54 protein-coding genes, 1 tRNA gene and 2 pseudogenes (1 of these 57 running past the window's edge) are annotated in these 57,671 nt (G+C 49.7%); 28 read left to right on the plus strand and 29 right to left on the minus strand.

The window, feature by feature from the left end; all coding sequences use genetic code 11:
- Positions 1–124: 124 nt before the first annotated feature.
- Positions 125–373 (plus strand): annotated as a pseudogene (hspQ, locus tag DES54_RS09130) (heat shock protein HspQ); the annotation flags it as partial.
- Positions 374–454: 81 nt separating this feature from the next.
- Here the strand turns inward: hspQ and DES54_RS09135 are convergent.
- Positions 455–874: a CoA-binding protein gene (locus tag DES54_RS09135; protein WP_113866774.1), complete on the minus strand. Its 420-nt coding sequence runs from the start codon at positions 872–874 to the stop codon at positions 455–457.
- Positions 875–1,093: 219 nt separating this feature from the next.
- Between DES54_RS09135 and DES54_RS09140 the strand changes: the two genes are divergently transcribed.
- Complete coding sequence (locus tag DES54_RS09140) at positions 1,094–1,552, plus strand: methylglyoxal synthase (RefSeq protein WP_113866645.1); 459 nt, start codon at positions 1,094–1,096, stop codon at positions 1,550–1,552.
- Between the two features lie 48 nt (positions 1,553–1,600).
- On the opposite strand, the gene helD is transcribed toward DES54_RS09140, so the two are convergent.
- Positions 1,601–3,658 carry a DNA helicase IV gene (gene helD, locus DES54_RS09145; RefSeq protein ID WP_113866647.1) on the minus strand — a complete coding sequence of 686 codons (2,058 nt, stop codon included), beginning with the start codon at positions 3,656–3,658 and terminating at the stop codon, positions 1,601–1,603.
- A gap of 167 nt (positions 3,659–3,825) precedes the next feature.
- Here helD and DES54_RS09150 point away from each other — a divergent pair, with 167 nt between their 5' ends.
- Positions 3,826–4,272 carry a YccF domain-containing protein gene (locus DES54_RS09150; RefSeq protein ID WP_113866649.1) on the plus strand — a complete coding sequence of 149 codons (447 nt, stop codon included), beginning with the start codon at positions 3,826–3,828 and terminating at the stop codon, positions 4,270–4,272.
- 20 nt (positions 4,273–4,292) lie between these two features.
- On the plus strand, positions 4,293–6,437 hold the full coding sequence (gene yccS, locus DES54_RS09155) for a YccS family putative transporter (protein ID WP_113866651.1): 2,145 nt from the start codon (positions 4,293–4,295) through the stop codon (positions 6,435–6,437).
- An 18-nt stretch (positions 6,438–6,455) separates the two neighbouring features.
- Here yccS and DES54_RS09160 read toward each other — a convergent pair whose 3' ends face one another.
- Positions 6,456–7,082 (minus strand): TfoX/Sxy family DNA transformation protein, encoded by a 627-nt coding sequence (locus DES54_RS09160; RefSeq protein WP_113866653.1) that lies wholly within the window; start codon positions 7,080–7,082, stop codon positions 6,456–6,458.
- Positions 7,083–7,304: 222 nt separating this feature from the next.
- Between DES54_RS09160 and sulA the strand changes: the two genes are divergently transcribed.
- The gene (sulA, locus tag DES54_RS09165; protein ID WP_113866777.1) at positions 7,305–7,811 is read left to right on the plus strand and encodes an SOS-induced cell division inhibitor SulA; all 507 of its coding nucleotides are present in this window, start codon (positions 7,305–7,307) and stop codon (positions 7,809–7,811) included.
- A 367-nt stretch (positions 7,812–8,178) separates the two neighbouring features.
- On the plus strand, positions 8,179–9,255 hold the full coding sequence (gene ompA / locus DES54_RS09170; RefSeq protein WP_113866655.1) for a porin OmpA: 1,077 nt from the start codon (positions 8,179–8,181) through the stop codon (positions 9,253–9,255).
- Between the two features lie 75 nt (positions 9,256–9,330).
- On the opposite strand, the gene matP is transcribed toward ompA, so the two are convergent.
- Positions 9,331–9,786 carry a macrodomain Ter protein MatP gene (gene matP, locus DES54_RS09175; RefSeq protein WP_113866778.1) on the minus strand — a complete coding sequence of 152 codons (456 nt, stop codon included), beginning with the start codon at positions 9,784–9,786 and terminating at the stop codon, positions 9,331–9,333.
- A gap of 198 nt (positions 9,787–9,984) precedes the next feature.
- Here matP and DES54_RS09180 point away from each other — a divergent pair, with 198 nt between their 5' ends.
- Positions 9,985–11,712, plus strand: coding sequence for an AAA family ATPase (locus DES54_RS09180; protein WP_113866657.1), 1,728 nt, complete (start codon positions 9,985–9,987; stop codon positions 11,710–11,712).
- Between the two features lie 91 nt (positions 11,713–11,803).
- Positions 11,804–12,322 carry a bifunctional 3-hydroxydecanoyl-ACP dehydratase/trans-2-decenoyl-ACP isomerase gene (gene fabA / locus DES54_RS09185; RefSeq protein WP_113866659.1) on the plus strand — a complete coding sequence of 173 codons (519 nt, stop codon included), beginning with the start codon at positions 11,804–11,806 and terminating at the stop codon, positions 12,320–12,322.
- A 69-nt stretch (positions 12,323–12,391) separates the two neighbouring features.
- Here fabA and DES54_RS09190 read toward each other — a convergent pair whose 3' ends face one another.
- From DES54_RS09190 to betI, 4 genes are all read right to left on the minus strand, one after another.
- Positions 12,392–13,057, minus strand: a complete 666-nt coding sequence (locus DES54_RS09190) for a tellurite resistance TerB family protein (protein ID WP_113866661.1) — start codon at positions 13,055–13,057, stop codon at positions 12,392–12,394.
- Between the two features lie 133 nt (positions 13,058–13,190).
- Positions 13,191–14,858 (minus strand): choline dehydrogenase, encoded by a 1,668-nt coding sequence (gene betA, locus DES54_RS09195; RefSeq protein WP_113866663.1) that lies wholly within the window; start codon positions 14,856–14,858, stop codon positions 13,191–13,193.
- A gap of 19 nt (positions 14,859–14,877) precedes the next feature.
- Positions 14,878–16,344, minus strand: a complete 1,467-nt coding sequence (gene betB, locus DES54_RS09200; RefSeq protein WP_113866665.1) for a betaine-aldehyde dehydrogenase — start codon at positions 16,342–16,344, stop codon at positions 14,878–14,880.
- Between the two features lie 37 nt (positions 16,345–16,381).
- Positions 16,382–16,969 (minus strand): transcriptional regulator BetI, encoded by a 588-nt coding sequence (betI, locus tag DES54_RS09205; RefSeq protein ID WP_113866667.1) that lies wholly within the window; start codon positions 16,967–16,969, stop codon positions 16,382–16,384.
- A 337-nt stretch (positions 16,970–17,306) separates the two neighbouring features.
- On the opposite strand from betI, the pseudogene DES54_RS09210 reads away from it, so the two are divergent.
- The 3 genes and pseudogenes from DES54_RS09210 (at position 17,307) to DES54_RS09220 (ending at position 20,545) form a co-directional block, all read left to right on the plus strand.
- Positions 17,307–19,356, plus strand: a pseudogene (locus DES54_RS09210) (choline transporter).
- Between the two features lie 237 nt (positions 19,357–19,593).
- Entirely contained in the window at positions 19,594–20,232 is a 639-nt protein-coding gene (locus tag DES54_RS09215; protein WP_113866670.1) for an RpiB/LacA/LacB family sugar-phosphate isomerase, read from the plus strand.
- A 223-nt stretch (positions 20,233–20,455) separates the two neighbouring features.
- Positions 20,456–20,545 (plus strand) — tRNA-Ser (locus tag DES54_RS09220).
- Positions 20,546–20,623: 78 nt separating this feature from the next.
- Here DES54_RS09220 and phoH read toward each other — a convergent pair.
- The 6 genes from phoH to DES54_RS18910 all read right to left on the minus strand — a co-directional run bounded on the left by phoH (position 20,624) and on the right by DES54_RS18910 (position 26,229).
- Positions 20,624–21,412 carry a phosphate starvation-inducible protein PhoH gene (gene phoH, locus DES54_RS09225; RefSeq protein ID WP_113866672.1) on the minus strand — a complete coding sequence of 263 codons (789 nt, stop codon included), beginning with the start codon at positions 21,410–21,412 and terminating at the stop codon, positions 20,624–20,626.
- A 553-nt stretch (positions 21,413–21,965) separates the two neighbouring features.
- Positions 21,966–22,475: a flagella biosynthesis regulatory protein FliZ gene (gene fliZ, locus DES54_RS09235; RefSeq protein WP_113866675.1), complete on the minus strand. Its 510-nt coding sequence runs from the start codon at positions 22,473–22,475 to the stop codon at positions 21,966–21,968.
- Positions 22,476–22,527: 52 nt separating this feature from the next.
- Complete coding sequence (locus tag DES54_RS09240; RefSeq protein ID WP_113866677.1) at positions 22,528–23,250, minus strand: RNA polymerase sigma factor FliA; 723 nt, start codon at positions 23,248–23,250, stop codon at positions 22,528–22,530.
- A 241-nt stretch (positions 23,251–23,491) separates the two neighbouring features.
- The gene (locus DES54_RS09245) at positions 23,492–24,406 is read right to left on the minus strand and encodes an Rpn family recombination-promoting nuclease/putative transposase (RefSeq protein ID WP_113866679.1); all 915 of its coding nucleotides are present in this window, start codon (positions 24,404–24,406) and stop codon (positions 23,492–23,494) included.
- A 293-nt stretch (positions 24,407–24,699) separates the two neighbouring features.
- Entirely contained in the window at positions 24,700–25,524 is an 825-nt protein-coding gene (locus DES54_RS18905; RefSeq protein WP_240634990.1) for a flagellin, read from the minus strand.
- 81 nt (positions 25,525–25,605) lie between these two features.
- The gene (locus DES54_RS18910; RefSeq protein ID WP_338075498.1) at positions 25,606–26,229 is read right to left on the minus strand and encodes a flagellin N-terminal helical domain-containing protein; all 624 of its coding nucleotides are present in this window, start codon (positions 26,227–26,229) and stop codon (positions 25,606–25,608) included.
- A gap of 251 nt (positions 26,230–26,480) precedes the next feature.
- On the opposite strand from DES54_RS18910, the gene DES54_RS09255 reads away from it, so the two are divergent.
- Positions 26,481–27,536: a tetratricopeptide repeat-containing glycosyltransferase family 2 protein gene (locus DES54_RS09255; protein WP_113866780.1), complete on the plus strand. Its 1,056-nt coding sequence runs from the start codon at positions 26,481–26,483 to the stop codon at positions 27,534–27,536.
- Between the two features lie 154 nt (positions 27,537–27,690).
- On the opposite strand, the gene DES54_RS09260 is transcribed toward DES54_RS09255, so the two are convergent.
- The 3 genes from DES54_RS09260 to DES54_RS09270 all read right to left on the minus strand — a co-directional run bounded on the left by DES54_RS09260 (position 27,691) and on the right by DES54_RS09270 (position 33,257).
- A complete protein-coding gene (locus DES54_RS09260) occupies positions 27,691–28,512 on the minus strand; it encodes a glycosyltransferase family 2 protein (protein WP_113866681.1) in 822 nt (273 codons plus the stop codon).
- 24 nt (positions 28,513–28,536) lie between these two features.
- A complete protein-coding gene (locus DES54_RS09265; protein ID WP_113866683.1) occupies positions 28,537–32,223 on the minus strand; it encodes a glycosyltransferase in 3,687 nt (1,228 codons plus the stop codon).
- A 158-nt stretch (positions 32,224–32,381) separates the two neighbouring features.
- Entirely contained in the window at positions 32,382–33,257 is an 876-nt protein-coding gene (locus DES54_RS09270) for a flagellin N-terminal helical domain-containing protein (protein WP_113866685.1), read from the minus strand.
- A 302-nt stretch (positions 33,258–33,559) separates the two neighbouring features.
- On the opposite strand from DES54_RS09270, the gene fliD reads away from it, so the two are divergent.
- Genes fliD through fliT form a run of 3 tightly spaced genes read left to right on the plus strand, consistent with a single transcriptional unit; the run spans position 33,560 to position 35,761 of the window.
- Positions 33,560–34,960, plus strand: a complete 1,401-nt coding sequence (gene fliD / locus DES54_RS09275; protein WP_113866687.1) for a flagellar filament capping protein FliD — start codon at positions 33,560–33,562, stop codon at positions 34,958–34,960.
- A gap of 16 nt (positions 34,961–34,976) precedes the next feature.
- On the plus strand, positions 34,977–35,390 hold the full coding sequence (gene fliS, locus DES54_RS09280) for a flagellar export chaperone FliS (protein ID WP_113866689.1): 414 nt from the start codon (positions 34,977–34,979) through the stop codon (positions 35,388–35,390).
- 2 nt (positions 35,391–35,392) lie between these two features.
- Entirely contained in the window at positions 35,393–35,761 is a 369-nt protein-coding gene (fliT, locus tag DES54_RS09285; RefSeq protein ID WP_113866691.1) for a flagella biosynthesis regulatory protein FliT, read from the plus strand.
- A gap of 203 nt (positions 35,762–35,964) precedes the next feature.
- Here fliT and fliE read toward each other — a convergent pair whose 3' ends face one another.
- Positions 35,965–36,282 carry a flagellar hook-basal body complex protein FliE gene (gene fliE, locus DES54_RS09290; protein ID WP_113866693.1) on the minus strand — a complete coding sequence of 106 codons (318 nt, stop codon included), beginning with the start codon at positions 36,280–36,282 and terminating at the stop codon, positions 35,965–35,967.
- Between the two features lie 301 nt (positions 36,283–36,583).
- On the opposite strand from fliE, the gene fliF reads away from it, so the two are divergent.
- The 13 genes from fliF (at position 36,584) to fliR (ending at position 47,495) form a co-directional block, all read left to right on the plus strand.
- A complete protein-coding gene (fliF, locus tag DES54_RS09295; protein ID WP_113866696.1) occupies positions 36,584–38,302 on the plus strand; it encodes a flagellar basal-body MS-ring/collar protein FliF in 1,719 nt (572 codons plus the stop codon).
- Complete coding sequence (gene fliG / locus DES54_RS09300) at positions 38,299–39,291, plus strand: flagellar motor switch protein FliG (RefSeq protein ID WP_113866698.1); 993 nt, start codon at positions 38,299–38,301, stop codon at positions 39,289–39,291. Before fliF ends, fliG begins: the two co-directional genes overlap by 4 nt.
- Positions 39,284–39,991: a flagellar assembly protein FliH gene (fliH, locus tag DES54_RS09305; RefSeq protein WP_113866700.1), complete on the plus strand. Its 708-nt coding sequence runs from the start codon at positions 39,284–39,286 to the stop codon at positions 39,989–39,991. Before fliG ends, fliH begins: the two co-directional genes overlap by 8 nt.
- Positions 39,991–41,373, plus strand: a complete 1,383-nt coding sequence (fliI, locus tag DES54_RS09310) for a flagellar protein export ATPase FliI (protein WP_113866782.1) — start codon at positions 39,991–39,993, stop codon at positions 41,371–41,373. The genes fliH and fliI overlap by 1 nt, the downstream gene beginning before the upstream one ends.
- Positions 41,370–41,816 carry a flagellar export protein FliJ gene (gene fliJ / locus DES54_RS09315; RefSeq protein WP_113866702.1) on the plus strand — a complete coding sequence of 149 codons (447 nt, stop codon included), beginning with the start codon at positions 41,370–41,372 and terminating at the stop codon, positions 41,814–41,816. Before fliI ends, fliJ begins: the two co-directional genes overlap by 4 nt.
- Positions 41,813–43,099 (plus strand): flagellar hook-length control protein FliK, encoded by a 1,287-nt coding sequence (locus DES54_RS09320; protein ID WP_113866704.1) that lies wholly within the window; start codon positions 41,813–41,815, stop codon positions 43,097–43,099. The genes fliJ and DES54_RS09320 overlap by 4 nt, the downstream gene beginning before the upstream one ends.
- Positions 43,100–43,254: 155 nt before the next feature.
- On the plus strand, positions 43,255–43,734 hold the full coding sequence (gene fliL, locus DES54_RS09325; protein WP_113866706.1) for a flagellar basal body-associated protein FliL: 480 nt from the start codon (positions 43,255–43,257) through the stop codon (positions 43,732–43,734).
- 6 nt (positions 43,735–43,740) lie between these two features.
- Positions 43,741–44,754 (plus strand): flagellar motor switch protein FliM, encoded by a 1,014-nt coding sequence (gene fliM / locus DES54_RS09330; protein WP_113866708.1) that lies wholly within the window; start codon positions 43,741–43,743, stop codon positions 44,752–44,754.
- Positions 44,747–45,160, plus strand: coding sequence for a flagellar motor switch protein FliN (fliN, locus tag DES54_RS09335; RefSeq protein ID WP_113866710.1), 414 nt, complete (start codon positions 44,747–44,749; stop codon positions 45,158–45,160). The genes fliM and fliN overlap by 8 nt, the downstream gene beginning before the upstream one ends.
- Positions 45,160–45,585 (plus strand): flagellar biosynthetic protein FliO, encoded by a 426-nt coding sequence (fliO, locus tag DES54_RS09340; RefSeq protein WP_205680212.1) that lies wholly within the window; start codon positions 45,160–45,162, stop codon positions 45,583–45,585. The genes fliN and fliO overlap by 1 nt, the downstream gene beginning before the upstream one ends.
- Positions 45,582–46,358 carry a flagellar type III secretion system pore protein FliP gene (fliP, locus tag DES54_RS09345; RefSeq protein WP_169050440.1) on the plus strand — a complete coding sequence of 259 codons (777 nt, stop codon included), beginning with the start codon at positions 45,582–45,584 and terminating at the stop codon, positions 46,356–46,358. Before fliO ends, fliP begins: the two co-directional genes overlap by 4 nt.
- A gap of 79 nt (positions 46,359–46,437) precedes the next feature.
- Positions 46,438–46,707 carry a flagellar biosynthesis protein FliQ gene (fliQ, locus tag DES54_RS09350; RefSeq protein WP_113866712.1) on the plus strand — a complete coding sequence of 90 codons (270 nt, stop codon included), beginning with the start codon at positions 46,438–46,440 and terminating at the stop codon, positions 46,705–46,707.
- A gap of 2 nt (positions 46,708–46,709) precedes the next feature.
- Positions 46,710–47,495: a flagellar biosynthetic protein FliR gene (gene fliR / locus DES54_RS09355; protein ID WP_113866714.1), complete on the plus strand. Its 786-nt coding sequence runs from the start codon at positions 46,710–46,712 to the stop codon at positions 47,493–47,495.
- A gap of 196 nt (positions 47,496–47,691) precedes the next feature.
- On the opposite strand, the gene flgL is transcribed toward fliR, so the two are convergent.
- The 11 genes from flgL to flgB form a co-directional block, all read right to left on the minus strand.
- Entirely contained in the window at positions 47,692–48,645 is a 954-nt protein-coding gene (gene flgL, locus DES54_RS09360; protein ID WP_113866716.1) for a flagellar hook-associated protein FlgL, read from the minus strand.
- Positions 48,646–48,675: 30 nt separating this feature from the next.
- Positions 48,676–50,370 carry a flagellar hook-associated protein FlgK gene (gene flgK, locus DES54_RS09365; RefSeq protein ID WP_113866718.1) on the minus strand — a complete coding sequence of 565 codons (1,695 nt, stop codon included), beginning with the start codon at positions 50,368–50,370 and terminating at the stop codon, positions 48,676–48,678.
- Positions 50,371–50,501: 131 nt separating this feature from the next.
- Positions 50,502–51,476 (minus strand): flagellar assembly peptidoglycan hydrolase FlgJ, encoded by a 975-nt coding sequence (gene flgJ, locus DES54_RS09370; protein ID WP_113866720.1) that lies wholly within the window; start codon positions 51,474–51,476, stop codon positions 50,502–50,504.
- Positions 51,476–52,585: a flagellar basal body P-ring protein FlgI gene (locus DES54_RS09375; protein ID WP_113866722.1), complete on the minus strand. Its 1,110-nt coding sequence runs from the start codon at positions 52,583–52,585 to the stop codon at positions 51,476–51,478. Before DES54_RS09375 ends, flgJ begins: the two co-directional genes overlap by 1 nt.
- A 16-nt stretch (positions 52,586–52,601) precedes the next feature.
- Positions 52,602–53,318: a flagellar basal body L-ring protein FlgH gene (gene flgH / locus DES54_RS09380; protein ID WP_169050502.1), complete on the minus strand. Its 717-nt coding sequence runs from the start codon at positions 53,316–53,318 to the stop codon at positions 52,602–52,604.
- 120 nt (positions 53,319–53,438) lie between these two features.
- Positions 53,439–54,221, minus strand: a complete 783-nt coding sequence (gene flgG / locus DES54_RS09385) for a flagellar basal-body rod protein FlgG (protein WP_113866726.1) — start codon at positions 54,219–54,221, stop codon at positions 53,439–53,441.
- A 28-nt stretch (positions 54,222–54,249) separates the two neighbouring features.
- Positions 54,250–55,005 (minus strand): flagellar basal body rod protein FlgF, encoded by a 756-nt coding sequence (locus DES54_RS09390; RefSeq protein WP_113866728.1) that lies wholly within the window; start codon positions 55,003–55,005, stop codon positions 54,250–54,252.
- A 21-nt stretch (positions 55,006–55,026) separates the two neighbouring features.
- Positions 55,027–56,217, minus strand: coding sequence for a flagellar hook protein FlgE (gene flgE / locus DES54_RS09395; RefSeq protein ID WP_113866730.1), 1,191 nt, complete (start codon positions 56,215–56,217; stop codon positions 55,027–55,029).
- Positions 56,218–56,294: 77 nt separating this feature from the next.
- Complete coding sequence (flgD, locus tag DES54_RS09400) at positions 56,295–56,966, minus strand: flagellar hook assembly protein FlgD (protein WP_113866732.1); 672 nt, start codon at positions 56,964–56,966, stop codon at positions 56,295–56,297.
- Positions 56,967–56,978: 12 nt separating this feature from the next.
- Positions 56,979–57,383, minus strand: coding sequence for a flagellar basal body rod protein FlgC (flgC, locus tag DES54_RS09405; RefSeq protein WP_113866734.1), 405 nt, complete (start codon positions 57,381–57,383; stop codon positions 56,979–56,981).
- A gap of 27 nt (positions 57,384–57,410) precedes the next feature.
- Positions 57,411–57,671: the 3' portion of a flagellar basal body rod protein FlgB gene (gene flgB / locus DES54_RS09410; protein WP_113866736.1), read on the minus strand. The gene runs 156 nt beyond the window's last position; the window shows 261 of its 417 coding nt (coding positions 157–417); its start codon lies beyond the right edge, outside the window — the gene reads right to left on this strand; its stop codon occupies positions 57,411–57,413.

Below are 57,671 nucleotides of genomic sequence, written 5' to 3' on the forward strand. Positions count from 1 at the left end.
TATCGTGGGATATTACAGCACGATCAGACCACACGACTATAACGGTGGATTACCCCCAAACGAATCGGAAAATCGATTCTGGAAAAACTCTAAACCCGTGGCCAGTTTTAGTTGACCACTACAAGGTGTCGTTGTTGATATCGATCCTGAATATTCATTGGAGTCCCCCACGTGGGAGGAGATCAATGCTCATGACACACTGCGTACCGCCCCCTGGTATCACGTAGTGATGGAAGATGATAACGGGAAGCCGATTCATACTTATCTGGCAGAGGCTCAGTTGATGCAGGAAGAAGCTAACCCGAATGTCCATCCTTCGTTAAATGAGCTAGCAGAAGTGATTCAGCGCAAAGTCCCACAACTTCGTCACTAAGTTGAGTTCGGCTGAGAGACGCCATCCATTAACGACCATTCGCAGCGTTTACCGGTACAAATAACCAAACCGGTAAACGACTCATGGCTTTTTCTCTAATCTTAAACGCGGAATTTCAATTTTTGGGCATCGATCCATCACCACCGCCAATCCTGCCTCTCTTGCCAGAATAGCCGCCGGTTCATTAATGACGCCGATCTGTAACCATAGAACTTGTGCACCGATGGCTATTGCCTGCTGAGCAATTTCATAAGCCGCCTCCGGTTGACGGAATAAATCAACCATATCAATGCGTTGCGGGATATCTTTCAGGCTGGCATAAACCTGTTGTCCCAGTAGCTCTTGTCCAGCCAACTTTGGACTGACCGGTATAACGTCATAACCCTGCTCAAGCAAGTACGCCATCACACCATAACTTGGGCGAGTTGTCTTCTCGCTGGCACCGACAAGTGCAATGGTTTTTACCGTTTTTAGTACAGTTTCGATTTCGTGATCTTTGATCATGACCTGCCTCTCTTTATATCGCGTTTTAGCACATCGTATTTTAGCGTAAGCGACAATGATCACATGGCACCATTGCGGCGATTTTCCATGCACTCATGTTAGATTTTTGACGACGGTTCGCATTTTTCCCTTTTTATCGCTTTGCACTGAAACCCTGTTTCCGTAATCTGTTGGCACAATCCATTAGCTTTAGCATACCGACTGAAGGATTTAACCATGGAGTTCACCACCCGCACCATTGCCTCACACAAACATATCGCTTTGGTTGCCCACGATCATTGTAAACAAGCTCTTCTTGAGTGGGTTACGACCAACATGACGCAACTAGCCGACCATAAGCTTTATGCTACAGGAACCACCGGTAATTTGATTCAGTTACATACCGGGCTGCCCGTGAAAAGTATGCTGAGTGGCCCAATGGGAGGAGACCAGCAGGTTGGTGCCCTGATCTCCGAGGGCAAAATTGATATGATGATTTTCTTTTGGGACCCACTCAATGCCGTCCCTCACGATCCAGACGTCAAGGCGCTGCTGAGATTGGCCACCGTCTGGAATATCCCGGTCGCCACCAATCGCTCAACTGCCGATTTTATGATCAACTCAGAACTGTTTAGAAATCCGGTACAAATTTCTATCCCTGATTATCAGCGTTATTTGCAGGATCGCTTGAAATAACACCCCGATGTGAAGGCCGACAAGACCAAGTCGGCTTTTTTCATCGGTTTATCCCGGTTTTCGCTGTATCGGCACACCCAACTGGTGAAGCTGTGAAATAAATACTGATGGATTTTTTGGATCCTGTAATAACCAAACCCGATTCCTGGCTCTGGTCAACGCGACATAGAGTAAACGCCGCTCTTCAGCATCCGGGAAATCCTCTGCTTCAGGCAACAATACCGCTTCAAGCACCGATTCCCGCGCCGGTGCGGGAAAACCGTCTTTACCATCATGCATACCCATAATAATCACATACTCAGCCTGTTGACCTTTACTGGCATGCACAGTCATAAAGTCGATAGACAAATTCGGCCATTTTGTCGCGGCTTTCTGCAATATATCGGGCCGCAAATGGTGATATCGCGCCAATATCAAAATACGCTCATCTGGTTTCACAAAGCCGCTTAATTTATCCAGCAAGGCCTCCAGTTGCTCAAGCGGCAAGATGGTTACCGCTTTTTTATCTCCTTTGGTAAGGCTGTTCAGCGGCTTTTTGAGTTGATGAGGATTCTGCTGAATAAACTGATTCGCCACTTCACCGATGCGTTCATTAAAGCGATAGGTAGTGTCCAGTGCGCACTGCTCGCTAATGCCGAAATTTTGCTCGAACGCCGTTGTCAGCGTCAGCTCGGCCCCGCTGAAACGGTAGATGGCCTGCCAGTCATCACCGACGGCAAACAGACTGGTTCTGCTGTTCTGGCGCCGTAATGCCGCCAGCAGGCGGGCTCGCTGAGGGGAAATGTCCTGAAACTCATCAACCAGAATATGTTTCCACGGGCTGACAAAGCGGCCTCTATCCAATAGATTAACAGCCTGGTGAATCAAACCGGAAAAATCGACGGCATTTTCATCTTTTAACGCTTTTTTCCAGGCTTTTAACAACGGCGCCATCAGCCGGACCCGCTGTTGAAACAATGGCCGAATGTCGTCTGAAGCCTGTTCAATCATTTCAGCCTGACTGCCGCCATGCATGCGCATCAATCCCAGCCAGCGCTCCAGGCGCCCCGCAAGCCGTTCAGTCAATGCGCGATCATGCCAGAAATCACCGTCGGGCAGTTCCCACGCCAGTTCTTCCGTGAGCCATTGCCTCCAGCCCTTCGCCTGTGTTTTTTTCTCCGTACACTGTTGTTGCCAGTTTTTTATCAGCAACTCACGCCGCTTTTTACTGTCGCTTTCCAGTTGACTGATCATCGGTGCTTTACGGCTGTTCTGCTGGATAATATGCAACGCCAGCGCATGGAAGGTTTTGGCTTGAATCTCTTCCGTATGCAAACGTGACTGAATACGTTCATTCATTTCTTCCGCGGCTTTGCGGCCAAATGCCAACAGCAAAATTTGATCGGGCGTTGCTTCCCCACGATGCAGCAACCAGGCGGCACGAGCGACCAGCACGGAGGTTTTGCCACTACCGGCGCCAGCAAGCACCAACACGGCCTCTTCACCATTGATGACCGCCATACTCTGGGCGCGATTCAACGGCGTGGTTTCCACAGACTGGAAGAATGCCTGTTGCTCCACCAGCACTCGCGCCATCCACGCCTGATTACATTTCGTCCGCTCCTGGCTCCCGTGATCCAACCATTGCAGGCAAAGCTGGTAGTTATCGCGACAATCATCAAATTCGTCCAACCGGACGACGGGAAGCGGCAACGCGGCAAACGTGCTGTGAATATCTTCCTGTAAACGGGCAAGCGCCTTGCGGCTGAACCAGGCATCCTGCCGGGCCAGCACATGAATATCATGCGCCTGCTTTTGCAGCACGCCTGCGCTTACCTGGCTCATTTCCCTGCTCCAGTCTTGCCAGGATTTCAATAAATAACGATAGAACGCCTGTGTTTCCTGCCACTCCGTTCCGTGCAATCGCACTACTTTATGCTCGGGCAGTTCAAACTCCAGTTCTCCCCATACCAACCCGCGTTTACAGTGAATGTTAATAAGTTGATTGAAAGGGATAATGTATTCATGCCTGTCACCACTCACCTCGACGCCGGCATTAAGCAGCCGCACCCGGTTATAAGGGTGCTGCGCCAAATGTTTACCTAAAGAGGTAGATTTAAGTTCCATTATGTTTGCGCCATGAAATTGTGAGATGTTGCTCGCTATCACCGTAGTCTACCTGTTATCGGTATTTACGCTCTACCCTTAAAAACAGGTTAGGATATCCTGACACTTGATGTGATAATTCTTTTATCATCATAGGCTTTGGTTACCCTGGAAATACAGGAGAGATTATGCGCACGGTATTGAACATTTTAAATTTCGTACTGGGAGGTTTTTTCACCACACTGTGTTGGCTGCTAGCGACTGTGGTGAGTGTTCTGTTGATCTTTACGCTGCCGCTGAGCCGCTCGTGCTGGGAAATCACTAAACTATCATTGCTGCCGTACGGCAATGAAGCCATTCACATCAACGAATTGCGCCCGGAAGAGAAAAACCCGGTTCTGAATGCGGGCGGTTCGTTGCTGAACATTTTCTGGTTTATTTTCTTTGGCTGGTGGCTGAGTCTGTCACATATCGTTACGGGCATTACGCAATGTATCACTATCATTGGCATTCCTGTGGGCATCGCCAATTTTAAAATCGCCGCCATCGCGCTATGGCCCGTTGGACGTCGCGTGGTGTCCGTTGAAGTAGCGCAGGCGGCGCGTGAAGAAAACGCGCGGCGCCAGTTTCGTTAATCGCACCAGAGGATAGACCGTTGCTCTCTTTTTCGTCTAGTATCCGCCGCTATACCTATAACAGCAATTGGCTATATAACATCCGCCTTTTTATCGCCTTTACCGGTGCGGCCGCCGTTCCCTGGTGGTTTGATCAACCAACCGCCACCATCCCATTAACGCTGGGCGTGGTGGCAGCGGCCCTGGCGGACCTGGACGATCGTCTGACAGGACGTCTGCGTAATCTGTTTATTACGCTGACCTGTTTTTTTATTGCCTCGGTTTCCATAGAGCTTCTCTTCCCTTACCCCTGGCTATTTGGGCTGGGGCTGGCATTATCAACCTGTGGTTTTATTTTGCTTGGGGCATTAGGGCAACGTTATGCCACCATCGCCTTTGGCGCGCTACTTATCGCGGTCTATACCATGCTGGGGATATCACTCTACAGCACCTGGTATCAGCAACCCATTATGCTGCTGATCGGCGCTTCCTGGTATAATCTGCTTACTCTGCTTGGGCATCTGATTTTTCCTATCCGCCCCTTGCAAGACAATCTGGCGCAGTGCTATCAACAACTGGCCCGATATCTGGACGCGAAAGCCAATTTGTTCGATCCAGATATCGAGGACGAAACCGATCAGCCGCTCATCGACGTCACCATGGTCAACAGTCAGTTGGTCGCCACGCTTAATCAAACCAAATCATCATTACTCACCCGGCTGCGCGGAGACCGCGGTCAGCGAGGGACGCGACGGACGTTACATTATTATTTCGTGGCTCAGGACATCCATGAGCGCGCCAGTTCATCCCATGTGTACTATCCGCAACTGCGAGAAAAATTTCGCTACAGCGATCTCCTGTTCCGCTTCCAACGCCTGCTTTCCATGCTGGCCCGCGCCTGCCAGCAATTGGCGCAATCCATTTTGTTACGCCAGAAGTATCAACATGATAGCCGGATCGAACGGGCTTTCGTGCATCTTGAGTCTGCGGTTAAGCGCGCCTCGGAAAGCCAAAGTACCGATACATCGCAAATAAAGGCTTTGCAGTACCTACTGAACAATCTACGGGCGATTGATGCACAGCTTTCAACGATTGAATCAGAACAGGCGATCGAACAGGAAAATAATCCTGACAATACCTTGGCGGATGACAAAATCACCGGCTGGAGCGATATTCGTTTGAGGATCAGCCGCCATCTGACACCACAGTCAGCACTGTTTCGTCATGCCATCCGCATGTCGGTGTTACTCTGTAGCGGTTATGCGTTTATCCAGGTCACCGGTATGGAGCATGGTTACTGGATCCTGCTGACCAGCCTGTTTGTCTGCCAACCTAACTACAATGCGACACGGCGCAGGCTGGCGTTGAGAATCATCGGTACTTTGACAGGTATTCTGCTCGGCTTGCCCATTTTGTACTTTGTGCCTTCGCTGGAGGGACAACTGATCTTGATCGTTATCAGTGGCGTGCTGTTTTTTGCCTTCCGAAACGTACAATATGCACATGCCACCATGTTTATTACCCTGTTGGTGTTGTTGTGTTTTAACCTGTTGGGTGAAGGATTTGAAGTCGCCGCGCCGCGTGTCATCGATACGTTGCTGGGCTGCGCCATTGCCTGGGCAGCGGTCAGTTTTATCTGGCCGGATTGGTGTTTTCGCGGGCTTCCTGCGGTTATCTATAAAACGCTGGTTGCTAATGGCCGCTATCTTAATGCCATTATGCTGCAATACCGTGAGGGGAAAGATAATAGCCTGGACTACCGTATTACGCGCCGAGATGCCCACAACTGTGATGCAGAATTAGCCTCGGTGGTTTCCAATATGTCATCAGAACCCCACGCCATCAGAAACAAATTGGATAGCGCTTTTCGCTTTATGTGTCTGAATCATACGTTACTGAGTTATATCTCTACGCTGGGCGCGCACCGGGAAAAAATCACCTCTCCTGAAATTCTACAATTACTGGATGATGTGGTTCGCTATGTGGATGACGCATTGCATCATGATGAGATAGAGATTCCGCGCATAAACCAGGGATTGAATGCCATGATGAGCCGCATCCAATCCCTGTCCGCAGAACCTGGTAGTAAAGAATTATTGATTCTTCAACAGGTTGGGCTACTTATTGAACTATTACCCGAACTTACTCAACTAAAAAACAGCATGGTTGATTTGCAAAATAGTTAGCATAAAAATGCCACTTGCTCAGTGCTTATGCCCTTTCAAAAAAGACTCGGCATTGCGCTCATACCATTCGAGTAATTCATTACGTATCCTGTTCGGGAGAGCGGCCTGATGCGTACCACATATCGTCCCGGCCAGCGCCAGGAGTATATTTACGCTGAGATTGGCGCTGACAGCACGCAGTTTCAGATAACTTGTTTTGGCGCCGCACTGCTGTAGTTCATCAACATTCCTGATGCCGGCCTTCCATAGTAAGCGCTCAAGATCGTGGTTCAAATTAGGTAAATCCTTTAAACGTCCACTGCTGTTTTTAGCGGCTTTATCATACTGGGCGCCTGCCAGCGACATTCTGGCAAACTGCAAAAGTTGCAAATGATTTTTCCAGAGCGATTCATCAACCAGATAGTAATTCAGCGGAATGGGTATGCCGCGCTTGGTATACACAAGATGCGGCATATTGCGTTCATGGAAAAGTGCTATATCTTTTTCACTGGCTCGCAGGTAAAGCTCACCTGCCAACACAACCCCAAAGATTATTTTGTTTGCTGCAATGCTGTAGCCACCAAACTGAGAACGGGAAGTTATATCTCCTAAAGACGCAAAATAACGCTTAGATTGCAAAATCCTTTTTTCGCATAAATGTTTCATTACTGTAACCCTTAGTATTGAAATAACCTATCCCTGCTAAATTGTAATATCAATAACAGGAACAAGTAATTAAACACAGGGTACACGTGGCTTCAAACACAAAATGAACTTGCCGGGTATTGCATTTGGAATATGCGAAGCGCTTTGAAAAAATCAGGTTGATTTTCATTCACGTCGCAGTTACTGTATATGCATACAGTAACACTATGGGTAGAACTCATTATGCGTACTCAACCACTCAGCGTTTACAAAGCACAACAATCAAGGCCTGCGAATAACCCTCGCTCTGCGGACTCATCTGCATTCTGTGGGGGAATAATCAGCGAAATCGTTTACAACGCCGAACAGCCAATCGTTACGCATTTGTTACTACCTTTGTTACGGCAGTTAGGCGCACAGTCACGTTGGCTACTTTGGCTATCCCCACAACAAAAACTGAGTCATCCCTGGTTACAACAATCGGGGTTGCCGCTGGATAAAATCGTTCAATTGCACCATATCAGTCCTATACTGACGGTAAATGCAATGGAAAAAGCGTTGCTGACAGGCAATTATAGCGCCGTACTATGCTGGTTAGCAGATGATTTGACAGAAGAAGAAAGGGTCAGGTTGCGTCAGGCGGCACAAGTTGGCGATACATATGGCTTCATTATGCGACCGGAAAACACTAATTGCGGGCCCTATAGACTCTTTCCAAGCCTAAAAATTCACTCAACATTGTATCATTAAGTAAATTAAGAATTTTCTCAGTCATTTTCAGGGATAGATGCCATTTATCCCGGCACAGCCTTATTCCAGCGGCTTTGGCACGGATTAAACAAAACAAAAAATTCATATTATCTGTCAAAATCATCTACTATTTGTTAGCAAGTGTGAATGAATTGCTCGTTTTTACATGATGCGAATCACATCATACTTGTAACTTTTCCATCACGTTGTAGACTTTAACTCGCTGGAGATGCTCTTTTATAACGTCAGTTGACTGACATTGAGTCATAAAATAAGAGCAAAAAATTCCCATTAAAAAATTTTAACCAAAGGTCAATTAGCTTAACCGAGTTAATAACCGATTTGGATGATAAATGAGGCGTACAAAATGAAAAAAACAGCTATCGCAATTGCAGTGGCACTGGCTGGCTTCGCTACCGCAGCGCAGGCCGCTCCGAAAGATAATACCTGGTATGTAGGTGGTAAGCTGGGTGTATCTCAATTCCACGACACCGGTTTCTACGGAAACGGTTATGAAGGCATTAACAATAACCCTCTCAAAAGCAAATTAGGCGCAGGTGCTTTCGTTGGTTATCAGGCCAATCCTTACCTGGGTTTTGAAATGGGCTATGATTGGCTAGGCCGTCTGAAATATGCCGGTTCCTCAACTTCAAACACTGACAGCGCAAGCTTCAAAGCACAGGGTATTCAACTGGCTGCTAAACTGAGCTACCCGGTTATGTCTGATCTGGACGTTTATACTCGTTTAGGTGGTATGGTGTGGCGTACTGACAGCCATGCTGCACAAGGCGGCTTTGACCGTAACAACGACGACACCGGCGTTTCTCCGTTGGCCGCAATTGGTGTTGAATACGCGTTCGACAGAGACTGGGCTGCCCGTGTGGATTACCAGTGGGTCAGCAACATCGGTGACGCAGGTACAGTCGGCGCTCGTCCTGACAACCTGCTGATGAGCGTTGGCATTTCTTACCGTTTCGGTCAGGGTGACGCTTATGTCGCTCCGGCGCCAGCCCCGGCTCCAGCTCCAGTTGTTGAAACCAAACGTTTCACGCTGAAATCTGACGTTCTGTTCAACTTCAACAAAGCAACGCTGAAACCAGAAGGCCAGCAATCTCTGGATCAACTGTATTCTCAGCTGAGCTCTATGGATCCTAAAGATGGTTCCGTTGTGGTCCTGGGCTTTACTGACCGTTTAGGTTCAGAACAATACAACCAGGGTCTGTCTGAAAAACGCGCTCAGAGCGTGGTTGATTACCTGATCGCTAAAGGTATCCCAGCGAATAAAATCTCTGCTCGTGGTCAAGGTGAATCCAACCCGGTTACCGGTTCTACCTGTGACAACGTGAAACCGCGTGCTGCACTGATCGAGTGTCTGGCCCCGGACCGTCGCGTAGAGATTGAAGTTAAAGGCATCAAAGACGTTGTAACTCAGCCTCAGGCTTAAGTTATTGACGAAAAAAACCTCGCTTCGGCGAGGTTTTTTTGTTTAACATCCAATGAACATCAATACGACTAAAGATTATCTTTCTTTATTAAGCATGGCTTCAAGCCCTTGCTTCAATGATGACATCAGACTGGCATATTTTTCTTTATGCTCTGCGTCTTCTATCAGTTGAACTATCGTTTCCGATAACGTATTACCACGTCGCTGTGCTAATCCCGCCAGGCGCTGCCAGACCAGATACTCCAGATCAATTGATTTCTTGCGGGTATACTGATGTTCGGCATTGAAATGGCGTTTACGCCTCGCACGAATCGTTTGCTTCATGCGGTTTTCCAATACCGGATTCATACACTGCTCAATCCACTCCTGCACCTTCACAGGTTGATTTTCCATTTTCAGCAGTAGATTTACCGCCTCATCTGCGGCGCTCTGTTCAAGAAAACGGGTGATTTCCTCACCTTCGCGGTGTTTTTTCACCAGATATTTCCATTTCCACCCACACTCAAGATTTTCTAATTGTTGATATTTCATATTAAATTCTTCAGTGACCGTGTAACATTCTACGTAGAATAACAGTTTTTTGACAAAGTAGGCCTTCTTCACCCTCTTTTTAAGGCTATTTCTTATACAACTCAAGCCTTCATTTTTTATAGGGCTACTCTCCTTCTGTGCAGCCCGCATTATTCTTGTATAATCACGCTTTTCCTTCAGACGACTAAATTTGATACTTTGACCAGTAACCGACTTGCATGGCAGCATTTACTGCCCGACCATACGCCTTATCAAACATTGTTCACTCAGGCCGCACAGCTTGCGCCTGCTGAATTCTCCGCCATTCAACCTCGTCTGGCCGACAGTTTGACGCTTTTTTGCCATTCTCGTGCGCCCTCCCGCTTCATGCTGTTAAAAGCACAGGAAAATAGCGAGTATATGGCGCTGATAGCCAACGCCGTGAATGACATCAGGCCGGAGGCCAGCGAATTGTACGGCAATCGATACGTGGTAGAAGGTCGCCACGTCCATGTTGAACCAGCAACGCAAGCCGATGACAATTTCGCCGCACAGCACGCCTGCAGTTATCAGGAATGGATTGAGCCAGAGCAGTTGTTTGGTTGTGTTCGGTATTTTCAGAATGAGATCACACTTCATCCTGGATTGATTCATCAGGTCAATGGCGGCACGCTGATACTGTCTGCCAGATCATTGCTGGCTCAGCCGTTAATGTGGTTGCGTCTGAAACAAACCATTACCGAAGGAATATACCGTTGGCAATCGCCGGATGAGCGAAAACCGTTGCCTGTCGATATTCCGCCGATGCCATTGAATGTTCGTTTGATTATCCTGGGCGATCGGGAAAGCCTGGGTGACATCCACGACATGGAACCAGAACTAGGCGGCTTAGCGGTTTATGGCGAGTTTGAAGCGCAGTTGCAGCTTATTGATACCGATGATATGGAACGTTGGTGTGCCTACATCAACTCACTGTGTCTGGAAAATCAACTGCCCTTGTTGTCGGTCGATGCATGGCCTGAATTCGTCAATTTATCCGTACGTTATAGTGGTGACCAGGGTGGCCTGCCATTGTGTCCGCTATGGCTGACGCATCAGCTAAAATATGTCGCACTCTACGCTCAAAATCAGGAAATCAGCGTTCAGACGCTGATTGACGCGGTAACCGCCCGTCGCTGGCGCGAGGGTTATCTCTACGAGCGTATGCAGGATGATATAGAGCTGGGCCAGATTTTGATCGAAACCGAAGGATATGTTGTCGGACAGGTTAACGGCCTTTCCGTACTGGAATATCCCGGTTATCCCATTATGTTTGGTGAACCAACTCGCATTAGTTGTGTGGTTCATCCTGGCGACGGTGAATTTACCGACGTTGAGCGAAAAGCAGAGCTTGGCGGCAATCTGCATGCCAAAGGCATGATGATTATGCAGGCATTTTTGATTGCCGAACTTCAACTTGATCAGCAATTCCCTTTATCCGCATCCATGGTGTTTGAACAATCCTATGGTGAAGTTGATGGAGACAGCGCTTCGCTGGCCGAACTCAGCGCTTTTATCAGTGCGCTTTCCTTGCAACCGATTAATCAACAGATTGCCGTAACTGGTTCAGTCGATCAGTTTGGTCATGTACAAGCGATTGGCGGGATAAATGAAAAAATCGAAGGTTTCTTTGAAGTTTGTCAACGCCGTGGTCTGACGGGTCAACAGGGTGTAATCTTGCCTGCGGCGAACCGGCGTCATTTGTGTTTGCAGCAGGATGTGGTTGCCGCCGTTCGCGATGGGCATTTCCACCTTTACCCGGTAGAAATGGCATCAGAAGCGATATCGTTACTGACCAATGTCGCTTACGATGACGAACACCAGCCAAGTTTACTGGCAGCCATTCGGGAGCGAATCGGTCAGTTAAATCCGCAGGAACGGCGACGCTTCCCCTGGTTTTTCCGCTAACTGAACTGGTTTAACCAGACGTAACGGACTTGCTCAGCGTACAGGTGTACGCTAACCTGCGTGCTTCAATAAAACAAGGCTTATAGAGAACATGGTAGATAAACGCGAATCCTATACGAAAGAAGATCTTCTTGCCTCCAGCCGCGGTGAACTGTTTGGCCCACAAGGACCGCAGTTGCCAGCCCCCAACATGTTGATGATGGATCGGGTGGTAAAAATGACCGAAGATGGCGGTCACCATGGCAAAGGCTATGTGGAAGCCGAACTGGATATCAATCCTGATCTGTGGTTTTTTGGCTGTCATTTCATTGGCGATCCCGTTATGCCGGGCTGTCTGGGTCTGGATGCCATGTGGCAGTTGGTCGGCTTCTATTTGGGCTGGCTGGGCGGCGAAGGTAAAGGACGCGCGCTGGGTGTAGGTGAAGTGAAGTTCACCGGGCAAGTATTGCCGACAGCGAAAAAAGTGACTTATCGTATCCACTTCAAACGTGTTATTAATCGTCGTCTAGTCATGGGGATTGCTGATGGCGAAGTCCTGGTAGATGATCAGTTAATCTATACCGCGAATGAACTCAAAGTTGGGTTATTCAAAGATACCAGCGCCTTCTGATCGCCATAACGGGCGAAACATTACTGCTTCGCCCGTTGTCTTATTCTCGCCATCTTGTGGCAAATCCGCTCATCTCTGGTTGTTTATTTGATTGTTCATTTCATTGGCGATGGACTGACGCACATCATTAGGGATCTTCAGCGATGTTGCCAGCGCATCCAGATAGCTTTTCTCCATGAAATGATCAACATCGATCACCGCACTGCTGAGGAAATACACTTCCAGCGCTTCTTCCTCATTTTTCACGTCCCTGGCTAACAACTCAGGGTCCAACGGCTGCGCGATAGCCTCCTGTACCCATTGCTGCGCCTCTCTGCCCAGTTGCAGTTGCTGGATATTTTCATCAATCCGCTGTTTCTCGACATCGTCGATGTGGCCATCGCTCTTGGCAGCGAAAACTAATGCCTGAACCAGACGACGCGCACGCACATTTTCGGGCGATGCCTGTACGCCAAATTGCGGATCATCCTGATGCGTATCGCGAACACGCTTCTTATATTGATTCCACAGCACGACGCCTGCCGCGGCGCTGCCGCCGATAATCAACGCATTTTTTCCCAGCGACCCCATCATTTTCCGGGCCGATTTATTCGATAACAGAACGCCTGCCAGCCCACCAAATGCGGCGGGTTTCAACATATCGCCCAAATTACCATTGCTGCCACCTTGAAGGCCGCCTTTCTTATTGCTACCGGAGTTCAATAAATTTTGAATCTGTTGCATCCAGTTGTTCATTTTTCTACCTCAGGGAATGGGGGCTGGTTTTATACCTACCCCATAGTAATAGTCCTGAAGACATTTTTTGTCAGGTTGTGTATATCAATGAAAAGTATAAGCGCACATTAGCAATCCAGTTGGCGCCGCATGACTAAAGGCGTCTTACCGGCGCCTCACCCGCGACATAATAAGCAACCTGACTACGGGGTAAAGGCTGACGGCCACGGATATGATCGGCAATCTTTTCCGCTATTATGATGGTCGTTGCATTCAAATTGCCGGTGATAATTTGCGGCATGATGGATGCGTCAACCACCCGCAATGCTTCGACGCCATGGACGCGGCCTTGTCCATCCACCACCGCCATCTCATCTTCTCCCATCTTGCACGAGCAGGATGGATGGAATGCTGTTTCGGCATGAGCACGAATGAACGCATCAAGCTCTTCATCCGTTTGCACGTTGTCGCCGGGACTGATTTCACGACCACGGTATTTATCTAATGCAGGTTGCGACATGATTTCGCGCGTAATGCGGATCCCATCGCGGAACTCACGCCAGTCCTGCTCAGTCGACATATAATTGAACAAAATACTCGGGTGGTCATGTGCATCTCTGGATTTCACCCGAATGCGCCCGCGGCTCGGAGAACGCATCGATCCAACATGCGCCTGAAAGCCATGTTCTTTCACCGCATTGCTGCCGTTGTAATTAATGCCGACCGGTAGAAAATGATATTGAATATTCGGCCAGGCGAACGCTTCGCTGCTACGAATAAAGCCCCCCGCCTCAAACTGGTTACTGGCGCCAATTCCCGTTCCTTTGAACAACCATTCAGCGCCAATCATCGGTTGGTTGAACCACTGGAGCGCCGGAAAAAGCGATACCGGTTCTTTACAGGCGTATTGCAGATACATCTCCAGATGATCTTGCAGATTCTCACCCACGCCAGGTAAATCATGCACGACCGGAATAGCCAGTCTGTTCAGCCATTCCGCCGGCCCCACGCCCGAACGTTGCAGGATTTGTGGTGACGCGATCGCTCCCGCACACAGTAATACCTCGCGACGCGCATGCGCTGTCTGAACATCGCTACCATTACCTTTAAAGTAATTGACGCCCACGGCCCGTTTACCTTCAAAGATAATGATATCGGTTAGCGCATGTGTCACGATCGCCAGATTCTGACGATCACGAGCATGATCAAGATAGCCTCTGGCGGTACTCGCTCGACGCCCATTGGGTATGACGGTGCGATCCATCGGGCCAAATCCTTCCTGCTGGTAGCCATTGAGATCATCGGTTTTCGGGTAACCCGCCTGAACCCCCGCCTCCACCATCGCGTGAAACAATTCATTATTGCCGGTTCTTGGCGTGGTGACGCTGACAGGCCCTTCTCCGCCATGATACTCATTCGCGCCAATGTCCCGCGTTTCTGCTTTACGGAAATAAGGCAGGCAATCCAGATAGCTCCAGTCGGTCAAACCAGGCATCGTCGCCCAATTATCGAAATCCATCGCATTTCCCCGGATATAACACATGCCGTTAATCAGCGACGATCCGCCCAATCCTTTTCCGCGGCCGCACTCCATACGACGATTATTCATATACGGTTCGGGATCGGTTTCATAGGCACAGTTATACCGACGGCCCTGTAGCGGGTAAGCCAGCGCAGCCGGCATCTGTGTGCGAAAATCCAGCCGATAATCAGGCCCGCCGGCCTCAAGCAGTAATACGGTGATATCGCGATCTTCCGATAAACGGGTTGCCAGGACATTACCCGCCGATCCCGCCCCGATAATAATGTAATCATATTCCATTGGCTCTCCCCTTCTACGCTTAAAATACCGAGCTAAATTCAGCCAGTTCAACCTGTATTGATTTGATTTGCGTATAGTGTTCCAACGTTGTGACGCCGTTTTCACGTCCGACACCGGAATGTTTGTAACCGCCCAAAGGCATTTCAGCCGGTGACTCGCCCCAGGTATTAATCCAGCAGATGCCGGCTTGTAGTTGATGGATGCTCCGATGAGCACGATTCAGATCGCGGGTCACTATCCCCGCCGCCAGACCATATTCAGACGCATTGGCCCGCCGAATGACCTCATCTTCATTGCCGTAGCTCAAAATGCTCATGACAGGGCCGAAGATTTCCTCGCGGACGATCTGCATATCATCCTGACAATCGGTAAACACAGTGGGTGCGACATACGCGCCTTTCGCATAGGCGGTTTCGCCAAGAGCGTATCCACCTGTCAGCACCCGCGCGCCCTCGCGCTTACCTGCCTCGATATAACGCAGAACGGACTCCCGATGGGCAAAGCTGACCAACGGACCAAAATTCACCGTGTTATCGGTTGGATCGCCAACCCGAATACGCTGCACGCGCGCCAGGATTTTTTGTTCGAAAGACGCTTTTAACGCATGAGGGATAAATACTCGCGTACCGTTGGTGCACACCTGTCCTGAACTGAAAAAGTTCGCCATCATTGCTATATCCGCCGCTTTATCCAGATCGGCATCATCAAAAATAATCAGCGGTGATTTTCCGCCAAGCTCCATCGTCACCGCTTTTAGCGTCGAGCCTGCCGCATCCGCCATCACGCGTTTTCCGCTGGCAACGCCGCCGGTGAACGAAACTTTGGCAATACCGGGATGAGTAGTCAGCGCTTGCCCGACGGATTTTCCGGTTCCTGTCAGTACGTTGAAGACACCATCCGGCAACCCGGTTTGGGTATATATTTCCGCCAGCCTCAACGCCGTCAGCGAGGTGACTTCACTTGGTTTGAATATCATAGCGTTGCCCGCCGCCGGCGCCGATTTCCACAGCGCTATCTGGATGGGATAATTCCATGCGCCAATGCCGGCCACTACGCCCAGAGGTTCTCGACGGGTGTAGACAAATGCGCTTTCACGCAGCGGGATTTGCTGGCCTTCGAGCATGGGGATTAATCCGGCGTAATACTCCAGCACGTCCGCGCCGGTCACGATATCGACAGCACGAGTTTCCGATAGCGGCTTGCCCGTATCATGCATTTCAATCAATGCCAGTTCATTGTTACGTTCGCGCAAAATATCTACCGCACGCCTTAAAATGCGTGAACGCGCCATTGCCGTCATCGCGCCCCAGACTTTTTGCCCTGCGGTAGCCGCTTTGACCGCCCGATCCACATCTTCGCTTGTCGCGGCCTGAATCTGAGCGATAACTTCGCCGTTGGCGGGATTGATTGCATCAAACCGATCACTGCCGGTGCTATCGACATAGACCCCATTGATATAGAGCCGCTGTAAACCATAATGTGACATAACTACTCCCGTCTGATTGCTGTCCTGGCCGCAGGGTTCAAGCGCCAGCCAGTTGTTGTTCGATATATTGATAAGTAATGTGCAATGCCTCATCCCGGTTGAATTTCTCGCCACTGAGCGCGCTACGTAACCATAGTCCATCAATCAACCCAGCCAGGCCTTTAGCTGCTATACGCGCCCTCTCCCGCGCCATACAACGGCCAAATTCGACGCACAAGTTGGAATACAGTCGCCGACTGTTCACCTGTTGTAAACGATAAAGCATCGGGGAATGCATGCTGCAGGCCCAAAACGACAGCCAGGTTTTCATGGCCGCGCTATTGGTTTGGCTGTCATCAAAATTACCTGCGGCAATGGCCCGTAAACGTTCGCGTGGTGTGTGCTGCTCAAGTGCCTGCATTCTCCGTTTGACCGCCAATCCCAGGTGATTAATCAGATAGCGCATAGTGGCTTCCAGCAGGCCGTTCTTGTCACGGAAGTAATGGCTGATGATGCCGTTCGATACGCCAGCGCGACGGGCTATCTGCGCGATGGACGCATCATGCATCCCGACTTCATTGATCGCGGCCAGCGTCGCCTCAATAAGTTGTCGTCGTCGGATAGGCTGCATTCCAATTTTAGGCATGACACGACTCCTGGATTTTTGTGTCGCAAATCATCATCAGAGACTATTTTTTATGATCCATCGCCATTCATTAAACTTATTTTTGATTGAACGTTCAATCAAAAATGAATATATTTTATTGTCAAAACGTTAAATGTTTGTATTAATTACAGTCAAAAGCATTTGATTTGCAGGTAATAAATCTCATTTTAAGTCAAAAATTGCTTTTTATTCTGCCGTCATTTTCACTGTAAGCGTTCTCAGCGGATGTCCTGCGCAAGCTATCTTGATATGCGCTAAGCACACTTTGCTGAAGAAATTGACTGGAAGTTCGTAAAGCGTAACGCAGGGGATAACCATGCCAGCATCCGATATCACGACCAAATCCGCTCAGGATCGCCTGAATCCTGTCGTGTTCTATACATCAGCGGGATTAATCCTTACCTTCTCGCTGATGACCATTTTTTTTAACGACATCGCCAATATATGGATTACCCGCGCCCTCAACTGGGTATCCGCCACATTCGGGTGGTACTATCTGCTGGCCACTACGCTCTATATCGTCTTTGTGATTTTTATTGCGTCATCCCGTTTTGGTTCGATCAAACTTGGGCCGGAACAGTCCAAACCTGAATTTAGTCTGTTAAGCTGGGCCGCCATGTTGTTCGCGGCGGGGATCGGCATTGACCTGATGTTTTTTTCCGTCGCCGAACCCATCACCCAGTACATGATGCCGCCAGAAGGACAGGGACAAACGCTGGAAGCCGCTCGTCAGGCGATGGTATGGACGCTATTTCACTACGGACTGACCGGTTGGTCGATGTATGCGCTGATGGGCATCGCGCTGGGTTACTTCAGCTATCGCTATAATCTACCGCTGACGATCCGCTCGGCGCTCTACCCCATTTTCGGCAAACGCATTAACGGCCCGATCGGACACAGCGTGGATATCGCGGCCGTGCTCGGCACCATTTTCGGTATTGCCACCACCCTGGGCATTGGCGTGGTACAGCTTAATTATGGTTTGAAGGTACTATTCCAGATCCCGGAAAACCTCACGGTTCAGGCGTCGTTGATCCTACTTTCGGTTATCATGGCGACGGTCTCCGTTACCTCCGGGGTTAACCGCGGCATTCGCTTTCTGTCGGAATTGAATGTGCTTCTCGCGCTGGGGTTAATACTTTTTCTGCTGTTCTGGGGAGATACCGCGTTCTTGCTCAATGCGCTGGTACTGAACGTGGGTGACTATATCAACCGCTTCACCGGAATGACGTTGAACAGTTTTGCGTTTGATCGTCCAACGAAATGGATGAATAGCTGGACGCTGTTTTTCTGGGCCTGGTGAGTCGCCTGGGCGCCGTTCGTCGGTCTGTTTCTGGCGCGTATTTCACGTGGCCGCACCATTCGACAGTTCGTTGTCGGCACCCTGATTATCCCGTTCGTGCTCACCTTATTGTGGTTATCCATTTTTGGCAACAGCGCGCTGTATCAGGTCATTCATGGCAATCTCGATTTTGCCAACGAGGTGATGCAATACCCTGAACGTGGATTTTACAGCCTGCTGGCACAGTATCCCGGTTTTAGCCTGAGCGCTTCCGTCGCAACCATAACCGGGTTATTGTTTTATGTTACGTCGGCAGATTCCGGTTCACTGGTGTTGGGCAACTTTACTTCTCGTCTGGCCGATATCAATAACGACGCACCGAACTGGCTGCGTATTTTCTGGTCTGTCGCTATCGGTCTGCTGACTCTTGCCATGCTGATGACCAATGGCGTATCCGCGTTACAGAATACCACCGTGATTATGGGGCTACCTTTCAGCTTCGTTATTTTCTTCATCATGGCGGGTTTATACAAATCGCTGCGGGTGGAAGATTATCGCAAAGCCAGTGCCCTGCAATCCTCCGCACCGATGCCTATATCGGGCGATGACCGCCTGATCTGGAAACAGCGAATTTCACGCGTGATGAATTTTCCCGGTAAGACCTATACCCAGAAAATGCTGGATAACATCTGTGCTCCCGCTATCTCCCGCTATGCAGGATGTTGCTCGTGAATTGACGTTGCGCGGCGCCCAGGTGCAGGTTAACGAGCTTCCTCCGGTTGAAGACGAACGGCTTAACCATCTTGAACTTCTGGTCGATTTGGGCGATGAGCAGAACTTCCTGTATCAAATCTGGCCTCAACGCTATAGCATCCCGGCGTTCACCTATCGGGCACGCTCTGGAAAATCACATTACTATCGTCTGGAAACGTTCTTGCTGGAAGGAAGTCAAGGGAATGATTTGATGGACTACAGCAAAGAGCAGATTATCAATGACATTCTGGATCAGTACGAACGTCACCTGAACTTCCTGCATATCAACCGGGAATCGCCCGGCAACACCCTAACGTTCCCCGACGCCTGACCGTTGCTGGTATGGCGCTGTGATCCAGCGCCATAAGTAAAATATTATCAATTAATCACTTCGACGGTTTCCTTCTCTTTTTATTCTCGCTGACAGCAATTTCATCGCATTCTACGCGTCACGACTCATTCTTTGACGAGACGGTTTGCGCTTTATTTTTGAAACGGTATACTACTTAAATTAAATTGAAACATAGTTTTAAAAAATTCAGTAGCCTGTCACAAAAAAGGAACGAACATGAAAATTGCATTGATTAATGAGAATAGTCAAGCCGCTAAAAACGCGATTATTGCCGCAGCACTGAGCAAAGCCGTTGAACCTCTGGACCATACTGTATACAACTACGGTCAATACACGGTAGAAGACGCAGCCCAGCTTACCTATATTCAGAACGGTATTCTGGCCGCCATCCTGCTCAACGCCGGCGCCGCTGATTTCGTGGTAACCGGTTGTGGTACTGGTCAGGGCGCAATGTTGGCCTGTAACGCTTTCCCTGGCGTGCTTTGCGGACTGGCTGTTGATCCGTCTGATGCTTACCTGTTCTCCCAGATCAACAACGGCAACGCGCTATCGCTGCCGTATGCCAAAGGCTTCGGCTGGGGCGCGGAATTGAATCTGGAAAACCTGTTCACCCAGTTGTTCAAAGAAGAAGGCGGTAAAGGCTACCCAAGCGATCGCGTTGCGCCGCAACAGCGCAACAAGAAGATTCTTGATGCTGTGAAAGCCGTCACCTTTAACGATTTGATTACTATCCTGAAAAACTTAGATCAGAATCTGGTAAAAGGCGCCATCGCAGGCCCTAAATTTCAGGCGTATTTCTTCGCAAACAGTAAGGATGAAGTCCTTACCCGCTTCATCAAAAGTCTGTTGGCTTAATTAAGCTCACTCAGCATGTAAAAAGTCACAAACAAGAGAGCTTGTGACTTTTTATTGCCTTCTTTCCGGTATTTTCATAGTGACTTTTCCTACCTCCTGGCTATCACCCTCTCTTCAACGTTCAATGCTTAACCAGATGTTCCAAAACAGATAAATACTACTTGACCGAAGTAGAGCGACTCACTATAGTAGCGCCCCGTTGCCGTCTATACGGCAACAATCCGGTGAGGTGTCCGAGAGGCTGAAGGAGCACGCCTGGAAAGTGTGTATACGTGAAAACGTATCGAGGGTTCGAATCCCTCCCTCACCGCCATATAGATTAAAAACGCCCCTGACGCAAGTCAGGGGCGTTTTTTTGTCATCCCCACCTGTGCGGGGATACCGCTAGTGGTTAATCATAGGCATTAAGCGTCCGCTGACACAGTTCAGAGCGAACACAGTCCTGCTTACCAAAAGAGACGATACCGATTAAATCATCTTCGGCAAACCGCTCAAGGGCGTCACGTAACCCGGATTTAACCCCTGAGGGCAAATCACATTGTGTAACATCGCCATTCACAATTACCGTCACATTCTCTCCCAAACGCGTCAGGAACATTTTCATTTGGTTCACCGTCACGTTTTGCGCTTCATCCAGAATAACCACTGCATTCTCAAAAGTCCGTCCGCGCATATAGGCAAACGGCGCAATCTCAACTTTGGCTATTTCCGGTCGTAAACAATACTGTATGAATGACGCTCCCAATCTCCGCAACAATATGTCATATACCGGGCGGAAATAAGGGGCGAATTTTTCGGCAATATCGCCCGGTAAAAAACCGAGATCCTCATCAGCCTGTAATACCGGTCTTGTTACAATAATGCGTTCAACCTCTTTATGAATAAGTGCTTCGGCAGCCTTGGCCGCACTCAGAAACGTTTTGCCACACCCTGCTTCTCCTGTGGCGAAAATCAACTGTTTATTCTCTATTGCAGACAAGTAATGCTCCTGGGCTGTTGTACGGGCTTCAATCATAGACGTGTCGCGGTTCTCCCGCGCCATACCTATTGATTCAATCCCACCCATATGAACCAGAGAAGTGACCGACTCTTCCTCACGTTGACGGTGACTACGTGATTCACGACGTATAACGCGTTTCGCTTCACGACGAGCTTTGATCACTGCTTTTTGTCTTCCCATAGCGGCACCTTACAGTTTGTTTCACTTACCGCGCTGCTGAACAGCGCGTGACGCTTCACTCACAAACGAGGTTGGCTTCCTTATTAAGCCGATAAAGAACCATTGTGGATTAATAAAGTAGATTGCGTTCCCCTTCGCGCCAAACGAAAACACGCTGAAGGGTATAACCGATGAGAAACGTTCGGACAGAAAAGAAAAGTTGGAAAAGGAAGAGAACGACAACAAACACAGAGCAGGAAATAAGTGGGAAAGTAACCCCTCGCATCGGCGAGTCAGAAGGCCAGAATATTGGTTTCGACTATTTAGTCCCGATAAGGACATTACCATTCGCGTTCCTCACTGTGACAACAACTATTCCGATGAATAATGATTGACCATATTAAGAACCACTGTTAATCATCAACCAGAAATTAGGACCAAATGATTTCAGTAGTATGACAGTGCAATAGTTTGCCTCTACTTTGCAAGCTTTTTTTACACTGTCATAACATTTACGTATAGTCGTCACTCGACAATTTTACAACATGCATTATCGAAAAACGGATAAATCTGGTCAGTAATGTTTCTGCCAGGCCAAATACTGATCATATTTTCTCAATGCGCTGCGATAAATGTTTTGTTCAAGATCGGGAAAAAAATCACAAATACACTGTTGTACAGTGTCTTTGGAGAATGTTTCGATTGGATAATTTTTCGCCGCCAGCAACTCATCCAAACGGCGCAGGCGAATGACATATTCACGCATAGTGCTATGTCTAACTTCCGTTTGCTCAATAAGATATTGGGTGAAGGCTTGAATCTTGAAATAGTTAGCCTGCGTATTACATAATACATCGCTGCAAAAACGACAGAGAGAAATTAGCTCCTGTTGCAGATCTGCCCATACTTCGTCATCAATAAATCGATCAATACCGCCAATAGATTTTTTATTAATCAACTGATTACGATAAACCAATGAAACGCGATCGAGTGCTTTATTACAGTGAGAACAGTGTGTTTGTTTATGTTTGAAATCTTTCAGATAACGGCTGAGAAGCTGTTTCTTCCGAATTGATTGAGGCATGAATCCATTCCATGAAAATATATTGTGATAACAATATTCCTACGCAGCGAAATTAAACATCATTCATTAATTTTACGCGCAGGCGCTTTATCGCCTGGCTATGCAACTGACTCACGCGTGACTCCCCTACTTCCAGAACCGCGCCGATCTCTTTCAAGTTCAGTTCTTCCTGGTAGTAAAGCGTCAGCACCAACTTTTCGCGTTCAGGCAGGTTTTCTATCGCTTCCATAACGCGATGACGCAAATTACCTTCCATCAGTTGGTGCAGCGGATTGGCATCTTCATTCCCTTCCAGCAGGGCTTCCGCGCTATCGCCGTGTTCTTCACGCCATTCATCGTAAGAAAAGAGTTGGCTATTGTTCGTATCCAACAAAATCTGACGATATTCTTCTAACGTGATATCCAAAGACTGCGCCACTTCCTGCTCGGTAGGCGTTCTGCCAAGCTGCTGTTCAGCCCGTTGCATCGCCTGTGCCACTTCCCGCGCATTACGCCGCACGCTCCGTGGAGCCCAGTCGCGACTACGCAATTCATCCAACATTGAGCCACGAATTCGTTGCACCGCATACGTCGTAAACGCCGTACCCTGTAAGGAATCGTAACGCTCAACGGCGCTGAGCAAGCCGATACTGCCAGCCTGAAGTAAATCATCCAACTCAACGCTCGCGGGGAGACGAACCTGTAAACGCAATGCCTCATGGCGCACTAATGGAACATAGCGCTTCCAAAGGGAGTTGTTATCCATTGTGCCTTCGGCGGTATACAGATCGCTCACAGTGACAAATACCTACGATAATAATGTTATCGACACTATTATGCTTTTGCGTAGAGTTACCAATTGCATGAATAGGGACGTAAAAGGGGGGTTATTTAGGATACGGGAAGCCTGTCAGATTTAAAAGACAGTATCGATTGCTCATCCTGTTTGTCGTGAGGTTACTACACGCCGCTTCTTAGTGGTGATACCTTAGGCTCAAAGCGGCGTGGTTAAAAGTGTGGCAGTGCCGCGCAGAAAATTACTCTTTTACCGAGGATATCACTGTCTGCATATCATCATCAGACAGGTCTGTCATCTGCTGTACCTGTTGTTGCGTCATCCCATTTTTCAGTAACTGACGGGCAATGCGTAACGCACTGGCTTTCATGCCTTGCTCCAGGCCTTCAGCCAACCACTTTTCTTTTCCGTGTCGCATGCCTTTCTCAAATAACTCCTGTGCAATAGTTGCCATCTGCTCCCCTCCCGGATACGTTTCCAGCGTGTCAATAAACGACGATAAATCGGATGTCTGCCCTGCCTGCATGATATAAAACATCAACGCCCGTTGTTGCTTCAAGGGCAGCGACCACAATTCCATCAACATCCCGATATTCCGCGCCAATTCCAACATATCACGCGTGCGAATATGCTTTTGCACCAGTTCCAGCAGCGCTACCCGGCGATGAGTTTTGATTTCCTCATCCGGGATCACGGTTAAATCCACTAAGGGGAACGCGGTGGTATACAGTTGTCGCGCCAGCGCCGGATCGCTGAAACTTTCCAGCCAGTTCAGACTGTAAGGATACGGACTACGCTCGCCATGATAAAACAGCAGCGGCACGACCAGCGGCAGGGTTCCGTTTCCCTGCGAAAGATGTTGCTGCATCGCCGCCAGCGCATAACGCAACAACCGGAACGCCATTAATTTGTCCGGTTTGCTCTGATGTTCGATTACGCAATAAATATAGCCTTTCCCCTGCGTGGTATGCAGCGAATAAAGTATATCCGATACGCGGGAACGTAACTTTTCATCCACAAACGAAGCGGATTCCCGTTTCAGCGTGTTGAAATCACAGTGCGCCAGAATATCCGGCGGCAGATGGATGGAGAGAAAATTCCGTGCGATAGCAATATCGCTGAGGAATTGTTTGAAGATCGCATCGTGCGATTGCATGGCCCGCTTCCCTGTGGTGATAGTCGTCAACTACCTTAGCGGACTGGCAATATCAGGGAAGCGGTAGGATGAAAAGTGTGGAAGCGTCTCGAAGAAAATTATGTATATTAATGAAAGTCCATCGCATTACGCGAAATATTATCATCTAAAAATTCAATTTTATTGTAGAACTTAAGATTATGTAGAATTTATGATGATTGCTCGCCGTCTCCTGCCAAACCAAATTTAACGCCTATTACAATGCATTTATCCTTGGAAAACTTATTTTTAGTGTTTTTTATTATAATATTTTATCACCGCTGCAATAACGCTAACACAGTCTTCGACACCTGATTTGCCTGTACCAGCACCGATGACGACGCCTGTTGTAATATTTGCTGCTTCGTCATGGCAGAAACTTCTTGCGCATAATCCGCATCCAGAATACGTGAACGTGCAGTGGAAGTGGCTAATGATATCTGCGCCAGAGTTGATCGGATCGATTCAAAGCGGTTCACCTGGCTGCCATACTCGCTGCGATAACCGTTTATTTTTTCTAATGCCTGATCAAAAGAAGCTAAGGCTTCATGAACCTGCTCAATCAGATCCAACCTCACCTCTTTAAGCCCCAGAGACTCACTATCCGATGGTGTTGGGTTGATAGTAACCGCTTGTGCATCCTCACCATAATCGGCGCTAACCATAAGCGCGGCAGGAGTACTGACCGGCGGCAAAACCGATTCTGATGAGGGTAATTGCGACGAATCAGGCAATTCATCCCAGGTCGCCTCACCGATAAATACGCCTTGGCCGATCACCATCACGATTAAATCTTCTGTCGTCTCATTAATATGAACACGCTCCTTGAATTTCATAACATTGATTCCATCGTTAAATTTTCTCGTGGATTTATCCTCATAACGGTCTCCATCACCACTATAAGTCATGGTCATTCCGTTATAAGAAACCAATGCACTACCGTTCAAATTAAAACTTTCACCTCCTTGAGCCAGATTTTCGGCAGAATAATTCGCCGTGGGTAAAAAACCGTTATCTTCGGTTAAAACCAATGAATCCGCCAATGCCGCATCTGTTATGCCATTTTGTCGCCAGACAATATCAGCATCAGTACCTTCCAATGGCGTTCCGACTACATGCCTTCCTTCACGATTAAAGATCTGAATATCATCGTCATAACTATATGAATTTATAGTAATGGTTTAATTTTTAGCACCCGCAGGAATATAAGCCAATGAGACAGTACCGGAAATAAAGGAGCGGCTGGTTCCACTGGTAGGAAATTTTTCCGAAAGCGGCGGTGTATTTCCCAGATTAGGGGACACTTCTCGCTGAATGGAAGGCGCCAGCGGGTGTTTACCAAACGCGTTGGTGGAATAGGCAATGCGATCAATTTCATCACGCAATTGCAGATATTCGGCATTTAGATTAGTACGGTCTGCATCCGACAGCATTCCGTTCGCCGCCTGAACCGCTAATACTCTTGAACGCTGTACCAGATTGTTAATTTCATCCAACCCGCCTTCCGCGGTTTGTATCAGACCGATACCGTCATTTAGCCCACGCGCGATAACATCATTGGCGTTCAGGTTGGCGGTCATACGATTGGCTATCGCCTGCCCCGCTGCATCATCCTTGGCGCTATTAATACGCATGCCGGAGGACAGGCGCTCGATAGCCTGGCTCAATGATGATAAACCCATCTTTTGATTTTGCGCAGTAAAAGAGAGAAAATTTGTATTATTTGTATTAATAGAAGTCATGATATGCCTGTTTAATATCATTATGCTGTCAGACTCCACTAACAGCATCTGAATAATTTGCATACTAAGGACAAATAAAAATCACTTATAAAAAAACAGCGATTTTAGTTAGAAAGGACTACGGAGTAATTCAAATCAAGAATAGCATTCTTGCCAGAATTTACGATATGATGAATACGTTAAGCCCGGGTGATTCGCTTGCTAATAGTATGCAGCAGCTTATGCGTAGGCTGCTTTTCCAACATCAATCTAATCGTATGGTTATGCCTGATATGCAAAATTCTAAAAATACCGACGACAATAACGCGCCTCTAATGATATCCGTCTGTATGATCGTTAAAGACGAAGCGCAGCACCTGGAGAATACGCTCCGCTCCCTTGCTCAATATTTCGATGACATCGTCGTCGTTGATACCGGCTCAAACGACAACTCAAAGGAAATCGCTAGCTGTTTCACCAATAAAATTTATGATTTTCAATGGATAGCCGATTTCTCCGCAGCCAGAAATTATTCTTTGCAATTTGCAAAATATGATTGGGTATTGGTTGTTGATGCGGATGAGGAACTCTCTTTTATCGATTTAACAGCTTTATCATCACTTATCGCTGCTCATCCAACAAGTATAGGAAGAGTCGAAAGAGTCGATTATATTGATGATCCAAACGGCGGCGATATTATTAGAGAGCGGATAAGCCGACTATTCAGAAAAGAACTTTATGTATATCGGGGCATCATCCATGAACAAGTTTCCGCCCGAAGCACTGCAATACCGGTCAACCACTTTCAAGTGCCTATCAGACTGAACCATATTGGCTATCAAAAAAATATCCTGCATAACAAAGATAAAATCGTTAGAAATATTACGATGCTAAAAACGGCAATCGATGAGAATCCCTCCGATCCCTATTTACACTATCAATTAGGCAAAAGTTACTATCTGGCAAAAGACTATTTATTAGCCTCGGAAACTTTTAGCACGGCACTTGGCTATCAGACGGATTTTTCTTATGAATATAATGAGCAATTAATAGAAAGTTACGGCTATACACTTATTAATCTTGGTGAATATAAACAGGCTTTAAGCATTCTTGAGTATGAACAATACTGCCATTCAACAGATTTTACCTTCCTGAAAGCGCTGATATTAATGAATAATGGCGATCTCCAACAAGCAGTCAATATTTTCTTATCATGCACTCAGCTGCCGCCGGGACGCAGTGATGGCGTAAATACTTATAAAGCCAATTATAATGTTGGCGTAATTCTGGAGTGCTCTGGGATGCTAAAGGAAGCCGTGAGTTTTTACCAGAAATGCGATAATTATAAGCCTGCGGTTGACGGCATTTTAAGGATTGGCAAACAAGTATAAATATTATAGTTGTTTTGCAATATTTGGGAATTCGCCAGATTAGCCCGAAGAATTGAGAGGTTTGTGTGTTAATTTTTAAAATTTGGTGACCGTTTAAACGGTCACTAAGCAATCTTATATTATGTTCTTGTGATAACAAAAAAAATAAAATCCTTTAGCGTTTATAAGCAAATAAATTTACTTTAGCATATTTCCCTTTTATGGTCTTAAGCATCGCGATAACCTTTATCTGGTCCTGTTCCATAAAATCAATTGGCGGACAGCCGTGCTTTTTTATAAAATGGTCAATGGCCGCGCTTTTTATATTTTCATAGTTATCTTTGCTGCATATCGTTGACTGTTTTTCACTCCAATCATCATCACCCAAATATTTTTCAGAATCAGGGATATCAGCAAAATAACCAAAAGGCGGATGCATTCCCGCTTTATAGGCTAAAACAGTATGATCGACATGCTCCATTGCATTGTAATAGTTTTCATCCATCAAGCCAATTTTTTTAAGGCATTGAAGTGAATAGTAGGAGAATGCCCCGACACAAAAACCAAACAGCGGCAATTTAAACTCTTTATATGTTGCCACCAGATTGGGTGTCGGCATGTAACTCTCATCATGATTGCTATGACCATGCTGACTAAAGTTAAGATGCTGAATGCCCGTCACTTTGGAAATAAAGATATATTGCTCAAACACACGTTTATCTTTTATGTAGATATCATCTTCTATGATAAAGAAGTGATCCACTTTTCTATCAAGTAAGTACTGCAACGCTTTATTTTTACTTTTTCCCACACCCAGATTGACTTCATTCTTGATAATAGTGTGCGATATTGCATCGAATTGGGAAAAATCGTTTCCATCATTTATAATGACAAATTCATCGATCACATCGAACGGCAAAGATTGATACAACCGCAGCAGACCATCTGGTCTGTTATAGGTTACAATGCCAACGCCTATTTTCTTTCCATTAATCATAAGAATTCCCCCCTTACGCCAATATCATGCTGGCAACCAAGCCTTCTGCCAATCCGCCAGTCCATCCCCTTCCAGCATCCAGTCGCGGTAAACCTCTGCGCGCAACTGATCACCCATTTTTTCACTCTCATCCATATCCGCCAGATGCATGCGAATAGCTTCCATCCAGTCTTTAAATCGATTATTTACCCGTGTAACGGGCAAACCACAACGATAAGGTTCGATATCGGTACAAATCACTGGAATGCCGCAGGCTCCCAATTCCAGCAGACGCAAATTGCTTTTACATTCGTTGAATTGGTTATATTCCAGCGGCACCAGCGCTAAATCTAAATTAAGGCTGGCGGTTTTTTGCGGGTAGTATTCGATGGGTACGCCGGCATGAAACTCGCATTGAATACCTTCCGGTTTCATCCCCATAAATACCCATTCCACCTCATTTTCCAATTCTTTAATCACCGAACGCAGCAACATTAAGTCTCCCCGGTGGCTGCTGCCCCCGGCCCAACCGATACGGGGTTTACGCCCCTGCCGCCGCAGGCTGTTCAATCCTTTCCACCATGAAACAGGCAACCGATTACAGGCCACACGAATATCCGAATGATAAGCAGAATACGCGTCCGCCAACGCCGGAGTGGAAACCACCACCCAGTCAACAGACTCTAATGCGCGACGAAAATTCTTAATCCGCTCCTGCAAAAAGTTTTTTCTATTACCACTATTAATTGGAATGTTCAGGATGTAATCATCAAATTCCGCCACGATATGCGCATGAGTATATTGGCGGTATCTTTTTACAATCTGTGGCATATGCGGCCCATAAGCTAACTGCGCAATAATCACGTCCGGCGAGAGGCGTTCCACATCCAGCACATCCGCCATACCATGTTTTAAACCGCCTTCTATATGCATTTCCTGCTCCAACGCCTGAAACGGGAACATGACCCGATAATGACCGCAACCATACCAGTCCGAGTGATTCGCCAACACTACCGGCAAAGGGCGACCAGGCAAAGGAAGCTGGCAACGCGCCATATCCGGCGCCAGACCAAACCCCGGCGCATTGCGGCCAAAATCCGGGTGATAATGCGGGTCGTCGACTAACTGTGCAAACCATCGCTGATACAAGGGTTCGATATCCTGAATCCGGGGCATGGCGGATACCCCAAAGCGCGCCAGCAGACGAGAGGCGCCGCCCATATGACGGAGATGCGCATCCGGTGTCCATACCGTCAGATAGCCCTGTTGCTGTGCTTTCAAGGACAGATCGACATCGCCGAAATAGGCAGGAAATTGCTCCGCATCAAAGCCGCCTAATTCATTGAACACGTCGCGACGCATCATCATGCAGGCAGCGCTGACAGCGCCGGAATCATGTGTCACCTGCAAAAGCCGCATATATCCAGGCGCCTCTGCGTCCAATCCTTGAAAGGCGATTCCGGCGCTGCCGTTCAGTCCCAACACCATCCCCCCATGCTGAATGCGCCCATCCTCAAAGGTCATTTTAGCGCCGACAATGCCGACCTCCGGGCGCAAAGCATGTTGCAGCAACGCTTGCAACCACTCGCCGTTCAATATCACCGTATCATTGTTCAAAAATAGCAACACATCGCCATGAGCGTGCGTCGCTGCATAATTGTTGATGGCGGAAAAATTGAATTCCTCATGCCATTGCAGCACCCGTATCTGCGCCAACCCCATCTCAGCCAGACGTTGCAAAAACTGGCAGGCCCCCGGTTCAGTAGAACCATTATCCACCAGCAGCAGCTCGTAGCGGGAATACTGCGTTTTTTCCATCAAGCTTTCTACGCATTCGCTAAGCAACACCAGATGGTCACGCGTTGGAATGATGATAGAAACCAACGGTTGCAAGTCATGCTGATACTGAATGCGCCACGTCCCTGCGCTGTTTCCCGGCACAATCGTTCCCTGGATCTGGCAGCGGGCCAGGTGACGGGCCAATATTTGAGGATAAGCAAGGGACAATTCGGCGCCGGATAAGCAGTCATACAGACTGTCACTGGTGTAGATCAGGACATCAGGGATATGCGCCACCGCCTGCGGACCGACCTGCTCGATTACTTGCCACACCGTGTCGAACACTCCAAATATGCCCAACTGCACATCCATCCCCTGAGAGCGGCGCAGACTGTCAACACTCAGTGCCAGGTTACGTCCGATGTAAGGATAACTACGCAACAAATCGATATTGCAGGCAGGTTTCAGTACCGGATTCACAACCTCGCCTTTCTGCCAGTGCGCCTCGTCCATATAGAACACCAGCGCCTGTTCATGACGTAGCCGATATTCGGCCAGCAACAGCAATGTTTGGGGCAAAAGCCGATCGCCGGCATGTAAGATCAAAAGAAATGAAGCAACGGTCTGCTCCACCAACCGGTTTATCTGAGAAATACCGCTATTATCCGCTGGCAGCCAGTTCACATCGCCCGGAATCTCCGCCGGACACTGCGCCGCGATCAAATAAACCTCACTGGCGGGTTGCCAGAGTTCTTGCACACTTTGCCAGGAGTTGACGATCGCCGCGGAAGATTCATCATCTCCCGCCACTATCGCGATCGCAGTCTGTCCGAGTTCCGGCTGATTATGGATATAAGCTTGTAAAAGTGCGCGTCGGGCCGGCGTGATCTGACGTTCGTCCAACCATTTGCCGACGGAATAAGCTGGTTTGGTTTTATCGCGTAACGTCTGGTTATGCAGCGTTAAACGCTGCCATTCCTGATCGGAAATCGTCTTTAGCGATGGCGCGGCAAGATTTTCAAGCAGTGTAGAAAGTTGCTCCGAAAGACGATAATTAACGGCATATTCTCCGCATGATCGCCGTGCCGACGCCAACGCGTTTGCATACCCGTCGACGATCTCACGCGCCGCATCATCAACGGATAAATCACGTGCCTGATGGTACGCGCGAAACAGATCAGGCTCCCATCGCCCCGTCCCCAAATACCCCAGAACCCCGTGACCGCGATACAAATACACCGGAATGCCCGCGCACACGGCATATTGCGCAATCCGTCCGTTGGCGATAACGGCATCGTATTCATTCCATAACGCGGGCAGGTCGGGCATTACCTGCTCACGCCTTTTTATATCGCATTGTACTCCCAGCGCCTGTAGCGCTTGCGCCAGCATAACGAAATGGTTATCCAGACGATCCACTACCAGCAGCAATTTCTTTAATGCCACCGGTTTTTCATCAGGCCGCCACGGAACGAAATAACGTTCAGGCACCGGGTTGGCGAAGACGTTTATCAGCGCTTCGTTAATACCGCTGTCGCGCAAAAGATCTTTCATACCTGACACGCTGACCAGCACATTATCAGCCAACCGGTTTTCACACTGTATATCCGGCGGCATCTCTTCCCGTGTTTGCATCGCCAGGTGATGAAACAGGATCCGGCCAGATATACCACCATTCAGCAAGCGTGTCAGCAGCGCCGGACTGAGCGCGCCGTATTGCAACCAGAGCAGGTCGTACTCCCCGGCGTACTGGTACTCCTCATCATCGCTAATCCATAAAGGCGCATCGCCGAACTGCTGTTCAAAATCGTCTTTGAGCAGAGAAGTGTAGCGATGCGTATAGACATCCACTTGCCAGCCCCGCGCCAGAAACGCATCAATGACGTCACGCGTCGCCAACGCCTCATCGGAATAATCGGTCAACTGCAACGTGGAAAGATAAACATGCGGCATAACGCCATTCCTTCGGGTGGATTAACGGCAATATTGTAGTTAGTATGCAAGAAACGCGGGTTATTCGATGCGCGGAGAACCGGATAAAAATCGGCGCTAATAACAGAATTAAAAAACCCGGCGTTGCCGGGTTTGAAGAAAAATCAGACAGGTATTGATTATTGCAGCAGAGACAGAACAGTCTGCGGAACCTGGTTGGCCTGAGACAGTACAGAAGTACCAGCCTGTTGCAGAATCTGCGCCCGACTCATGTTGGACACTTCCGTCGCGTAGTCTGCGTCTTGAATACGGCTGCGAGCGGCAGACAGGTTGTTAATGGAGTTGTTCAGGTTAGTGATGGTGGATTCGAAACGGTTCTGAATCGCACCCAGGTTGCTACGTGCGGTATCCACGCTTTGCAGAGCGGTATCAACCGCGTCAACGATAGTCTGAGCCAAGCCACCGCTACCACCAACAGCACCGCTTAAATCAGCTGCAAGAGCAGTTACAGCGGCAGCGACACCACTTGCCAGGCCGCCACCTGTGGTAGCATTGACCAGTGCGCCTGAGTCAATGGTGATAACTTCGTCAGAACCGGTATTAGCGCCAACCTGAATGCTGATGCCGCCGGAAGCGGAACCGTCCAGCAGTTTGGTGCTGTTGAAAGTTGCAGAGCTGGCTACACGGTTGATTTCGTCCAGACGCTGTTGCATTTCAGTCGCGATTGATTCACGGTCAGTTGAACTGTTGGTATCGTTAGCCGCCTGAACCGCCAATTCACGGATACGTTGCAGGTTGTTGTTGATTTCGTTCAGGTTGCCTTCGGCAGTTTGCGTCAGAGAGATACCATCGTTGGCGTTACGGGCAGCCTGAGTCAGACCTTTAACCTGAGCGGTCATACGGTTGATAATCGACTGGCCGGTAGCGTCGTCTTTGGCGCTGTTGATACGCTGGCCGGAAGACAGACGTTCGATGGCGGTACCCAGAGAAGACTGAGATTTGTTCAGGTTGTTCTGAGTCGTCAGAGACATGATGTTAGTATTGATTACTGCCATAATAGCGATTCCTTAATCAGTAAGTGTAGATTTCGGGTTAGACCCACGGGTTCATCCCCGTCGCTAACATTTATCGGAATGCTTTTGGGAAGCTTTAATTTTTTTTATCCAAAACTGCAACATTCTTCTTATAGCCTGCCTTTTTATCCGCTTATTCGGACGATTGCGCGGCATGCCAATGCGGTATGGTATAAATCTCTATTTATCATTCCCGATTTACCGAATAATTATTCTAAACTTCAGAAACAATCAGCCGATAATCTGTCTTGTAACTTTCTCGCTAACAGGATAAGGATCTTGTCATGGCAAATATTTCATCTTTGGGGGTCGGTTCCGGCCTGGACTTAAGTACGCTGATCACCAAGATTCAGACGGTGGAAGAACAAACGCGCCTGACGCCTATCACCACTCAGCAAACCAGTTATAAAGCGCAACTTAGCGGCGTCAGCGCGCTCAAAAGCGCCCTTGATAAACTGAACACCGCCACCAATGCGTTGGCCAAGTCGGAATCCTTCGGCATTACCGCAGGTTCAATCGATGCTATCAATAATACTTCGGTTACAAGCACCAACACCGCGTTCACCGCCACCACGGACAGTAAAGCGGTAGCGGGTAACTATAGCGTCAGCGTCAGTCAACTCGCTCAGGCCCATTCCATTCTTTCAGCCACGCACAACAGCGCAACCGACGCGCTGGGAAGCGCCGACGGCACGCTGACCATCACTCAGGCCAATGGCGAGAAGCTCGAAATCGCCCTTACTGGCGGTGAAACATCGTTGAATGATGTGCGCGACGCCATCAATAAGTCAGAAGGCGGGGTGAGCGCCAGCGTAATCAAGGCAAACGACAATAACTACTATTTGATGCTAACGGCGAAAGATACCGGCACCGAGTCAGCGATCACCGTAGAAGACAGCAGCGGAACGTTGGGTAATTTCACGCAGCAGGTGGCGGCGCAAAACGCCTTAATCTCCATCAACGGCATTGAGGTCGAACGCCAGAGCAACACCATCGACGACGCGCTGGAAGGCGTTACGCTGACGTTGAAGGCCACCACCACAGAAGGCAAGCCGGAAACGCTGGATATTTCCCAGGACATCACCGGCATGAAAGATGCCATTACCGCCTGGGTAAACGCCTATAACTCGGTGTTGGACGTCATCTCCGCCCAAACCAAATACACGGCGGTTGAAGCCGGGGAAGAACAGAGCAGTAGTAACGGTTCGTTGATTGGCGATAGCACGGTGCGCGGCATTCAGAGTCAACTGAGAAGCTACCTGACCACCATTCAAAGCGAAAGCGGCGATTTCAGCATTATGGCGGATCTGGGGATCACTCAGAATTATAAAACCGGCAAGCTGGAAATTGACAATGCCACGCTGGAAAAAGCGCTGAAGGAAGAACCGGGCAACGTCAAAGCGTTTTTCGTCGGCGACAGTAAGGAAACCGGCCTGGCCACACAAGTCCGCAGCTATCTGCAAGATGTGCTGGATACGACGGATGGGGTGCTGAAAACCAAAGAAGATGGCATCAATACCACGTTGAAAAAGCTGGATACGCAATATACTCAGGCCGAAGCCGCCATTGAAGCCTTGATCACCCGCTATCAGACCCAATTCACCAAGCTGGACTCGCTTTTGTCGCAGAACAACAATACCTTAAGCTATCTGACGCGGCAGTTCAGTTCAACCAGCAGCAGCTAAATGAAAAGGAGCATTGATGTATAACATGAAAGGCAGCCAGGCCTATGCCCGCGTGGGTCTGGAAAGCGCGGTAATGAGCGCCAGTCCGCATCAGTTAATCGTCATGCTGTTCGATGGCGCGCGTAGCGCAATGGTGCGCGCGCGTATCCTTATGCAGCAAGGGGATATTCAAGGTAAAGGCGCGGCCTTGTCAAAAGCCATCGACATTATCTCAAATGGCCTGAAAACCGGATTGGATATGGAGAAAGGCGGTGAATTGACGGAGAATCTCGCGGCGCTTTACGACTATATGACGCAGCGCCTGATGCTCGCCAACCTTCATAACAACATCGGGTTTATTGAAGAAGTTGAAGCGCTTCTGGAAAATATTGCCGACGCCTGGCGCCAGATCGGTCCCAAATATCAATTGCAATCGGCTCAGGAAGTATAGCAATGGACAATCTCCATCAGCTTGTAAAAGATTATCAGCAACTTCAGTCTCTTAGCCGCAAGATTCTGGGATTGGCGTCAAACGGTTTATGGGACGAGTTGGTCGAGTTGGAGATTGTCTATATTCAGACGGTGGAAAATCTGACTAAATACCCTATTCCAGATAACATCGACAGTGTGATGCGATTACACTTTCGAGAGATTTTACAGGAAATCATTGATACCGAATCGAAAGTAAAAGAACTACTGCAAAAAAGAATGGATGAATTGAGCACATTGATGAAGCAAACCGTCGCACAACAAAATGCCAACATCGCCTACAATGAATTTGCCACACGCAATTGGCATCCCGATGGTACGAATGGCAATTAATGCGTACCGATAACCCCGTCCTCAGTAGCGGTTGTTTACTCCCTGTTTATTACACGAAAAACCAGAGGCCATTATCAGCCACTGGCTTTTCGTTTTTACTGTCCGAAAAAATATCGTCGATCTGTAAAAACGACGAATGACGAATAATGACAGTAACGGAATAAATTTACAGGCAAAATCGATATATAGATGTCAGCGGCCCATCACACCGACATATTCATCACTTCCTGATAGGCTGACACCAGCTTGTTTCTAACCTGAATCCCCATTTGCATGGAGATGGATGATTTTTGCAGATCCACCATCACATCATTCAACGCCACGCCGGGAACGCCCAGCGTGAAATTCTGGGCCTGCGCCCGCGCCGACTGTTGCGTGTCGCTGATCTTATCGATGGCGGATTTCAACTCGCTCGCAAACCCCGGCTCGATAGTGGGTCTGGCGCTGGGTGTATTATTAGAAGCTTGCAGCGCGGTAACCTGCATCTGCTGTAATACGCCTTCAATACCTTGAACTGACATAACACCTCACTTATTCGTCATAACCCTTGGCCACGACAATCATTCCCACAACAATCATTCCCACAACAACGTCACAGTATGCCTATTACACGGCAATAACCCTACCATACCCAGGCGCAACTAAATGGCGTAATTAGCGTTAAAAATGTCACCTTATCGACCCATCGATTTTTCGTTTACGGAAAATAATGTCATGCCGATAAATATGGGCGAATGTTTTATTGATTGCGCAATGAGGGAGTTCTGTTTTGTCACGTCACAACGTTAAGTCTATCGTTCAACAATCAAGCAGAGATCGAGTATGAGCGCCTCGTTAACCGGCACTGCTACCGGTAAGAACAGTTTTGGCGAAATACTCAACCGATTACGCGCCAACCCTAAAATTCCTCTATTAATCGCGGCTGCAGCTACCATTGCCATTGTCGTCGCTTTGGCGTTATGGGCCAGAGGCCCGGATTACCGTGTACTTTATAGCAATATCAATGATCGCGATGGTGGGGCAATCGTCAGTGAACTGACCAAGCTTAACATTCCTTACCGTTTTTCCGACAGCGGCGGCGCGTTAATGATCCCCGCGGAGAACGTTTACGAGACGCGTTTACGCCTTGCACAACTGGGCTTGCCAAAAGGGGGCGCGGTTGGTTTTGAATTGCTCGATCAGGAAAAATTCGGCATTAGCCAGTTCAGCGAGCAGATTAATTATCAACGCGCGCTCGAAGGCGAACTGTCAAGAACCATTGAAACCTTAGGCCCGGTGCAAAATGCGCGGGTGCATTTAGCGATCCCAAAACCGTCTCTCTTTGTTCGTGAGCAGAAATCCCCTTCCGCTTCCGTCACATTAGCGTTACAGCCGGGTCGCGCCTTGGATGAAGGGCAAATCAACTCCATTGTTTACATGGTGTCGAGCAGCGTTTCAGGGTTACCGCCCGATAACGTCACCGTCGTTGACCAAACTGGCCGCCTGCTGACGCAGGCGGGCGGCAGCGGTCGTGATCTGAATGCCGCCCAACTCAAATACAGCAATGAAGTTGAGGCCATGTATCAACGCCGTATTGAGGCCATCATTGCACCTATCGTCGGCATGGGAAATGTACATGCTCAGGTAACCGCGCAAATTGATTTCTCGGCGCGTGAGCAAACCGATGAGCAGTATCAGCCCAACCAACCGCCAGACAAGGCGGCGGTGCGTTCTCAACAAACCAGCCGGAGTGAACAACGTGGCGGCCAGAATGTCGGCGGCGTGCCTGGCGCATTGTCCAATCAGCCCGCGCCCGCGCCTAATGCGCCGATTGAGACGCAACCGAATAACAACGCCAATGCCAATAATCAGGCCGGTCAACAAAATAATAATGCGGCGGGTACGCAGGCAAATGCCAATGCGAATACCGCTGTCCAGACATCCAACATCCGTGACGATGCCACGACAAACTACGAAGTAGACAAAACCATACTGCACACCAGGCACAGCACTGGTGGCGTAAAACGCTTGTCTGCGGCGATCATCGTAAATTATTTACCGCCGGGTGAAGACGGCAAGCCCGTTGCACTGACGGAAGATCAAATTAAACAGATTGAAACCGTGGCTCGCGAAGCAATGGGGTTCTCTGCCGAACGTGGTGATTCATTAAACGTGGTCAACACGCCGTTTATGGAATCCACTGAAGGCACAGGCGAACTCCCCTTCTGGCAGCAACAAGCGTTTTTCGATTTGCTGATAGAAGCGGGCCGCTGGTTGCTGGTATTGATCGTCGCCTGGATCCTCTGGCGTAAACTTGTTCGTCCTCAGTTGCAGAGAAAAACCCAGCAACAGGAAGCGGCATTGGCGGCTGCGGCCAGCCTGAATAAAGGTAGTGATGATGATGTTGTTGTTAACCTCAGCGCGTCTGAAGCCGAACAACAGCGGAAATCTCAGCAACGGGTCAGCGCTGAAATGCAGAGCAACCGGATACGTGAACTGGCGGAGAATGACCCGCGCGTGGTCGCATTGGTCATTCGTCAATGGATGAGTACTGAACTATGAACCTGACGGGAACAGAAAAAAGCGCCATCTTATTGATGACCATCGGCGAGGATCGGGCAGCGGAAGTTTTTACTCACCTTTCCACCAAAGAGGTGCAACATCTCAGTTCCGCTATGGCTAACCTTCGCCAGGTATCGCAGCAGCAGTTGATTGAGATACTCAAAGAGTTTGAGGCGGACTCAGAGCAATATGCGGCTCTCAGCGTCAATGCCGGTGATTACCTGCGCTCAGTGCTGGTGAAAGCGCTTGGCGAAGAGCGCGCATCCAGCCTGCTGGAAGATATTCTGGAAAGCCGTGAAACATCCAGTGGCATGGAAACCCTGAACTTTATGGAGCCGCAGACCGCCGCAGACCTTATTCGCGACGAGCATCCACAGATTATCGCCACTATATTAGTGCACCTGAAACGGGCGCAGGCCGCCGACATCCTGGCGTTGTTCGACGAGCGTTTACGTAATGACGTCATGCTGCGTATCGCCACCTTCGGCGGCGTGCAGCCATCGGCGTTGGCCGAATTGACCGATGTGCTCAACGGTTTGCTGGATGGACAAAACCTCAAACGCAGCAAGATGGGCGGTATCCGTACTGCTGCTGAAATCATCAACCTGATGAAAACACAGCAGGAAGAGGCCGTCATTGAAGCGGTACGCGAATTCGATGGCGAACTGGCGCAAAAGATCATCGACGAAATGTTCCTGTTCGAAAACCTGGTGGATGTGGACGATCGCAGTATTCAGCGTCTGCTTCAGGAAGTGGAATCCGAGTCGCTGCTGCTGGCATTGAAAGGCGCCGAAGAGCCGTTGCGCGAAAAATTCCTGCGCAATATGTCCCAGCGTGCGGCGGAAATTCTGCGCGACGACCTGGCGACACGCGGTCCGGTACGTATGTCTCAGGTCGAAAACGAACAGAAAGCGATTTTGCTCATCGTTCGTCGTCTGGCGGACAGCGGCGAAATGATTATCGGCGGCGGCGAGGATGCTTATGTCTGATGCCTCTAACAATCTTGCCTGGCAGCCCTGGCAACTGAACGACCTGGCCTCACCGACCAAGTTTGAAACCGTGGCGGATGAACCGGAAACGTCAGCGCCCGAAAACAGTGGCGAGGCGCAAGCGCCGTCATTGGAAGACAAGTTGATGACGCTTCGGGAGAAGACGCAACAGCAAGCGCGGGAGAGCGGGTTTGCGCAAGGTCATCAACAAGGTTATGACGCCGGTTATCAGGAAGGGTTGAGCAAAGGGCAACAAGCAGGCATGAAAGCGGCGTTGCAGCAACAGCAACCGATGATTGAACAGATGCAGCAGATGGTGACGGAATTCCAGCAGACGCTGGATGCGCTGGATAGCGTGATACCGGCTCGTCTGATGCAACTGGCATTAACCGCCGCCAAACAGATTATCGGGCAACCTCCGGTCTGTGACGGCACGGCGCTGCTCGGTCAGATTCAGCAATTGATCCAACAGGAACCGATGTTTTCCGGGAAAACACAGTTGCGTGTGCATCCTTCTGATTTGGAGCGAGTCGAACAACATCTGGGCCCGACGCTCAGCCTGCATGGTTGGCGGTTACTGGCCGATAATCAGCTTCATCCCGGCGGCTGCAAGGTCAGTGCGGAAGAAGGCGATCTTGACGCCAGCCTCGCGACGCGCTGGCATGAACTCTGCCGCCTGGCGGCGCCGGGAGAGTTATGATGACCTCTCGCCTTGGCCATTGGCTTTCCTTGCTGGACGCCTTCGAAGAGCGTATCGCCGATACGCCCCTGGTGCGTCGCTATGGCCGGTTAACCAGGGCGACAGGTTTGGTTTTGGAAGCCACGGGATTGCACATGCCCTTAGGCGCAACCTGTTTTATCGAGCGTCAAAACGGAAATCAGGTGACGGAAGTTGAAAGCGAGGTTGTCGGCTTTAATGGCCAAAAACTCTTTCTCATGGCATTGGAAGAAGTTGAGGGGATCACGCCAGGCGCCAGAGTCTATGCGCGCGCCGGGCAGGAAGGCAGCACCCAGAGTAAACAATTGCCGCTGGGCCCAGAGCTTCTGGGCCGCGTGCTGGATGGCGGCGGCAAGCCATTAGACGGCCTGCCTTCGCCCGACACCGGTTATCGCGCGGCGCTGATTACCGCCCCGTTCAATCCATTACAGCGTACGCCGATAGAAAACATACTGGATGTCGGGGTGCGCGCCATTAATGCGCTTCTGACCGTTGGCCGCGGACAGCGTATGGGGTTGTTTGCCGGTTCAGGCGTAGGGAAAAGCGTTCTGCTGGGGATGATGGCCCGTTATACGCAGGCGGATGTCATCGTCGTCGGCCTGATTGGTGAACGTGGACGCGAAGTTAAAGATTTTATTGAAAATATTCTCGGCACTGAAGGCCGGGCGCGTTCGGTTGTCATTGCTGCGCCAGCCGATGTGTCACCGTTATTAAGAATGCAGGGCGCCGCTTATGCGACCCGTATTGCAGAAGATTTTCGTGACCGAGGTCATCATGTTCTGCTGATCATGGACTCCCTGACTCGCTATGCCATGGCCCAGCGTGAAATTGCGCTGGCTATCGGTGAGCCGCCCGCAACCAAAGGTTATCCGCCTTCGGTTTTCGCCAAATTGCCGGCGTTGGTGGAGCGCGCGGGGAATGGCATTCATGGCGGCGGATCGATTACCGCTTTCTATACCGTACTGACGGAAGGCGACGATCAGCAAGATCCCATTGCAGACTCAGCGCGCGCCATTCTGGATGGACATATCGTTCTATCGCGCCAATTGGCTGAATCGGGACATTACCCGGCCATTGATATTGAAGCTTCAATCAGTCGTGCGATGACAGCATTGATTGATGAAAATCATTACGCCGCGGTGCGGCAATTCAAACAATTATTATCCAGCTATCAACGTAACCGGGATTTGGTCAGTGTCGGCGCGTATGCCGCAGGTAGCGATCCGATGTTAGATAAGGCAATTCGTCTGTATCCGCAGTTAGAGGCTTTTCTGCAACAGGGAATGTTTGAACGGAGCAGCTATGAAGGGGCTTGCCAGGCTTTAAACACGATCTTCCCTCATAACGGGCAGGAGAATAGATGAAGACGCAGTCACCTTTAGTCACATTACGTGAACTGGCGCAAAAAGAGGTTGAAAAAGCCGCTGGACAGCTAGGTCAGGTGCGTAAAGCATTTCAGCAAGCTGAACAGCAGTTGAATATGCTGTTAAACTATCAGGATGACTATCGTCAAAAATTAAATACCACCATGACCGATGGTATGGCTAATAATAGCTGGCAGAATTATCAGCAATTTATTCAAACGTTGGACAACGCGATTGAACAACATCAGCAACAGCTTTTACAGTGGACTTCGCGTCTGGATCTGGCGATGAAGACCTGGCAGGAAAAGCAGCAGCGCTTGAACGCCTTCGAAAAGTTGCAAGACCGGGAAACGATAAGGCAATTGCTCAAAAATAACCGTATAGAACAAAAACAGATGGATGAATTCGCCCAGCGGGCCTCACTGAGGAAAACAGAACAATGAAACTGTCTGCATTACCTATCACGACAAGTACTGGCGATGCCAGCAGTTCAGTAGATTCTCTGTTGAACCAGGGGACGTTGCCGAAAGATTTTGTGGAACTACTGAGCAAGCATTTATCGTTGTCCTCCGATTCATCGGGCGATCCCGCCATCGTTGGCGCCGAGGCGGATAAAGAAGCATTGCTGAACACGTTGCGCAAAGATATCAGCGCATTGGATGGCGATGATTTGAATGCTGTTCTTGCTTCCTTTCGCTCATTATCCGGCGCGCTGACGCCATCAGGTGAACAGGCGGCAGAAAATACCCTCCCCTCAGATAAAGTAGAAAAATCAGCCGCCAAAGAAGATGAAGAAAATAGCGTTACTGAGGCGACAACGGCCATGCAAGCATTATTTGCCATGTTGCCAACGATATCAGGAACCAGCACCGTCGTGGATGGCGCTATTTCAGGCAAAGGGCTTAATCTGTCTGAACTTGCGGGAAGCAAGCGTCAGGACTTAACAACAGCGTTAGCCGGTGCGGACGACGCCGCTGGTGATATTGAAGATGCGTTATCCCAACTGTCAGGCGCTTCGGCTTCAACCTCGTCCGCCAAAGTTACTGGCGAGAAACATGCCGCCCAGCAATCAGTGACGGGCGAGACTGCTGATGACCTTGCCAAATTTTCAGCGATAACCGCACAAATAAGTAACGACAGTGGTAATCAGGAGTCAGCGCCGACAGCGAGCAATAACCTGCAAACGCCGCAGGTTTCTCTCGCTTCGAATGTGCAACCCACATTGTCCAGCGCCCCCGCCACGCCACAGACGCCGGTAAATACTCAGCTAAACGCGCCGTTCGGTTCTCCGCAATGGCAGGATGCTTTAGGCCAGCAAATCATGATGTTCAGCCGTAACGGACAACAAAGTGCGGAATTACGCCTTAATCCTCAGGAGTTAGGCTCAATCCAAATCAGTCTGAAAATTGATGATAATCAGGCGCAGATTCATTTGGTATCGGCGAATAGCCAGGTTCGCTCCGCACTGGAGGCGGCATTGCCTCATTTACGTAATGCCATGGCGGAGAGCGGGATAAACCTTGGGCAAAGCAGCGTGGGAAGCGATGCTTCCGGCTGGCAGCAAACACAACAACAGACGGCCAGTCATGGCGATACCAGTGGCAACAACGCCTCTTACCGACAGCAGTTTGGCAATACGTCCGAAAATGTGGGTGATGCACTTGAAGTCCCAGCGCATTTGCAATCAATGGCCACTTCAGTCAATGGCGTTGATATTTTCGCCTGATGTTGAAGTAAACGAATAAGTTAACGCGGTTTTCCTGGTCTATTCTCTGTATTGAACAGTTGAATAGACGGGATAATCATTAACATTATGCATTTGTTTATTGTTGGCGTAACTCCGCAATAAATATTAATAAATGACAGGAATTATCTTTGGCTATGTCTGATATGCAAGTCCGTCCAGGACGAAAGCGCTCTGTTTGGCTCATATTACTGATTATTGTTGCTCTCGCCGCCATTGGCGCGGCGGGCGTCGCCTGGTGGATGTTGAATCAGCAAAACGCCGCTACCGCAGAGCAAAAAGCACCGCCTCCGCCAGAACCTGTTTTCATGCCATTGGACACGTTTACTGTCAATCTGGTTAACGCAGACAACGATCCTGATCGCGTATTGTACGTCGGTTTCACATTGCGCTTACAGGATGAAGAAACCCGCGCTCGCCTGACCAACTATCTGCCGGAAGTGCGCAGCCGTTTATTGCTGCTGCTCTCTCGCCAGGACGCCCTTGAGCTTGCCAATGAGCAGGGAAAACAAAAATTGGTGGAACAAATCAAACAAGTGTTAAGTCCGCCATTGGTTCCTGGTCAGCCGGAGCAAATCATTACCGATGTTTTGTTCACTGCTTTTATACTGCGGTAATTGATTATGGGCGATAGCATTCTTTCACAAGCGGAAATTGACGCGCTCTTAAATGGCGACAGTGGCGATAGCGCCGACGATGCCAATGCATCAGCGAAAACGGATGGCGACGTCAAGCCATATGACCCCAATACGCAACGTCGTGTTATTCGTGAACGTTTGCATGCACTTGAAATCATCAATGAGCGCTTTGGCCGTCAGTTTCGTATGGGGCTGTTCAACCTTCTGCGTCGTAGTCCTGACATTACGGTGGGACCTATTAAAATTCAGCCCTACCATGACTTTGCGCGAAACTTGCCTGTTCCGACCAACCTGAACCTGGTGCACTTGAAGCCACTGCGCGGCACGGCGCTCTTCGTGTTTTCGCCCAGTCTGGTTTTTATCGCCGTCGATAACCTTTTTGGCGGCGATGGCAGATTTCCGACCAAAGTTGAAGGCCGTGAGTTCACTCACACTGAACAGCGAGTCGTCAAACGTATGCTGAAACTGGCGCTGGAAGCCTACAGCGACGCGTGGAATGCAATATACAAGATAGACGTTGAGTATGTTCGTTCAGAAATGCAGGTTAAATTCACCAATATCACCACCTCCCCCAATGATATTGTGGTCACTACGCCATTCCATGTTGAGATTGGTTCACTGACCGGTGAGTTTAATATCTGTATCCCCTTCTCCATGATCGAACCCCTGCGCGAGTTGTTAGCCAACCCGCCGTTGGAGAACTCCCGACAGGAAGATCAAAGTTGGCGTGAAACCCTGGCCAAACAAGTTCAACATTCCGAACTTGAGTTAGTGGCGAATTTTGTTGATATTCCTTTACGGTTATCTAAAGTATTGAAATTAAAGCCGGGTGATGTTTTACCGATCGATAAACCTGACCGGCTGATTGCGCACGTCGATGGCGTACCGGTTCTTACCAGCCAGTACGGAACATTGAATGGGCAACATGCATTACGTGTTGAACACTTGATTAACCCTATTTTGAATTCTCTGGATAATGAGGAACAGCCCAATGAGTGACACCAAGAAACCGTCCGACGACAAGGAATCTGTGGACGATCTGTGGGCTGATGCATTTAACGAGCAACAGACCGCGGAAAAAAGCGCCGCTACCACAGAAGGCGTCTTTAAAAATCTTGATGGCGCAGACGCCGTAGGCTCGTTACAGGATATTGACTTAATTCTTGATATTCCTGTGAAACTGACCGTGGAACTGGGTCGCACCAAGATGACGATCAAAGAGTTGTTGCGCTTGTCGCAAGGCTCAGTCGTTGCGTTGGACGGACTTGCCGGTGAACCGCTGGATATTTTGATCAATGGCTATCTGATCGCTCAGGGCGAAGTCGTGGTGGTTGCCGATAAATATGGTGTGCGCATCACCGATATCATTACCCCGTCCGAACGCATGCGTCGTCTGGGGCGCTGATGCCAACGACTCCCTCCTCCACGGTAACAACCACAACCACGGGTCAGGCTTCAACACTGGCGGCTGACCCGCCGATTACCGGCGGCATGCTATTAACCCAGGTCAGTAGCGTGCTCGGCGGTATTCTGTTATTGATTCTTTTTATTGCCTGGCTGGTGCGAAAACTCGGTTTTGCACCACAGATCAAGCAGAATAAGCTATTAAAAGTGGTGTCGAACTGTTCCGTGGGACAGCGGGAGCGGGTAGTGATTGTCGAAGTTGACAATACCTGGCTGGTTCTGGGCGTCACGGCACAGCAGATTACGGCGTTGCATACGCTTCCTGCACAACCAATTAACGACAGTTCATCAACCACAGACGCCAAGCCTGTGGACTTTAATCAGCTGTTAAAGAAAGTTTTAAAGCGCCCGGAAAAATCGGAATGAGTCTCCTGCCTAGCCTGTCGTTCGCCCTTACTCGCCTTCGCTCCCTGCGCTATGTTGTCGTGTTCGGTTTACTGTTGCTTTCGCCATCGGTATCGGCTCAGTTGCCCGGCATCGTCACACAACCGCTGCCAAATGGCGGTCAAAGCTGGACATTACCGATTCAGACCCTGGTTTTCCTGACGTCGCTGACCTTTCTCCCTGCCGCGTTACTGATGATGACCAGCTTTACCCGCATCATTATCGTGCTCAGTTTATTGCGTAACGCGCTGGGTACGCCAACGGCGCCGCCGAACCAGGTCTTGTTGGGGCTAACCCTGTTTCTGACCTTCTTCGTCATGTCGCCGGTATTAAACCGGGTGTACGAAGAAGCATATCTGCCATTCAGTCAGGATCAAATCAGCATGGAAGTGGCTATCGAGCGGGGAGCAGAGCCATTACGTGAATTTATGCTGCGCCAGACACGAGAAACCGATCTGGCGCTATTTACCCGGCTTGCCGAAATACCTGAAATTCAAGGCCCGGAAGCGGTTCCTATGCGTGTGCTCCTGCCCGCCTTTGTGACCAGCGAGCTTAAGACAGCTTTTCAAATCGGCTTTACCGTATTCATTCCTTTCCTGATCATCGATTTGGTGGTGGCGAGCGTCCTGATGGCATTAGGGATGATGATGGTGCCGCCGGCCACAATATCGTTACCGTTCAAGCTCATGTTGTTTGTATTGGTTGATGGCTGGCAATTGTTGCTCGGCTCGCTGGCGCAAAGTTTTTACAGCTAGTCCGCGCTCCAGCCTTTACCCAGTGATTTTTTAGTATGCTGTCAGTGATATTTATCGCGCTTCACAGAGGAATACCGATATGACGCCAGAATCAGTTATGGCGCTGGGCTACGAAGCAATGAAAGTTGCGTTGGCGCTGGCGGCGCCGCCATTATTAGCCGCTCTGTTAAGTGGATTAATCATCAGCTTATTGCAAGCCGCGACACAGGTAAACGAAATGACCTTGTCATTCATTCCGAAAATCCTGACCGTATTTTTTACCTTGGTTATCGCCGGCCCCTGGATGTTAAACCTGATGCTGGATTATATGCGCACGCTGTTTGGCCAGCTTCCACAGATTATTGGTTAACCATGCTGACGTTTAGCAGCGGGGAGATGATTAATTGGGTCAATCAGTTTCTGTGGCCTTTTGTCAGAATTCTCGCCCTCATCAGCACCGCGCCGGTTTTTAACGAACGGGCGATCAGTAATCGGGTAAAGATTGGTCTGGCGCTGCTTATCACGATGCTGGTCGCGCCCTATCTACCGTTGAACTCAACCCCTGTTTTTTCTGTAGCCGGCGTATGGCTTTTGATCCAACAGATCCTGATCGGTATCGCACTAGGTATTTCCATGCAGTTGGCGTTTGCCGCCATCCGTTATGCGGGAGAAATGATCGGGCTACAGATGGGTCTGGCGTTCGCCACCTTTTTCGATCAGACCGGCGGCCCGAATATGCCGGTGCTTGCCCGCTTTCTCAATATCCTGGCGATGTTGCTTTTTCTCTCTTTTGATGGGCACCTCTGGTTAATCTCCCTGCTGGCGGATAGTTTTCATACTTTACCGGTCAGCGCCAATCCGATTAACAGTTACGCTTTTTTAGCCATTGCGCGCGCCGGAGGATTAATTTTCCTCAACGGTCTTATGCTGGCCCTCCCTATCGTCACGCTATTACTGACCATCAACCTGTCGTTAGGATTATTGAATCGCGTTGCGCCGCAGCTATCCATTTTCGTCGTGGGTTTCCCGGTTACGTTAACCATCGGTATCATGACCGTCGGCTTTTTGATCCCGTTACTTGCCCCCTTTGCGGAGCATCTCTTCAGTGAGTTCTTCAACTTGCTGGCCGATATCCTGACTCAGTTGCCCGGTTCCTGAAAATAGTCGTGCAGTTAGCATTTAATGAAGGGTGATATAAAGAGGAAAATAAAGATAATTTGTGGGCGGGATAAAAAACGGCATGTCACCTTAACAATATGATGCAAACAGGTGACACGCCTAAAGAATACGCCCGGTTTAAGCGTATTCAAACCTGAGCCCCTGTTTTAACAATCTCAGGGGACTAATTACGGCGCTATTTAAGTTGGAACAGGGACATGCTCTGCATATTTTGAAAAGTGGTATAAGACGCCTGTAATGAAGCCTGCTGCATCGTATAAGATGAAATCGCATCATACCAGTCCGTATCCTGTAACTGACTGAGCGCTTGTTTATTTGTCACGTTACGATCCGCGCCAATCGCATCCAGATTATCTATTTCATTAAGCTGCACGCCCAATTCAGCCCGCACAGAGGACACATTGTTCAATGAATTGGTTAAGCCCCGGTTCGCTTTTTCCAGCGCCGCGGCAACATCCGCTTTTGTGGCGTCATCCGCACCCGACAGTGGGGTTTTAAGGGCGGCTATCGCAATATCCAGCGTCTCAAATAAATCCGACTGAATACTGCCATCGGCCTCTTTTTGCGCATCGCCGGTACTTGCATTAAATACCGAAGTACCAATGTGACTTACGGTCATTGATCGCGAGGAGTCAACTTGTTGCGAAATCGGTTGGTATCCGCCGACATATTCCACACCGTCAGCACCTTCAACATAGGGTGCGCTGTCTGTTGCATAACCCGCAAAGATAAACTTGCCATTGCCATCCGTGCTATTGGCCATATTCAGCAGTTGCGCCTTGATGCCACGCAATTCTGTCGCTACCGACTGGCGATCATCGTCGCTTTTGACACCGCCGCCGCTGATAACCTGGGTGCTCGCCACGATAACGGTGTCAGCTACCTTCGACAGTATCGACTCCTCCAGCGACATGCTCTGCGCGGCAAAAGTACGCGCCAGAGTATATTGGCTGTTTTCAGACTGGGCCTGACTCAACATTACGACCTGTGCGGCAGCGATCGGATCATCCGATGGGTTGACAACACGTTTTCCAGAAGAAAGCTGTTCTCCCGTTTTTTGCCAGTTCACCTGTCCGTTCAAAACACCCTGCATATTCTGCTGGTATATCATGCTGGTACTCAGACGCATGGTATAAATTCCTCTTTCTAAACGGTGGGATTAACTACGAATCGATAGCAATGCATCAAAGATGGTCGATGCTGTCTGAATGACGGCGGCATTTGCCTGGTAATACTGTTGGTAACGCATCAGTTCACCATACTCTTCATCCAGATTGACGCCAGATACAGACTGCTGTTCCGCGGTAAGCTGAGTAACGACACTCTCTTGCGACGTACTATTGATTTTCATCGTATTCGTCTGGTTGCCTACGGTACTGACCAGGCTGGCGTAGGCGCCGGTTATGGTGGACTTGCCTTCGACGACTTTTTCACTCTGCAAGGCCACCAACGCCTTCGCGTTGGTGTTATCGCTCACGCCGCCGAATACCGGGTTCCCGCTGTCATCCAGCACCGTATCGCCGTTTTCATCCAGCTTGACGGAAGCCGCGGCGATATTACTCGAATCAGTAATCGCAACCGACATATCCGCGATAACATTCGCGACCGGCTTCAGCGTAAAAGTATCATTCGCTGCGGGCGTTCCCGCAACGCTCAGCTTCAGTCCATCAAAATTCAAACTGCCATCGGATGAATCCACCTCCGCGGTGAATTTCGCATTGTCGGAGAGGCGGGTGACCTGCCAGTTAGCTCCATCATATTTAAGCGTATAATCCGAAGCTTTAACTTCATTGGTAGCGGTGTAGCTGGCCGTGAGTTCCGCACTACCCGCATTATTGGTGTTTTTCAGCACCGACGGCGAACCAAACGTGAAGAAGTCTTCGCCTTTGACGCCGTTGAGATCATACCCTTCTTTATGCTGGGTATTAAACGCATCGGCAAAGGCTAACGCCATTTGGCCCAATTGGTTGCTGACGTCATCCAGCGTGTCGGAGCGGAAAGAAAGTAAGCCGCTGAGAGATCCGCCGGTGATTGAACTTTCCTTCATTTCACTGAGTCCGGCAATACTGTCGTTATAGCCAACGGTAATACGGGAAGGATCGCTGCTGGAACTGACCGCGACCAGTTCATTGGTACGCGTGCCCTGCACCAGACTCTGACCGTTTTTCAGCGCAATGTTGTAGACAATGCCATCCTGAACGGTGACATCAACGCCAACCAGCTTATTCAATTCATTGACTAACTGATCGCGCTGATCAAGCAGATCGTTCGGCGCCGCCCCTTGATTGGCGCCCATCAGACGGGTGATCTGGTTGTTAAGATCGGCAATCTGACTGGTATAGGTGTTAATCTGCCCAACCGTACTCTGAATCTGCGTATTCAGCCCTTGCGCGGTATCAGTCAGGTATTTATTTGTTACCTTGAACTGATTAACCAGACCTTCGGCTTTGCCCAGCACCGTCTGCCGAGTCGATGAATCACTGGAATTACTGGTCAGGTTTTGCAAGTTGGTAAAAAATTCCTGCAAGGTCGCGGAAAGACTTGTCGTGCTATCCGCCAACAGATTGTCAATCTTGGAAAGTTGTTCGTAAGACGTCGTGACTGAACTGCTCTGTGTTTGTGCGGCGCGCAGTTGCGTCGAAATAAAATCATTATATTCGCGGTTAATACCCACGACATTAACGCCATTACCAATATAACCAGCTGAAGTACTGGTGGTTACCGCCTGTGAAAGCAACACATTCTGTCGGCTATACCCTGCCACAGCCTGATTACTTATATTATTACTCACCGTGCTCAGTGCCGCCTGCGCGCCACTCAGACCACTCATCGCAGTATTAATCAAATTGGACATGTGGAAGTTCCTTGTGCGCAGGCTTTGGACAATGTTCCATGCGCGTATTAATGAGTATGCTGCAAGTGAAAATACCGCTCGCTTTGCCTGAATAGGTTATCGACCCTGAAACGTAAAACTTGAAAGAAAAATTAAAACAACTGACTCAAATCATGGGTGTAAGCTTTCACCGCTTTCTCACCCTCACTTTTCATTTGTTGGATCATATTCACCAACTTTTTAGCGTATTGCGGATCGGTAGCGTAACCGGCATTTTGCAAAGCATAAGCGGCTTGTTCAGCGTTGTCGGCATTGGCGACATTGGCGTAACGGGGATTTTGCGTCAGCAGTTTCACATAATCGCTGATGGCTTCCACATAAGAGTCATACACCCGGAAACTGGCCTTGACCTTCTTCGCAACGCCTTGTTCAAATTCCGTGGTGGTTATCTCGGTAACCGGCCCTTCCCAACTTCTGCCCGCTTTGATACCAAAAATATTATGACTCGGACGGCCATCTTCCGTTGGGATTTCACGCCGTCCCCAGCCGGATTCCAGCGCGGCCTGGGCAATAATCAAATGGTGGGGAATACCACTCTGCTGACTGGCCATTTGCGCCGGAACGGAAAGCCTGGCGACAAAGTTGTCACTGGACAGCGGTAACGTCTCGCCATCATTGGAGAGCGGTAATACCGAACCCTCAACCGGCAACTTAGGCACGGCGCGGCGCACGATACTTTCGACCGCCTCAGAAGGCCTATTCTGCGCCATGACGCCATCAAAGGTAAATGGCGCCGACGCTTTAGGCTCAGCCGCCGTCACGTTGCCAGCGGAAAGTTGTTTGACCATCACATCCGCCAGTCCCAGCCCTTTGCCGGATAATTGCTGAGACAATTGCTGGTCATACATCGAGGTATACAGACGCGTTTGCTCACTGCTGAAAATGCCATCCTGCGGTAGAGCGGCACGCATACTTTTCATCATCATCTGGACAAAAACGCCTTCCATCTGTTGAGCAACCGCCCGGATACCCGCCTTACTCTGCGGATTGCCTGATACTTCTCTTTTCAGGGCGTTCAGCGATTGCGCGTCATAAGCCGCATTGCTCTGCATCTGTATGTCTTTCATCAGATAATTTCCAACTTGGCGCGCAAGCAACCCGCGCTTTGCATTGCCTGCAGGATAGACATCAACTCCATCGGCGTCGCGCCCAAGGAATTCAGCGTTCGCACCACATTGTTCAGATTCGCGCTGGCGTTAACGCGCTGTAACGCCCCGCCACTCTGCTGAACCGCAATCTCGGTCTGTGGGGTGACGACAGTCTGTCCGCCGGCGAAAGGCGTATCAGGCTGATTAACGTTGGCTTGCTGGTTAATCGTCACTGACAGGTTACCCTGCGCCACGGCACAGCTATCCAGCATGACATCCCGGTTCATCACGACTGAACCAGTACGTGAGTTAATAATCACTTTGGCGTCCTGCATGCCAACATTGATTTCAATATTTTGAATATCCGCCAGAAAACGAACCTGCGAACTATTGCCTTGCGGCACCATGACCTGAACGGTACGTGAATCCAGCGGCGTTGCGGTACCGCTGCGCCCGGAACGATTAATGGCGTCGCTGATGCGCTGCGCCATGGTAAAATCATCCTGGTTCAGTTGCAGCATGATAATATTCGAAGAACCGAAGGTGCTCGGCAGTTCGCGTTCAATAATCGCACCGTTGCTGATCCGCCCGCCGGCAAGCTGGTTAACCTGCACGCTGCTGCCGCCGGCCGCCGCGCCAGCGCCGCCAACCAACACGTTACCCTGAGCCATCGCATACACCTGATTATCAACGCCTTTTAACGGCGTCATCAGCAGCGTGCCGCCGCGCAAGCTCTTGGCGTTCCCCAGTGAAGAGACAACGACATCAATATTTTGCCCGGCGCGGGCAAAAGGCGGAAGCTTCGCGGTGACCATCACCGCGGCGACGTTCTTAAGCTGCATGTTGGTTCCGGTAGGAACCGTGATACCCATCTGGGAAAGCATATTATTCAGGCTTTGCGTGGTAAACGGGGTTTGCATCGTCTGATCGCCTGAACCATCAAGCCCGACAACCAGCCCGTAACCAATCAATGCATTATCGCGCACGCCTTGAACACTCACCAGATCGCGGATCCGTTCAGCAAACGCCGAGGTACACGTCAATGTCAGCAGAGCAAACAGTACGGTAAAAAATGAAGTAATCCGCATCAAACGCCTCTTTGACTTAGAACGGAGAGAGATTAAGGAAGAGCCGTTGTAGCCAGCCCATGTTTTGCGCCTCATTAATATAGCCGTTACCGACATATTCGATGCGTGCATCCGCAACCTGGGTTGAAGGAACCGAGTTGCTTCCACTGATCGTCCTTGGGTTCACCACGCCAGAGAAACGGATAAATTCGGTTCCCTGATTAATCGCTATCTGTTTTTCACCCACAACGTGCAAGTTGCCATTGGCCAACACCTGCCCCACCGTCACCGTAATTGTTCCACTGAAGGTGTTGTTGGCGTTAGCGCCGCCCTGACCGGTGAAATCATTGGTTCCCGTCGCATCCAACGCGGCGCGGTTGTTCCCCAACGGACCTTCAAGATAACGAGGCGTCGTCGCCAACCCAAAGGTTGACGATCCGTTACGGCTGGCATTCGCGGATGAGCTTTTGCTGGCGCTCACGTTTTCCTGCAACACAATGGTCAGCGTGTCGCCGACGTTACGCGGACGGCGATCCTCAAACATCGGTTGATAACCGTAGTTCATCGGTTGAGCCGTCTGAAAAATAGAACCGTTCGGACCGGCCAGCGATGGCGCGGCCGGCTGAGCCGTGGTCGGCCCGGTTACAACTTTATCATGTGGAATATAGGCGCAGCCGTTGATGGTTATCATCGCGATCAATACCAACAGACGAGGTCGGCGGAGTTGGTGGGTAACAACCGACTTTGCATTCATCATCACTACGGATATCGCCTTAAATTGAAGATATTTCACTCTATTCAGGAGCAACGGCAGCACCCTATCTTGACGCAGGTGACTTTTACAGGTTCTGCCATTCTCCTTAACCACGATAGATTACAGCTGAGTCAATTTCTGCAACATCTGATCAGAAGAAGAGATTGCTTTGCTGTTGATTTCATAGGCACGCTGAGTCTGGATCATTGATACCAACTCTTCGGCCACGTTAACGTTCGAGGTTTCCACATACTTCTGGTACAGCAAACCCGCGCCATTCAAACCAGGGTTGCTTTCATTCGGCGCGCCGGAACTTGCCGTTTCCAGATATAAATTCTCGCCGATGCTTTCCAGTCCACTGTCATTGATAAAGGTCGTCAGCGTCAACTGACCCACCTGCGTCGTGGCGGTCTGTCCTTGCTGGGTGACGCTGACAATACCGTCGCGGCCAATGGTCATTTCGATGGCGTTGGCCGGGATGGTTATCGCCGGTTGCACCTGAAAGCCGCTGGACGTGACCAACTGACCATTGCCATCCAACTGAAAAGCCCCGTCACGGGTATAGGCGGCGGTACCATCCGGTAACTGAACCTGGAAAAAACCCTGCCCTTTAATCGCCACATCTTTGGAGTTTCCCGTTTCAGAGAACGTCCCTTGAGTATGTATGCGCTCGGTTGATACCGGGCGAACACCGGTTCCCAGTTGCAACCCTGACGGCAACATGGTCTGTTCCGATGACTGGGCGCCGGGCTGACGAACAGTCTGATACATCAGATCTTCAAACACCGCACGCTGACGCTTGAAACCATTGGTACTGACGTTTGCCAGATTATTGGAAATAACGTCCATATTGGTTTGCTGGGCATTCAGACCAGTTTTTGCAATCCACAAAGAACGGATCATCTCGTCACTCCTGTGCGCTCATTAGCGCTTAACTCATTGCTAATATCTGATTAGCACGTTGGGCATTATCATCAACGCTGCTGATCACTTTCATCTGCATTTCAAAGCGTCGGGCGTTGGCGATCATATCCACCATGGTATCAACCGGATTCACATTGCTGCCTTCCAATACGCCCGGCATAACGCGCACCGTAGGATCGTTGGGCAGGACATTACCGCGCTGCTGCTGCGCTTCTGGCGTAAGCCGGAATAAGCCATCATCGGATCGCGCCACTTCCTGACCGGTTGCCTGAACCAGTTTCAGCCGGCCTAACTGCGCGATGGTGTTTGGCGGATCACCCGCGTTCAGCGCGGAAATCGTTCCGTCCGGCGCAATGGTGATCTGAGACTGAGGCGGGATCTCAATGGGGCCGCCATCGCCTTGCACCAGGTTTCCCTGGATCATCAACTGACCATCGGCGTTAATCTCGATATTACCGTTGCGGGTATACGCTTCACTGCCATCCGCCGCCTGAACCGCCAGCCAGCCATCTTTCGATACGGCAACGTCCATCGCACGCCCTGTGTAGTCCATGACGCCCTGCGTCATATCCGCACCGGGCGTGGACGCCACGACCAGTGTCCGGGTGGGTAATGACAACCCGTTCACCGGTACTGCGCGCAGCGCCGAAAGTTGCGCCCGAAACCCAGGCGTCGATGCGTTAGCCAGATTGCTGGCGGTAACGGCCTGCTGATCCAGCGTCTGACTTGCCGCGCCCATCGCGGTGTAAATAGCATGATCCATGCAATATCCCCGTTAAAACAATTAACGCAGGCTGACCAGCGTTTGCAGAATGGCATCCTGCGTTTTGATGGTCTGCGAGTTGGCCTGATAGTTGCGCTGAGCCACAATCATATTGACCAGTTCTTTACTCATATCGACGTTGGAGCTTTCCGTCGCCTGACCAATTAGCTTACCCAGATTACCGGTGCCGGCCAGGTTAACCACCGCCTGCCCTGAGTTATCGGTCGCGGACCAGACGTTATCGCCCTCTGGCGACAAGCCTTCAGGGTTAGCGAAGCTGGCGAGCACAATTTGCCCCAGAACCTGTTGCTTCTGGTTGGAATAGGTGCCGACCACCGTGCCGTCGTCATTGATGCTATAACCCGTCAATTCACCCGGCGCATAGCCGTTCTGAGTCGGGGTCTTGGTGCTGCTGTCGCTGTTCTGTTGCACACTGCCGGCAAAGTTCAACGTAAAGTTGCTGGCTTCCGAACCATTTAAAGAAGCCATAGCGATGGTAATTGGCGTAGTGGTCGTCAAGGCGCCATTCGAATCAAAACTTAAACTGTAATTCTGGAATGCCGCACCAGTGCTGGTATCTTGTACATGGACATCCCACTCGTTGGCGGCCGTCTTAACAAAATACATCGCAAAATCATGGGCGTTGCCCAGACTGTCATACGTGGTGATAGACCCTTTGTAATTCGAGGTATCCGCCGGATTTGCCGCATCCCAGGTCATTGCATCATCAGAAGAATTGAGGTTGGCGATAATGGAAGCCACCGTGGTCGCCTGGGCTGACATGGCATCCTCAGGGATTGTCAGCGCGACTGGATCGGCCCCCTGCTGAATGGTCGGCGGCGTACCGGTGGCCGGATAGCCGGTCAACTGCATGCCTTGCATATTGACGATATTGCGGGAGCCATCAAGCGTAAACTGACCGTTACGGCTGTAATAGATGGAACCATTGGTATCCTGAACGCGGAAAAAGCCATTGCCGCTGATGGCGATATCCAGATCGCGCGAACTGCTGGTAACGGTGCCGTTGCTGAAATCCTGCAGAACCGCCGCTACCTGCGTTCCCATCCCGACTTTGGAACCCGCGAACATATCAGCAAAAGATATTGTACCGGCCTTGAAGCCGACGGTTGCCGAGTTAGCGATGTTGTTGCCGATCACATCCAGATTATTGGATGCTGCGTTTAAACCACTGACCGCCTGAGAAAAACCCATGTTACTTTCTCCAGATAAATTGATTAACCAACACGCCAGTCACTCAACAGCGCTGGAATGGTGAAATTGGATGACGACTACAGGATCTGCCGCACATCTTCCAGCGTAGCTTTACCGCGCAGTCCAAGATCCAACTGCGCCCCGGAATCAATACTGGTCACGCTATTGACCAATGCATAATTCAGCGGTTGTACCACTTGTTGAGCGCCATTGGTGCTGGCGGCGATAGCCACGGTGTAGGAGCCATCCGGCGCTACCGTACCGTCGGACATCTTGGCGTCCCAGTTAAAGGAGTGGACGCCGGCGGACAAGGCGCCCAGTTCCAGCGTCTGAACCACTTTGCCTGTGCTGTCGCTGATCGTCGCCGTGACGGTGTCCGCGGCTTGTTCCAGTTCTAATCCGAAAGGCGTGGTGGTTTCATTGCCGACCAACACCTCTTTTCCTGGCACCATCACGCCACGGCCAATCAGAGTTGTCGCCTGCAACGACTGATTGTCGTTAATCTGACCGGAAATAGAACCCAGCGTGGTATTCAGTTTCTCAATACCGCTGACGGTATTGATTTGCGCCAACTGACTTAATAACTGATTGTTATCCATTGGGTTGGTGGGATCTTGATTCTGCAACTGAGCTACCAGCAGCGTCAGAAATTGATTTTGTAGATCGACACTGGAAGTGCCGTCTGTGGTCGTCGACGCCGTGCTGCTAGTCTGCGTTGCCGAACTTGTATCATTAATGGTAATTGCCATGCCAACCCCCGATTACTGTCCCATCGTCAGCGTTTTTAACATCATCGCTTTCGTCGTGTTCAATACTTCTACGTTTGCCTGATAGCTGCGCGAGGCGGAAATGGTGTTGACCATTTCCGCTACCGGATCGACATTCGGCATACGAACATAGCCTTGCTCATTCGCTAACGGGTTGCCTGGCTCATAGACCAAGCGCTCCGGCGACGGATCATCAACAACGCCGGCGACCCGCACACCGCCGGTGGATTGACCGGGCGCGGCATTCACCTCAAACACCACTTGCTTGGCGCGATAAGGTTCTCCATCCGGGCCGGTGACGCTGTCGGCATTCGCCAGGTTACTGGCGCTGACGTTCAGACGCTGAGATTGCGCGGAAAGTGCGGAACCAGAAATCTCGAATATATTTAATAACGACATAAAACCTTACCTTTCATCACGCTACTATCATGAACCCGACTGCAATACCGTCATCATGCCTTTGATCTGACCGCTAAGAAGTGTCAGACTGGATTGGTATTTCAGGCTATTATCAGCAAAATTGGTGCGTTCGCGGTCCATATCGACGGTGTTGCCATCCAGCGCCGGTTGATCGGGAACGCGGTATAACAGGTCAAGCTCCGGCGGTTGCATGTTCTGCGCAGGTATATGCCGAACCGACGTGGTTTTCAGCGCAATGCCCGTGCCGCTTGTCCGGCCTTGCTCCAT

The organism is Brenneria salicis ATCC 15712 = DSM 30166, from assembly GCF_003315515.1.
Classification (GTDB): domain Bacteria; phylum Pseudomonadota; class Gammaproteobacteria; order Enterobacterales; family Enterobacteriaceae; genus Brenneria; species Brenneria salicis.

Coding starts and splice junctions, on each gene's coding strand:
- fliF (WP_113866696.1), top strand. CDS start 36,584: ATGAGCGCCTCGTTAACCGGCACTGCTACCGGTAAGAACAGTTTTGGC.
- fliS (WP_113866689.1), top strand. CDS start 34,977: ATGTATAACATGAAAGGCAGCCAGGCCTATGCCCGCGTGGGTCTGGAA.
- flgH (WP_169050502.1), bottom strand. CDS start 53,318: ATGAATGCAAAGTCGGTTGTTACCCACCAACTCCGCCGACCTCGTCTG.
- fabA (WP_113866659.1), top strand. CDS start 11,804: ATGGTAGATAAACGCGAATCCTATACGAAAGAAGATCTTCTTGCCTCC.
- fliL (WP_113866706.1), top strand. CDS start 43,255: ATGTCTGATATGCAAGTCCGTCCAGGACGAAAGCGCTCTGTTTGGCTC.
- fliT (WP_113866691.1), top strand. CDS start 35,393: ATGGACAATCTCCATCAGCTTGTAAAAGATTATCAGCAACTTCAGTCT.
- phoH (WP_113866672.1), bottom strand. CDS start 21,412: ATGGGAAGACAAAAAGCAGTGATCAAAGCTCGTCGTGAAGCGAAACGC.
- helD (WP_113866647.1), bottom strand. CDS start 3,658: ATGGAACTTAAATCTACCTCTTTAGGTAAACATTTGGCGCAGCACCCT.
- fliR (WP_113866714.1), top strand. CDS start 46,710: ATGCTGACGTTTAGCAGCGGGGAGATGATTAATTGGGTCAATCAGTTT.
- DES54_RS09215 (WP_113866670.1), top strand. CDS start 19,594: ATGAAAATTGCATTGATTAATGAGAATAGTCAAGCCGCTAAAAACGCG.
- DES54_RS09390 (WP_113866728.1), bottom strand. CDS start 55,005: ATGGATCATGCTATTTACACCGCGATGGGCGCGGCAAGTCAGACGCTG.
- flgL (WP_113866716.1), bottom strand. CDS start 48,645: ATGCGTCTGAGTACCAGCATGATATACCAGCAGAATATGCAGGGTGTT.
- betB (WP_113866665.1), bottom strand. CDS start 16,344: ATGTCACATTATGGTTTACAGCGGCTCTATATCAATGGGGTCTATGTC.
- fliJ (WP_113866702.1), top strand. CDS start 41,370: ATGAAGACGCAGTCACCTTTAGTCACATTACGTGAACTGGCGCAAAAA.
- DES54_RS09260 (WP_113866681.1), bottom strand. CDS start 28,512: ATGATTAATGGAAAGAAAATAGGCGTTGGCATTGTAACCTATAACAGA.
- flgG (WP_113866726.1), bottom strand. CDS start 54,221: ATGATCCGTTCTTTGTGGATTGCAAAAACTGGTCTGAATGCCCAGCAA.
- flgJ (WP_113866720.1), bottom strand. CDS start 51,476: ATGAAAGACATACAGATGCAGAGCAATGCGGCTTATGACGCGCAATCG.
- fliD (WP_113866687.1), top strand. CDS start 33,560: ATGGCAAATATTTCATCTTTGGGGGTCGGTTCCGGCCTGGACTTAAGT.
- DES54_RS18910 (WP_338075498.1), bottom strand. CDS start 26,229: ATGCAAATTATTCAGATGCTGTTAGTGGAGTCTGACAGCATAATGATA.
- DES54_RS09150 (WP_113866649.1), top strand. CDS start 3,826: ATGCGCACGGTATTGAACATTTTAAATTTCGTACTGGGAGGTTTTTTC.
- fliQ (WP_113866712.1), top strand. CDS start 46,438: ATGACGCCAGAATCAGTTATGGCGCTGGGCTACGAAGCAATGAAAGTT.
- DES54_RS09270 (WP_113866685.1), bottom strand. CDS start 33,257: ATGGCAGTAATCAATACTAACATCATGTCTCTGACGACTCAGAACAAC.
- fliE (WP_113866693.1), bottom strand. CDS start 36,282: ATGTCAGTTCAAGGTATTGAAGGCGTATTACAGCAGATGCAGGTTACC.
- flgE (WP_113866730.1), bottom strand. CDS start 56,217: ATGGGTTTTTCTCAGGCGGTCAGTGGTTTAAACGCAGCATCCAATAAT.
- flgK (WP_113866718.1), bottom strand. CDS start 50,370: ATGTCCAATTTGATTAATACTGCGATGAGTGGTCTGAGTGGCGCGCAG.
- ompA (WP_113866655.1), top strand. CDS start 8,179: ATGAAAAAAACAGCTATCGCAATTGCAGTGGCACTGGCTGGCTTCGCT.
- DES54_RS09265 (WP_113866683.1), bottom strand. CDS start 32,223: ATGCCGCATGTTTATCTTTCCACGTTGCAGTTGACCGATTATTCCGAT.
- fliM (WP_113866708.1), top strand. CDS start 43,741: ATGGGCGATAGCATTCTTTCACAAGCGGAAATTGACGCGCTCTTAAAT.
- betA (WP_113866663.1), bottom strand. CDS start 14,858: ATGGAATATGATTACATTATTATCGGGGCGGGATCGGCGGGTAATGTC.
- flgC (WP_113866734.1), bottom strand. CDS start 57,383: ATGTCGTTATTAAATATATTCGAGATTTCTGGTTCCGCACTTTCCGCG.
- DES54_RS09160 (WP_113866653.1), bottom strand. CDS start 7,082: ATGAAACATTTATGCGAAAAAAGGATTTTGCAATCTAAGCGTTATTTT.
- fliP (WP_169050440.1), top strand. CDS start 45,582: ATGAGTCTCCTGCCTAGCCTGTCGTTCGCCCTTACTCGCCTTCGCTCC.
- fliH (WP_113866700.1), top strand. CDS start 39,284: ATGTCTGATGCCTCTAACAATCTTGCCTGGCAGCCCTGGCAACTGAAC.
- matP (WP_113866778.1), bottom strand. CDS start 9,786: ATGAAATATCAACAATTAGAAAATCTTGAGTGTGGGTGGAAATGGAAA.
- DES54_RS09320 (WP_113866704.1), top strand. CDS start 41,813: ATGAAACTGTCTGCATTACCTATCACGACAAGTACTGGCGATGCCAGC.
- flgD (WP_113866732.1), bottom strand. CDS start 56,966: ATGGCAATTACCATTAATGATACAAGTTCGGCAACGCAGACTAGCAGC.
- sulA (WP_113866777.1), top strand. CDS start 7,305: ATGCGTACTCAACCACTCAGCGTTTACAAAGCACAACAATCAAGGCCT.
- fliN (WP_113866710.1), top strand. CDS start 44,747: ATGAGTGACACCAAGAAACCGTCCGACGACAAGGAATCTGTGGACGAT.
- fliO (WP_205680212.1), top strand. CDS start 45,160: ATGCCAACGACTCCCTCCTCCACGGTAACAACCACAACCACGGGTCAG.
- fliG (WP_113866698.1), top strand. CDS start 38,299: ATGAACCTGACGGGAACAGAAAAAAGCGCCATCTTATTGATGACCATC.
- DES54_RS09190 (WP_113866661.1), bottom strand. CDS start 13,057: ATGAACAACTGGATGCAACAGATTCAAAATTTATTGAACTCCGGTAGC.
- fliI (WP_113866782.1), top strand. CDS start 39,991: ATGACCTCTCGCCTTGGCCATTGGCTTTCCTTGCTGGACGCCTTCGAA.
- DES54_RS09375 (WP_113866722.1), bottom strand. CDS start 52,585: ATGCGGATTACTTCATTTTTTACCGTACTGTTTGCTCTGCTGACATTG.
- DES54_RS09140 (WP_113866645.1), top strand. CDS start 1,094: ATGGAGTTCACCACCCGCACCATTGCCTCACACAAACATATCGCTTTG.
- betI (WP_113866667.1), bottom strand. CDS start 16,969: ATGCCTAAAATTGGAATGCAGCCTATCCGACGACGACAACTTATTGAG.
- DES54_RS09255 (WP_113866780.1), top strand. CDS start 26,481: ATGATATCCGTCTGTATGATCGTTAAAGACGAAGCGCAGCACCTGGAG.
- fliZ (WP_113866675.1), bottom strand. CDS start 22,475: ATGCCTCAATCAATTCGGAAGAAACAGCTTCTCAGCCGTTATCTGAAA.
- DES54_RS09245 (WP_113866679.1), bottom strand. CDS start 24,406: ATGCAATCGCACGATGCGATCTTCAAACAATTCCTCAGCGATATTGCT.